The organism is Alloyangia pacifica, from assembly GCF_003111685.1.
Lineage (GTDB): Bacteria > Pseudomonadota > Alphaproteobacteria > Rhodobacterales > Rhodobacteraceae > Salipiger > Salipiger pacificus_A.
The window spans coordinates 2,282,341-2,338,440 of record NZ_CP022189.1; the positions used below are offsets into that span (position 1 = coordinate 2,282,341).

The 56,100-nt window shown below is 67.2% G+C and carries 54 protein-coding genes (2 of these 54 cut by a window edge); 34 read left to right on the top strand and 20 right to left on the bottom strand.

Annotated elements, in window-relative coordinates; all coding sequences use genetic code 11:
* The 3 genes from CEW88_RS10990 to CEW88_RS11000 all read left to right on the top strand — a co-directional run.
* Positions 1-249, top strand: partial view of a metal-dependent hydrolase gene (locus CEW88_RS10990; protein WP_108966744.1) — the final stretch only. It extends 444 nt beyond the left edge of the window; 249 of the gene's 693 nt are visible here — the last part of the coding sequence; its start codon lies beyond the left edge, outside the window; it ends in the stop codon at positions 247-249.
* A 200-nt stretch (positions 250-449) separates the two neighbouring features.
* Positions 450-1,439, top strand: coding sequence for a hypothetical protein (locus CEW88_RS10995; protein WP_108966746.1), 990 nt, complete (start codon positions 450-452; stop codon positions 1,437-1,439).
* Positions 1,440-1,552: 113 nt separating this feature from the next.
* Positions 1,553-2,722, top strand: a complete 1,170-nt coding sequence (locus CEW88_RS11000; protein WP_108966747.1) for a glycoside hydrolase — start codon at positions 1,553-1,555, stop codon at positions 2,720-2,722.
* Between the two features lie 80 nt (positions 2,723-2,802).
* On the opposite strand, the gene CEW88_RS11005 is transcribed toward CEW88_RS11000, so the two are convergent.
* The gene (locus CEW88_RS11005; RefSeq protein ID WP_108966749.1) at positions 2,803-3,516 is read right to left on the bottom strand and encodes an SIMPL domain-containing protein; all 714 of its coding nucleotides are present in this window, start codon (positions 3,514-3,516) and stop codon (positions 2,803-2,805) included.
* Positions 3,517-3,681: 165 nt separating this feature from the next.
* On the opposite strand from CEW88_RS11005, the gene CEW88_RS11010 reads away from it, so the two are divergent.
* The 7 genes from CEW88_RS11010 to glmM all read left to right on the top strand — a co-directional run bounded on the left by CEW88_RS11010 (position 3,682) and on the right by glmM (position 15,668).
* Positions 3,682-6,396 carry a hypothetical protein gene (locus CEW88_RS11010; RefSeq protein WP_108966751.1) on the top strand — a complete coding sequence of 905 codons (2,715 nt, stop codon included), beginning with the start codon at positions 3,682-3,684 and terminating at the stop codon, positions 6,394-6,396.
* A gap of 105 nt (positions 6,397-6,501) precedes the next feature.
* Positions 6,502-8,724, top strand: coding sequence for a glycine--tRNA ligase subunit beta (gene glyS, locus CEW88_RS11015; RefSeq protein WP_108966753.1), 2,223 nt, complete (start codon positions 6,502-6,504; stop codon positions 8,722-8,724).
* Positions 8,725-8,874: 150 nt separating this feature from the next.
* Positions 8,875-11,460 (top strand): putative PEP-binding protein, encoded by a 2,586-nt coding sequence (locus CEW88_RS11020; protein ID WP_108966755.1) that lies wholly within the window; start codon positions 8,875-8,877, stop codon positions 11,458-11,460.
* A 140-nt stretch (positions 11,461-11,600) separates the two neighbouring features.
* The gene (locus tag CEW88_RS11025) at positions 11,601-12,242 is read left to right on the top strand and encodes a cell wall hydrolase (RefSeq protein WP_108966757.1); all 642 of its coding nucleotides are present in this window, start codon (positions 11,601-11,603) and stop codon (positions 12,240-12,242) included.
* A 96-nt stretch (positions 12,243-12,338) separates the two neighbouring features.
* Positions 12,339-13,268 (top strand): dihydroneopterin aldolase, encoded by a 930-nt coding sequence (locus CEW88_RS11030; RefSeq protein WP_108966758.1) that lies wholly within the window; start codon positions 12,339-12,341, stop codon positions 13,266-13,268.
* A 52-nt stretch (positions 13,269-13,320) separates the two neighbouring features.
* On the top strand, positions 13,321-14,325 hold the full coding sequence (gene folP / locus CEW88_RS11035; RefSeq protein ID WP_108966760.1) for a dihydropteroate synthase: 1,005 nt from the start codon (positions 13,321-13,323) through the stop codon (positions 14,323-14,325).
* Positions 14,322-15,668, top strand: coding sequence for a phosphoglucosamine mutase (gene glmM, locus CEW88_RS11040; protein WP_108966762.1), 1,347 nt, complete (start codon positions 14,322-14,324; stop codon positions 15,666-15,668). Before folP ends, glmM begins: the two co-directional genes overlap by 4 nt.
* Positions 15,669-15,850: 182 nt before the next feature.
* Here glmM and CEW88_RS11045 read toward each other — a convergent pair whose 3' ends face one another.
* Genes CEW88_RS11045 through CEW88_RS11055 form a run of 3 tightly spaced genes read right to left on the bottom strand, consistent with a single transcriptional unit; the run spans position 15,851 to position 18,201 of the window.
* Positions 15,851-17,176, bottom strand: coding sequence for an MATE family efflux transporter (locus CEW88_RS11045; RefSeq protein WP_108966764.1), 1,326 nt, complete (start codon positions 17,174-17,176; stop codon positions 15,851-15,853).
* A 54-nt stretch (positions 17,177-17,230) separates the two neighbouring features.
* On the bottom strand, positions 17,231-17,740 hold the full coding sequence (locus tag CEW88_RS11050) for a PaaI family thioesterase (protein ID WP_108966766.1): 510 nt from the start codon (positions 17,738-17,740) through the stop codon (positions 17,231-17,233).
* Complete coding sequence (locus tag CEW88_RS11055) at positions 17,737-18,201, bottom strand: PaaI family thioesterase (RefSeq protein ID WP_108966768.1); 465 nt, start codon at positions 18,199-18,201, stop codon at positions 17,737-17,739. The genes CEW88_RS11050 and CEW88_RS11055 overlap by 4 nt, the downstream gene beginning before the upstream one ends.
* A 117-nt stretch (positions 18,202-18,318) precedes the next feature.
* On the opposite strand from CEW88_RS11055, the gene CEW88_RS11060 reads away from it, so the two are divergent.
* From CEW88_RS11060 to CEW88_RS11090, 7 genes are all read left to right on the top strand, one after another.
* On the top strand, positions 18,319-18,690 hold the full coding sequence (locus CEW88_RS11060) for a MerR family transcriptional regulator (RefSeq protein WP_108966770.1): 372 nt from the start codon (positions 18,319-18,321) through the stop codon (positions 18,688-18,690).
* A 260-nt stretch (positions 18,691-18,950) separates the two neighbouring features.
* A complete protein-coding gene (locus CEW88_RS11065; RefSeq protein ID WP_108966772.1) occupies positions 18,951-19,346 on the top strand; it encodes a MerR family transcriptional regulator in 396 nt (131 codons plus the stop codon).
* Positions 19,347-19,612: 266 nt separating this feature from the next.
* Positions 19,613-19,825: a hypothetical protein gene (locus tag CEW88_RS11070; protein WP_108966774.1), complete on the top strand. Its 213-nt coding sequence runs from the start codon at positions 19,613-19,615 to the stop codon at positions 19,823-19,825.
* 448 nt (positions 19,826-20,273) lie between these two features.
* Positions 20,274-20,912, top strand: coding sequence for a glutathione S-transferase family protein (locus CEW88_RS11075; protein WP_108966776.1), 639 nt, complete (start codon positions 20,274-20,276; stop codon positions 20,910-20,912).
* A 39-nt stretch (positions 20,913-20,951) separates the two neighbouring features.
* Positions 20,952-22,163: an acetyl-CoA C-acetyltransferase gene (locus tag CEW88_RS11080; RefSeq protein ID WP_108966779.1), complete on the top strand. Its 1,212-nt coding sequence runs from the start codon at positions 20,952-20,954 to the stop codon at positions 22,161-22,163.
* Entirely contained in the window at positions 22,163-22,642 is a 480-nt protein-coding gene (locus tag CEW88_RS11085; RefSeq protein ID WP_108967769.1) for a cupin domain-containing protein, read from the top strand. The genes CEW88_RS11080 and CEW88_RS11085 overlap by 1 nt, the downstream gene beginning before the upstream one ends.
* Positions 22,639-24,807 (top strand): 3-hydroxyacyl-CoA dehydrogenase NAD-binding domain-containing protein, encoded by a 2,169-nt coding sequence (locus CEW88_RS11090; protein ID WP_108966781.1) that lies wholly within the window; start codon positions 22,639-22,641, stop codon positions 24,805-24,807. The genes CEW88_RS11085 and CEW88_RS11090 overlap by 4 nt, the downstream gene beginning before the upstream one ends.
* A gap of 6 nt (positions 24,808-24,813) precedes the next feature.
* Here CEW88_RS11090 and CEW88_RS11095 read toward each other — a convergent pair whose 3' ends face one another.
* From CEW88_RS11095 to ccrA, 3 genes are all read right to left on the bottom strand, one after another.
* Positions 24,814-25,632 carry a DUF2182 domain-containing protein gene (locus CEW88_RS11095; RefSeq protein WP_108966784.1) on the bottom strand — a complete coding sequence of 273 codons (819 nt, stop codon included), beginning with the start codon at positions 25,630-25,632 and terminating at the stop codon, positions 24,814-24,816.
* A gap of 30 nt (positions 25,633-25,662) precedes the next feature.
* Positions 25,663-26,301, bottom strand: coding sequence for a DUF1326 domain-containing protein (locus CEW88_RS11100; protein ID WP_108966786.1), 639 nt, complete (start codon positions 26,299-26,301; stop codon positions 25,663-25,665).
* A 319-nt stretch (positions 26,302-26,620) separates the two neighbouring features.
* Complete coding sequence (ccrA, locus tag CEW88_RS11105) at positions 26,621-27,904, bottom strand: crotonyl-CoA carboxylase/reductase (RefSeq protein ID WP_108966788.1); 1,284 nt, start codon at positions 27,902-27,904, stop codon at positions 26,621-26,623.
* 326 nt (positions 27,905-28,230) lie between these two features.
* Here ccrA and CEW88_RS11110 point away from each other — a divergent pair, with 326 nt between their 5' ends.
* The 3 genes from CEW88_RS11110 to deoD all read left to right on the top strand — a co-directional run bounded on the left by CEW88_RS11110 (position 28,231) and on the right by deoD (position 31,383).
* Positions 28,231-30,207, top strand: a complete 1,977-nt coding sequence (locus tag CEW88_RS11110) for a protein meaA (protein ID WP_108966790.1) — start codon at positions 28,231-28,233, stop codon at positions 30,205-30,207.
* 160 nt (positions 30,208-30,367) lie between these two features.
* Positions 30,368-30,679, top strand: a complete 312-nt coding sequence (locus CEW88_RS11115; RefSeq protein ID WP_095883690.1) for an H-NS histone family protein — start codon at positions 30,368-30,370, stop codon at positions 30,677-30,679.
* Positions 30,679-31,383, top strand: coding sequence for a purine-nucleoside phosphorylase (gene deoD, locus CEW88_RS11120; protein ID WP_108966792.1), 705 nt, complete (start codon positions 30,679-30,681; stop codon positions 31,381-31,383). Before CEW88_RS11115 ends, deoD begins: the two co-directional genes overlap by 1 nt.
* A 74-nt stretch (positions 31,384-31,457) precedes the next feature.
* On the opposite strand, the gene CEW88_RS11125 is transcribed toward deoD, so the two are convergent.
* The 12 genes from CEW88_RS11125 to CEW88_RS11175 form a co-directional block, all read right to left on the bottom strand.
* The gene (locus tag CEW88_RS11125; protein WP_108966794.1) at positions 31,458-32,318 is read right to left on the bottom strand and encodes an urea carboxylase-associated family protein; all 861 of its coding nucleotides are present in this window, start codon (positions 32,316-32,318) and stop codon (positions 31,458-31,460) included.
* A 169-nt stretch (positions 32,319-32,487) separates the two neighbouring features.
* Positions 32,488-32,685, bottom strand: a complete 198-nt coding sequence (locus CEW88_RS11130) for a hypothetical protein (protein WP_108966796.1) — start codon at positions 32,683-32,685, stop codon at positions 32,488-32,490.
* Positions 32,686-32,768: 83 nt separating this feature from the next.
* The gene (locus CEW88_RS24745) at positions 32,769-32,930 is read right to left on the bottom strand and encodes a hypothetical protein (RefSeq protein ID WP_193989033.1); all 162 of its coding nucleotides are present in this window, start codon (positions 32,928-32,930) and stop codon (positions 32,769-32,771) included.
* A gap of 187 nt (positions 32,931-33,117) precedes the next feature.
* Positions 33,118-33,897 carry a succinate dehydrogenase iron-sulfur subunit gene (locus CEW88_RS11135; protein ID WP_108966798.1) on the bottom strand — a complete coding sequence of 260 codons (780 nt, stop codon included), beginning with the start codon at positions 33,895-33,897 and terminating at the stop codon, positions 33,118-33,120.
* Between the two features lie 9 nt (positions 33,898-33,906).
* Positions 33,907-34,215 (bottom strand): hypothetical protein, encoded by a 309-nt coding sequence (locus CEW88_RS11140; protein ID WP_108966800.1) that lies wholly within the window; start codon positions 34,213-34,215, stop codon positions 33,907-33,909.
* Positions 34,215-36,017, bottom strand: coding sequence for a succinate dehydrogenase flavoprotein subunit (sdhA, locus tag CEW88_RS11145; protein WP_108966803.1), 1,803 nt, complete (start codon positions 36,015-36,017; stop codon positions 34,215-34,217). Before sdhA ends, CEW88_RS11140 begins: the two co-directional genes overlap by 1 nt.
* 15 nt (positions 36,018-36,032) lie before the next feature.
* On the bottom strand, positions 36,033-36,404 hold the full coding sequence (gene sdhD / locus CEW88_RS11150) for a succinate dehydrogenase, hydrophobic membrane anchor protein (protein WP_108966805.1): 372 nt from the start codon (positions 36,402-36,404) through the stop codon (positions 36,033-36,035).
* A gap of 14 nt (positions 36,405-36,418) precedes the next feature.
* Entirely contained in the window at positions 36,419-36,814 is a 396-nt protein-coding gene (gene sdhC / locus CEW88_RS11155; RefSeq protein WP_108966807.1) for a succinate dehydrogenase, cytochrome b556 subunit, read from the bottom strand.
* A gap of 267 nt (positions 36,815-37,081) precedes the next feature.
* Positions 37,082-38,113 carry a MaoC family dehydratase gene (locus CEW88_RS11160; RefSeq protein WP_108966809.1) on the bottom strand — a complete coding sequence of 344 codons (1,032 nt, stop codon included), beginning with the start codon at positions 38,111-38,113 and terminating at the stop codon, positions 37,082-37,084.
* Positions 38,113-38,316 carry a DUF1737 domain-containing protein gene (locus tag CEW88_RS11165; RefSeq protein WP_108966811.1) on the bottom strand — a complete coding sequence of 68 codons (204 nt, stop codon included), beginning with the start codon at positions 38,314-38,316 and terminating at the stop codon, positions 38,113-38,115. The genes CEW88_RS11160 and CEW88_RS11165 overlap by 1 nt, the downstream gene beginning before the upstream one ends.
* Before the next feature lie 20 nt (positions 38,317-38,336).
* On the bottom strand, positions 38,337-38,882 hold the full coding sequence (locus CEW88_RS11170; protein ID WP_108966813.1) for an NnrU family protein: 546 nt from the start codon (positions 38,880-38,882) through the stop codon (positions 38,337-38,339).
* A gap of 39 nt (positions 38,883-38,921) precedes the next feature.
* Positions 38,922-39,773, bottom strand: coding sequence for an HpcH/HpaI aldolase/citrate lyase family protein (locus CEW88_RS11175; protein ID WP_108966815.1), 852 nt, complete (start codon positions 39,771-39,773; stop codon positions 38,922-38,924).
* A gap of 251 nt (positions 39,774-40,024) precedes the next feature.
* Between CEW88_RS11175 and CEW88_RS11180 the strand changes: the two genes are divergently transcribed.
* From CEW88_RS11180 to CEW88_RS11245, 14 genes are all read left to right on the top strand, one after another.
* Positions 40,025-40,384: a hypothetical protein gene (locus CEW88_RS11180; RefSeq protein WP_108966817.1), complete on the top strand. Its 360-nt coding sequence runs from the start codon at positions 40,025-40,027 to the stop codon at positions 40,382-40,384.
* Between the two features lie 131 nt (positions 40,385-40,515).
* Positions 40,516-41,421 (top strand): glycine betaine ABC transporter substrate-binding protein OsmF, encoded by a 906-nt coding sequence (osmF, locus tag CEW88_RS11185; protein ID WP_108966819.1) that lies wholly within the window; start codon positions 40,516-40,518, stop codon positions 41,419-41,421.
* 20 nt (positions 41,422-41,441) lie between these two features.
* Complete coding sequence (locus CEW88_RS11190) at positions 41,442-42,608, top strand: ABC transporter permease (RefSeq protein WP_108966821.1); 1,167 nt, start codon at positions 41,442-41,444, stop codon at positions 42,606-42,608.
* The gene (locus CEW88_RS11195; protein ID WP_108966822.1) at positions 42,605-43,540 is read left to right on the top strand and encodes an ABC transporter ATP-binding protein; all 936 of its coding nucleotides are present in this window, start codon (positions 42,605-42,607) and stop codon (positions 43,538-43,540) included. The genes CEW88_RS11190 and CEW88_RS11195 overlap by 4 nt, the downstream gene beginning before the upstream one ends.
* Positions 43,537-44,274, top strand: coding sequence for an ABC transporter permease (locus CEW88_RS11200; RefSeq protein WP_108966824.1), 738 nt, complete (start codon positions 43,537-43,539; stop codon positions 44,272-44,274). The genes CEW88_RS11195 and CEW88_RS11200 overlap by 4 nt, the downstream gene beginning before the upstream one ends.
* A gap of 268 nt (positions 44,275-44,542) precedes the next feature.
* The gene (gene mdh / locus CEW88_RS11205; protein WP_108966826.1) at positions 44,543-45,505 is read left to right on the top strand and encodes a malate dehydrogenase; all 963 of its coding nucleotides are present in this window, start codon (positions 44,543-44,545) and stop codon (positions 45,503-45,505) included.
* Positions 45,506-45,806: 301 nt separating this feature from the next.
* The gene (gene sucC / locus CEW88_RS11210) at positions 45,807-47,000 is read left to right on the top strand and encodes an ADP-forming succinate--CoA ligase subunit beta (protein ID WP_095880430.1); all 1,194 of its coding nucleotides are present in this window, start codon (positions 45,807-45,809) and stop codon (positions 46,998-47,000) included.
* 79 nt (positions 47,001-47,079) lie between these two features.
* A complete protein-coding gene (gene sucD / locus CEW88_RS11215; RefSeq protein ID WP_108966828.1) occupies positions 47,080-47,964 on the top strand; it encodes a succinate--CoA ligase subunit alpha in 885 nt (294 codons plus the stop codon).
* Positions 47,965-48,107: 143 nt separating this feature from the next.
* Entirely contained in the window at positions 48,108-51,077 is a 2,970-nt protein-coding gene (locus CEW88_RS11220; RefSeq protein ID WP_108966830.1) for a 2-oxoglutarate dehydrogenase E1 component, read from the top strand.
* A 4-nt stretch (positions 51,078-51,081) separates the two neighbouring features.
* Entirely contained in the window at positions 51,082-52,620 is a 1,539-nt protein-coding gene (odhB, locus tag CEW88_RS11225) for a 2-oxoglutarate dehydrogenase complex dihydrolipoyllysine-residue succinyltransferase (protein WP_108966832.1), read from the top strand.
* A 109-nt stretch (positions 52,621-52,729) separates the two neighbouring features.
* Positions 52,730-52,963, top strand: a complete 234-nt coding sequence (locus CEW88_RS11230) for a hypothetical protein (protein ID WP_108966834.1) — start codon at positions 52,730-52,732, stop codon at positions 52,961-52,963.
* Complete coding sequence (locus tag CEW88_RS11235; protein ID WP_108966836.1) at positions 52,960-53,355, top strand: MAPEG family protein; 396 nt, start codon at positions 52,960-52,962, stop codon at positions 53,353-53,355. Before CEW88_RS11230 ends, CEW88_RS11235 begins: the two co-directional genes overlap by 4 nt.
* Before the next feature lie 158 nt (positions 53,356-53,513).
* Positions 53,514-54,908 carry a dihydrolipoyl dehydrogenase gene (lpdA, locus tag CEW88_RS11240; RefSeq protein WP_108966837.1) on the top strand — a complete coding sequence of 465 codons (1,395 nt, stop codon included), beginning with the start codon at positions 53,514-53,516 and terminating at the stop codon, positions 54,906-54,908.
* 119 nt (positions 54,909-55,027) lie between these two features.
* On the top strand, positions 55,028-55,648 hold the full coding sequence (locus tag CEW88_RS11245) for a YdeI/OmpD-associated family protein (RefSeq protein WP_108966840.1): 621 nt from the start codon (positions 55,028-55,030) through the stop codon (positions 55,646-55,648).
* Between the two features lie 96 nt (positions 55,649-55,744).
* On the opposite strand, the gene CEW88_RS11250 is transcribed toward CEW88_RS11245, so the two are convergent.
* Positions 55,745-56,100, bottom strand: partial view of a pyridoxamine 5'-phosphate oxidase family protein gene (locus tag CEW88_RS11250; RefSeq protein ID WP_108966842.1) — the 3' portion only. 250 nt of this gene lie beyond the right edge of the window; 356 of the gene's 606 nt are visible here — the last part of the coding sequence; its start codon lies off the right edge, out of view; the stop codon is at positions 55,745-55,747.

Sequence of the window (56,100 nt, forward strand, 5' to 3'; positions counted from 1 at the left end):
ATGGCAGACATGGCCTGGATCGGACAGTATTATAAGCCCGACATCGGCATCCTCAGCGCCGGCGGCTATTATACGATGGACATGGAGATGGCAGCCTGGGCGTCGAAGACCTACTTCGACTTCGACACGGTCATCCCCTGCCACTACCGCACTTTCCCGGCGCTGGAGCAATCGGCAGCCAAGCTGGCCGAGGGCCTGCCGGGCGTGCAGGTGATCGAGCCCGAAGTGCTGACGGCAATCACGCTCTAAACGGCGCAGCCAAGCCGGGCGAGCGCCAGCCTGCTGAGGCGGGCAGGCGCTCGTCCGCCGCTTTCGACCTCAGTCCGGCGGATCGGCGTGCTGCTTCCGATGTCACAGCGCGCCCCCGCCGCACCGCCGCCCGCTTCCCGCCCCCAACGGTCCCGCCTATAGTCCCGCCCAACCAAGGCACCAAAGGCAAACCGGGCAGAATGACAGGTCCCCCCCCGCTCAACATCCTGATCGTCGGACAGCACGGGCGGCTGCAGTACGAGGCCGTGCTCTTCGCCCTCTCGCTCGATGCCGCCACCCCCGAGGGCCGCGCCCGCCTCTTCGTCGCCGAACCGCAGCCGGGCCCGCTCTGGGACGATGATCCGCGCATGACCCCCGAGGCCTGCGACATCCTGCGCGACCTCGGTGCCCGCATCGTCCCCTTCGAGAGCCGCCACTTCGGGCAGGCCTACCCCTACGGCAACAAGATCGAGGCACTTTTTGCCCTGCCTGCGAGGGAGCACTTTGTCTTCTTCGACACCGACACGCTGATCACCGGCGATCTGTCAGAGGTGCCCTTCGACTTCGCCCGCCCCACCGCCTCGATGAGGCGCGAGGACACCTGGCCGAAGATCGAGCTCTACGGACCGGGCTACACCGAGACATGGCGCGCCCTCTACGACCGCTTCGGGCTCGACTTCGAAAGCTCGCTCGACCGCTCGTGGCCCGACGAATACTGGCAGCGCTACCTCTACTTCAACGCCGGCTTCTTCTTTCACGCCTGCCCGCGAAGATTCGGGCAGCGCTTCCTCGACTACGCCCTTTCGATCAGGGACGACCCGCCCGAGGCGCTGGTCTGCCAGAGCCTCGACCCCTGGCTCGACCAGGTGGTGCTGCCGCTGGTGATCCACAGCTTCGGCGGCGGGCGCGACACCCTGCCCGAGGGAATGCTCGACGGCAGCCACAGCTGCCACTACCGCGCCATGCCGCTGCTCTATGCCCGCGAGAGCGACGCGCTCATCGCCTTTCTCGAGGCCATCGCCGCGCCCAACCGCATCAAGAAACTGTTAAAGGACCACGAGCCCTTCCTGCGCTACATCTACCAGGGGCGCGGCGCCAAGGTCCGGGCGATGTTCGACCGCAACGATCTGCCTCGGCGCGAGCAGGGCATCCGCAACCCGCTCAAGCGCGCCGGGCTCTGGATGCGCTGAAGCCCGCCCGAACTTGCCACGCGCGGAAACCTGCACCCCCTCGCAAAAGCCTCTTCGCGGTGCCCCAAGACTCATGTTAGGTTGATATCAACCCAAAGGACGGAGGAAGTCCCATGAGCACTGCCCCCACGCTTCTTGTCGGCACTACCAAGGGCGCCTTCCTGCTCGCCAAGGGCGAGGACGGCTGGAGCGCCGAAGGCCCCTTCTGCAACGGCTGGCCGATCAACCACATGGCGGGCGATGCGAAGACCGGCACGATCTGGGCAGGGGGCGGCAACGAGTGGTTCGGTGCCGGGGTCTGGCGCAGGAACGGCCGCGCGAATGGCAGCGCGAATGGCGACGGCTGGGAGTTGGCGAAGCTCGCCGGCGGTCAGATGGACGACTGGGTATCCAATGACCCCGAGCTCGCCGCCCGGCTCGGGATGACAGCCTCCGGCCCCGCCCCCTACACCGGCCAGCTGCAGGCGATCTGGTCGCTCAAATCCGCGGATGGCACGCTCTACGCCGGCGGCAAGCCCGCGGCGCTCTACGCCAGCAAGGACGGCGGCGAGACATGGGAGGAGATAGAGAGCCTGCGCAATCACCCCTCCGCCGACGACTGGATGCCCGGGGCAGCGGGGCTCACCCTGCACACGATCGTCGCCGATCCGGCCGATCCCAAGCGCATGTGGCTGGCAATCTCTGCCGCCGGGGTCTTCGCCACCGAAGACGGTGGCGAGACATGGGAGCGCCGCAACCGCCGCTCCAACGCCCCCGCCACCCCCAGCTCCCACCCCGCCGCCGGCGACGGGCAGGAGACCGGCCATTGCGTGCACAACATGGGCCGCGCCGCGGGGTGCGGTGACGTGCTCTACCAGCAGAACCACCACGGCGTGTACCGCTCGCGCGACGGCGGTCGCAGCTGGGACGAGATCACCGAGGGGCTGCCCTCGACCTTCGGCTTTCCGATCGGGCTGCACCCCAGCAACCCCGACACCATCTGGACCCTGCCGCTCAACGGCGACACCGAGGGGCGCTACCCGCCGAACGCGAAGGCCGCGGTCTGGCGCTCGCGCAATGGGGGCGAAAACTGGGAGGCCTGCCGAGACGGGCTGCCGCAGCAGGGCTGTTTCTTCACCGTGCTGCGGCAGGCGATGGCGGTGGATGCCGCCGAGCCCGCCGGGGTGTTCTTCGGCACCAACTCGGGCTCGGTCTTCGGTTCCTTCGACGAGGGCGACAGCTGGAGCGAGTTGGCGCGCCACCTGCCGACGGTGCTCTGCGTCGAGGTCATGCCACGCGCCTGAGCCGTCCCCCTGTCCCCGCGGGGACAGAGGTCAGGCGTCCCTGCGGGGACGGAGAGCCCGCGTCCCCGCGGGGACAGGGCTCACTCGGGCGCGCCGCCCAGCTCAAAGACCATGGTGACCTGCGTGCTCACCACCGTCTCGCCGGCCGCGACGGGCACCTTGGCGCCGCGGGCCATCTCCATCATCGGCGCCGGGGCAAAACCGCCGCCCGCCTCGGCGATCGAGATCACCGGGCCGAGAGTCACCCCGGCGGCCTCGGCCAGAACCCGGGCCTTGTCCATCGCGTCGGCGACGGCGGCGCGGCGCGCGTCCTGCATCACCGGCTTGGGCTCCTGCAGACCGAAGCTGAGGCCCGAAAGCTGATTGGCGCCACCGTCAAGAACCGCGCCCAGCACCTCGCCGATCCGGTCCAGATCGCGGACCCGCACGGTCAGCATATTGCCCGCCTCGTAGCCGGTTATGCCGCGCGCGGTGCCGTCCTCGCCGTTCGACCAGACCGGCCGCAGCGAGATGTCGGAGCTCTGGCGGTCCGCCGCGGCGATGCCCAGCTCGTCGAGCCGCGCAAGCAGCGACTCGGCCACGCGCGAGGCCTCGTCCATGGCGGCACCGGCCTCGGCGTTCTCGGCGGTGATGCCGAGCGAGACCGTGGCCATGTCGGGGGCCGCGGCCACCTCGCCCTCTCCGGTCACGGTGATGCGCGGCAGTGGCGCCTCCTGAGCCTGCGCCAGCGCCGGGGCGGCCAGCGCGAGACAGGTGGCGGCCATGAGGGCGGCGCGGCGGGGAATACTGGTCATAAGCACATCCTTTGGCTTGGAATTCCGCTCACAATGTCGGTAGGGACACGGCAAACGACAAGGGGCGGGCGCCCCCGGTTCTTTCGCTGAGCAAACTCCTGCTGTAGGCTGCGCTCAAGGAGCCGGAGACTCCCATAGCTCCAAGAGCAGTGCTAGAGACCGCGCATGATACCAGATTTCGCGCTTTCGCTTACATCCGACGGGCTTACCCTGCTGCGCCGCGAGGCCGGCGGATGGCTTGCGCTGGCCGATGCCGATCTGTCTGCGGACGGCTTTGACGCCATGCGCGAGCGCGCGCAGGCGCTCGACCCCGCGGGGGTGCAGGTGGCGCTATTCCTGCCCAACGACCAGGTGCGCTATCTCGAGATGCCCGATCCCGGCACCGAGGACGAGCGCCGCGCCGCGCTGGAAGCCGCGCTTGAAGGCGCGACGCCCTACCGGGTCGCGGATCTGGTTCTCGACTGGTCGCTGTCCGGCACCACCCTGCTTGGCGCTGCCGTGGCGCGGGAGTCGCTGGAGGAGGCCGAGACCTTCCTGCGCGAGCGCGGGTTCGAGCCGGTGCTCTTTGCCGCCATCCCGCCCTCGGGCACCTTCCGCGGCACCGCCTATTTCGGCCCCGCCGACACCTGGCAGGGCGCCACCCCCGAACGTCCGGGCAAGGTGGTGCTGCTGCCGCTGGAGGTGACGACCGAGGCGCAAGCCGCCGAGACGATTCCGGGCCCGGCGGAGCCAGAGCCCGCCACTGAACCGCAGACCGCCCCGGACACCCCTGCCGTTGCCACGGAAGCGCCCGCAGTCGCCGCAACACCGGCGCCGCCCGCTTCACCGATTGACGGCACGGGCGACGCCCCGATTGACGAACATGTCGAGGCTCCTGTCGCCGCAGAAACGCCGCAGGCCGATCCCGGCGCCCCGCAAAGGCCTGCCGAGTCGGACCCCGAGCCCGTTCCGATGCCCACCCCCGAGGCTGCGCCCCCGCCTGCCCCGGTCGCGCGGCCGATCGCGCACCCCGTCTCGCCTCCCGGCGCACCGAGCTTCAGTAGCGTGCGCGCCAGCCGCGGCCCGGCGCCGGCGGCTCCGGCCACGACGCCGCGGCTCAGCATGGGGCGCGAAGTCCCGCCGGCCGCAAACCCCGCGCCGCCCCCGGCCCCGGAGATCGCGCCAGCCGGGACGCCCGACCTGCGCCCACAGGCCGACCCCGCCAAGGCGCCCGGCTCCGAGGCGCAGCCCGGCAAGCGGCGGCCCTTCGGCTTCGGCAAACGCCGCGAGAAGACCGAGCCCGCCGCGCCGCAGGCCCCGGCCGTGACGATCCGCACCCCCGAGGCGCCGGAGACCGGCTCGGACACCACGCAGGGGATCAAGCAGGTCACCCCGCGCCCGCCGGTCTCGCAACCGCTGGCCCCCTCGGGCAGCGCCCCGGTCTCGGGGCAGGCGCGCGTCGCCGCGCTGCGTCAGGAGGCGGATCGTTCTGACAGCCGCGCCCGCCGCGCCGCCGCCTCGCTGACCCCCGAGGAAGAGCGCGAACGGCTGACCGTCTTCGGTGCAAGAGGCGAGCAGAAAGTCGGTGGCAAGCCGCGTTTCCTCGGGCTCATCCTGACCGTGCTGCTGCTGCTTTTCCTTGCCGCCGTGGCGGCTTTCTCGTCGGTTCTGCTGGGCGATGAGATCTCGCGCTTCTTCGCCCCGTCGCAGGCGGAGGACTTGGCGCTGGCGGCCCCCGGGGAGATCTCCGAGGGCGCCCCGAGTGCCGCCTCTGCCGACTTGGCTGCCGAGGAGCCCGACGCCGAGGAAGACGCCGACGCCATGCTCGCCGCGCTCGACCTGCCGCCGCCGGCCAGCGAGGGCTTAGAAGAGCTCCCGTCGCCGCGGGTGACCGAGCGCAACCAGATGACCAGCGACGAGGCCGCCGAGACCTATGCCGTCACCGGCATCTGGCAGCGCGCGCCGAACGCCCCGGCGCGGCCGCCTCAGACCAACGCCGAGGATGTCTACGTTGCCTCGATCGACCCCGAGGTGCAGCAGTTCGATGCCGTCGCCCTGCCCGATCTCGACGCCGGACCGCGCGAGGACCTGAGCCTCGAGCCGGTGCGCCTGCCACCCGGTCCCGGCGTGCGCTTCGATCTCGACGACCGCGGGCTGGTCAAGGCCTCGGCCGAGGGCACGGTCTCGCCCGACGGGGTCCGCATCTTTTCCGGCCTGCCGCCGCAGACCCCGCCGCTGCGCGATCCCGTGCCGGAGGCGGCGCCCGAAGGGCCTGCGGACGAGGCGGCGCCTGCAGAGGGCGAGGCCGCGGCACCGGAGGCGGATGCAGAGAGTCCTGCGCCTGACCCCGCCGCCGATCCGGCGCCGTCCGGCTTCCGGCCCCGCGGCCGTCCCGGCGATCTTATCGAGCAGACCGAGCGGGCGGTGCTGGGCGGCGTCTCGCTCGCCGAGCTCGAGCAGATGCGCCCGCAGATGCGTCCGCTCACCGCGCAGGAAGAGGCGCTGGCGCTCGACCTGCCGGTCACCGATCAGGCCATCGGCGCCTCGCTCACCCCGCTGCCGCGCCCGCGCAGCATGGAGGCGATCGTTCAGGAGGCGGTGAAACAGGCCTCGAACGCGCCGGCGGTTGCCATCGCGCCCGGCCCGAGCATCCCGCAGAACGCCAGCGTGGCCAAGAGCGCGACATTGAGCGACCAGATCAACCTGCGCGAGGTCAGCCTGATCGGCATCTACGGCAAGGATTCGAGCCGCCGCGCGCTGGTCCGCCTGCCGTCGGGCAAGTACCAGAAGGTGCAGGTCGGCGACCGCATCGACGGCGGACGCATCGCGGCCATCTCCGAGGACGAGCTGCGCTACGTGAAGAGCGGCCGAAACGTCGTGCTGAAGATGCCGCGCGGCTGATGGGCGGCGCGCCGTCCGAGCCATCCCCGCAACATTGCCGCTAACGGCTGGACGCCAGCGCCGCATGGGTCTATCCCCGCATCCGAACTTTACCTTGGTGAGACCATGCCCGACCTGCTGATCGAACTCTTTTCCGAAGAAATTCCGGCCCGGATGCAGACCCGCGCCGCCGAGGACCTGAAGAAGCTCGTCACCGACGGTCTGGTCGAGGCCGGCCTGACCTATGCGGGCGCCGCCGCCTTCTCGACGCCGCGCCGGCTGACGCTGACGGTGCAGGGGCTTCTGGCCGCCTCGCCTGCCACCCGCGAAGAGCGCCGCGGCCCCAAGGTCGACGCGCCCGAGAAGGCCATCGAGGGCTTCCTGCGCGGCGCCGGGGTCACCCGCGCGCAATGCGAGGAGCGCGAGGACAAGAAGGGCAAAGTGCTTTTCGCCATCATCGAGAAGCCCGGTCGCCCGGCCGCCGAGATCATCGCCGAAGTGCTGGAAAAGACGGTCCGCAATTTCCCCTGGCCGAAGTCGATGCGCTGGGGCGCGGGCTCGCTGCGCTGGGTGCGTCCGCTGCATTCGATCATCTGCCTGCTCAGCGACGAGCAGGGCGCCGAGGTGGTGCCGCTGGAGATTGACGGCATCACCGCGGGCAAGACCACCCGCGGCCACCGTTTCATGGGCGGCGAGCCCTTCGAAGTGTCGTCCTTCGACGATTACGAGGCCAAGCTGAAGCGCGCCAAGGTTGTGCTTAGCCCCGCCGAGCGCGCCGACACCATCTGGCATGACGCCACCAACCGCGCCTTTGCCGCGGGGCTTGAGGTGGTTGAGGACCGGGGTCTGCTGGCCGAGGTGGCAGGCCTTGTGGAATGGCCCGTCGCGCTGATGGGCGAAATCGGCGAGGACTTCCTGCAGCTGCCGCCCGAGGTGCTGCAAACCTCGATGAAGGAGCACCAGAAGTTCTTCTCGGTGAAGAATGCCGCGACCGGACGGATCGAGCGCTTCGTCACCGTGGCCAACATAGAGACCGCGGACGATGGCGCGACCATCCTCGCGGGCAACCAGAAGGTGCTTTCGGCCCGCCTGTCGGACGCCAAGTTCTTCTGGGAGAACGACCTGCGCGTTGCCAAGTCCGAGGGGCTGACCGCCTGGACCGAGCGGCTTGGCAACGTGACCTTCCACAACAAGATGGGCAGCCAGAAGGCCCGCATCGAGCGCATCGCCGCGCTGGCCCGCGAGATCGCACCGATGGTCGGCGCCGATGCCGCGCTCGCCGAGCAGGCCGCGCTGGTGGCCAAGGCGGATCTGTCGTCCGAGATGGTCTACGAGTTCCCCGAGCTTCAGGGCCTCATGGGCCGCTACTACGCCGAGGCCGCGGGGCTTCCGACCGAGGTGGCCGCCGCCTGCCAGGAGCATTACTCGCCCCTGGGCCCGTCCGACGACGTGCCGACGGCGCCGGTCTCGGTGGCGGTGGCGCTGGCCGACAAGCTCGACACGCTGACCGGCTTCTGGGCGATCGACGAGAAGCCCACCGGCTCGAAGGACCCCTTCGCCCTGCGCCGCGCCGCGCTTGGCGTGATCCGGCTGGTGCTGAACAACGGCCTGCGGCTGCATCTCGACCGGCTGATCGACGCGCAGCTGCTGCGCCACAAGATCAACCCCGAGGGCAAGCACGAGGAGGCGCTGCGCGACGAACTGCTGCGCGAGATCGCGCATCACGGGGTCTTCGGTGCGGCGGTGCGCGCGGTGATCGACCAGATCGAGGGTGACGCGCCGGAGTGGATCGCCGAGGTCGAGCAGCATTCGAACGATCTCAGCGACGACCTGCTGGCCTTCATCCATGACCGCCTGAAGGTGCACCTGCGCGACGAGGGCATCCGCCACGACGTGATCGACGCCTGCCTCGCGATGCCGAACCGCGACGATCTTGCGCTGCTGGTGACCCGCGCCACGGCGCTGAGCGAGACGCTGGCGACTGAAGACGGTGGCAACCTCGTTCAGGGCTTCAAGCGCGCCAACAACATCCTGACGCAGGCCGAAGAGAAGGACGGGGTCGAATACAGTTTCGGTGCCGACCCCAAGTTCGCCGAGAGCGACGAGGAGAAGGCGCTGTTCGCCGCGCTGGACACGGCCGAGGCCGAGATCGCCCCGGCGATGGCCAAGGAAGACTTCGCCGCCGCGATGGCCGCCATGGCCGCGCTGCGCGGACCGATCGACGCCTTCTTCGAGGCGGTGCAGGTGAACTCGGACAACCAGGTGGTGCGCCGCAACCGGCTCAACCTGCTGTCGCGGATCCGCCAGACCTGCCTGCAAGTGGCCGATTTGACCCGCGTCGAAGGCTAGCGCCACCGCCCCGACGGCGCGCCGGGGCGATCATTTCGGGACCGGTGCCGCCTCGTTACGCCCCGTCATGGCACCGGGCCTTTCAAAAGGTATTAGTGCGGCACACCCTTTTCGGGATATGCTGCATTGCGGAGAAACAGGGGCCCCGTCATGCCCGACACCTACCGGAAAGACATGCAGGCCGATGATCCGCATGTCACGCTCATCACTCCCTCGGCGCCGATCACGACGCCGAGCCATGGCGGCCGTGCTAAGTGCCTGCAGCGGCTGGTCCGACTCGAACTTCCGGTGCCGCGCACCGTTGCGCTGAGCTTCGACACGGTGCACCGCATCGCGCAGGGCGAGGTGCCGCCGCCCGCGCTGATTCTCGGCCAGTTCACCCCCGGCACGCTGCTCTGCGTGCGCCCCTCCTCCGAGGATCCCGACTGGGGCGGGCCGGGCTCGGTGCTCAACATCGGCATGAACGATGGCACCTTCATCGACTATTCCGACCGCATCGGGGCGGAGGCGGCCTCGGCGCTCTACAAGCGTTTTGTCACCGGCTACGCGATCCACGTGGCGCGGCTCGACCCCGATGTCTTTGAAGAGATCGACACCGAAGGCCAGCAGGGCCTGTCGGACGCGCTCCGCGCCTACGAGGAAGAAGCCGAGGAGCCCTTCCCGCAGGATCCCGCCGTTCAGCTTACCGCCGTTCTGCGCACCATGGCCCGCGCCTGGGAAGGCACCACCGCCCGGCTGCTGCGCCAGGCCAAGGGGGCGCCGGTGGACGCCGGGCTGGGGCTCATCGTGCAGGAGATGGCGCTGGGGCTGGGCATCGGCGAATGCGGCTCTGGCGTTCTGCAACTGGTCAACTCCGACACCGGCCTGCCGCAGATCACCGGACGCTACCTGCACCAGAGCCAGGGCCGCGACGCGCTGCACGACGAGAGCGCGGCGCTGTTTCTCGAACGCGATCCGCGCGGACCCTCGCTGGAGGAGCTGGCGCCGGAGGCCTTCGAGCAGCTCAAGGCCCACGCGCGGCTGATGCGCCAGCGCCTGCGCGCCGAGATGCAGATCGAATTCACCCTCGAGAACGGCAGGGTTCATATCCTTGACGGGGTGCGGGTGAAGCGCTCGCCCCGCGGTGCGCTGCGCATTGCCGTGCGGCTCGCCGAAGACGGGATCATCACCCGGGAAGAGGCGCTGATGCGGGTGGAACCGCGCGGGCTGTCGGAACTGCTGCACCGGCAGGTGTCGCCCGAGGCGGAGCGCGACGTAATCGGCAAGGGCGTCGCCGCCTCGCCCGGCGCCGCCACTGGCAAGATCGTCTTCAGTGCCGCCGAGGCGCAGGCCTCGGCTGCGCGCGGCGAGCCCTGCGTCCTTGTCCGGCGCGAGACCTCGCCCGAGGACGTGCGCGGCATGCATGTGGCCGCCGCGGTGCTGACCGAGCGCGGCGGGATGACCAGCCACGCGGCGGTGATCGGCCGCGGGCTCGGCCTGCCCTCGGTAGTAGGCGCCGCCAACATGGGCTTTCGTCTGAACGACAAAGTGTTGATTTCACAGGATGGCCGCCGGTTCTACGAGGGTGACACGATCACCGTCGACGGCACCTCGGGGCAAATCCTCGCAGGGGCGCCGGCGATGGTCGAGGCGGCGCTGGACGACGCCTTCCGCACCTTCATGTCCTGGGCCGACGACGCCCGTGACATCGGCATCCGCGCCAATGCCGACACCCCCGCCGATGCCGCCACCGCGCGCAACTTCGCGGCGCAGGGGATTGGCCTGTGCCGGACCGAGCACATGTTCTTCGAGGCCGACCGCATCACCCCGATGCGCGAGATGATCTTCGCCGACAGCCCCGAGGACCGGAAGGCCGCGCTTGCCCGGCTTCTGCCAATGCAACGTGCAGACTTCACGGAACTTTTCCGGATCATGGAGGGCATGCCCGTCTGCATCCGCCTGTTCGATCCGCCGCTGCACGAGTTCCTGCCCACCGACCGCGCCGGGCTGCGCGATCTGGCCGAGGCGCTCGACCTGCCGGTCAGCGACGTGACCCGACGGGTCGAGTCGATGGGCGAGTACAACCCGATGCTGGGCATGCGCGGCGTGCGGCTCGGCATCGCCGTGCCCGAGATCTACGACATGCAGGCGCGGGCCATCTTCGAGGCGACGCTGGATGCGTCGAAAGACGGTGCCCCGGTGGAGCCCGAGATCATGCTGCCGCTGGTTTCGGCGATGAAGGAGGTCGAACTGGTGAAGACCCGCATCGACGCCGTCGCCGCCGCGGTGCGCAACGAGCGTGGCCGGGCCTTCGACTATTCGCTCGGCGTGATGGTCGAGACCCCGCGCGCCTGCCTGCGCGCCGACGAGATCGCCCAGCATGCGCATTTCATGTCCTTCGGCACCAACGACCTCACGCAGATGACCTACGGGCTGTCGCGCGACGACGCCGGACGCTTCATGTCGCATTACGTGCAGCAAGGGGTCTTTGCCGAGGACCCGTTCCACCGGCTCGACCCCGAAGGGGTGGGCGAGCTGATCAAGATCGGGGTTGAGCGCGGGAGACACGGCAACCGCGGAATCATGCTCTCGATCTGCGGCGAGCATGGCGGCGACCCTGATTCGATTGCCTTCTGCAGGGAGGCCGGAATCGACTACGTGAGCTGCTCACCATTCCGCGTTCCGGTTGCAAGACTTGCCGCTGCGCAACTCGCGCTAAAAGAGAAAATCGGGGGAAAAAGGCCGAAATTCGCCTAAAAAGGGCCGTTTTCCACAAGGGATAAGGACGCTGTCCTTTTGCGCGGTCTTACTTGGGTGGACGAATTGGCGACTTTTTTGTAAATCGCCTCGGATTTCGGCATCCCTCGGGGTGCCCCCCCGAGCTGTGAGAGCCCTTAATGTTTCGTGCCACCGCGATCGTCATCGCCGCATGTTTTGCGGCGCTTCCCGTCCGCGCTGACATCCAGCATGACAGCATCCGTCACCTCGTCAAACTCGAACAGAGCGCGCTTCGTTCCGCAAATTCTTCGCATCTGCGCAGCATGATCACGCCGGTCTCGGCCGGCAGCTCGAAGGTCCCCCACTACGACCGCGCCTGGCTCGCCACCCAGCCCAAGGCGACCGGCGGCGCTCAGTTCCAGTGCCTGGCCGAGGCGCTCTACTTCGAGGCCCGCGGCGAGAGCCTGCAGGGGCAGTTCGCTGTCGCCGAGGTGATCATGAACCGCGTCGACAGCCCGCGCTTCCCGGACTCGGTCTGCGGGGTGATCAACCAGGGCACCGGGCGCCTGCACGCCTGCCAGTTCTCCTACACCTGCGACGGCCGCCCCGAGCACGTCAGCGAAAAGGCCGCCTGGGACCGCGTTGCCAAGGTGGCCAAGGCGGTGATCTCGGGCGCGCCGCGGGCGCTGACCCAGGGCGCCACCTATTATCACACCCGCGCCGTGCGCCCGAGCTGGGCCCGCAAGTTCACCAAGACGGCCACCATCGGCGCGCATTACTTCTACCGCGGCGCGAACTACCGTATCAGCACCAGCAACTGAGCGCCGCTTTTCTCCCCCGGCACGCCGTTGTCGGGGTCGCCCCTGCGTCAGGCCCCTGCTAGAGAGGCGGCAGTTTTCGCTTCCGGAGCCGCTGCCATGGCCGATGAAATCCGCCTCGCCTTCGCCCATCCCGACGAACGGGCCATCGCCACCGCCGGCGAGACCCCGCGCGACCGCATCTCGCTGCGCGACCACGTGGTCGAGGTCGAGATCGGCGCTTTCCAGGCCGAGCGCGGCAATCGCCAGCGCGTGCGCTTCAACGTCGTGGTCGAGGTGGCGCCCGGCAAGGGCGCGCTCGAGGACGATGTCGATCTGATCCTCTCCTACGACAAGGTGACCGAGGCGATCGCCGCCGAGCTCGAGGCCGAGCGGCTGAACCTGCTCGAGACCCTCGCCGAGCGCATCGCCGAACGCATCCTGCTGGAGCCGCAGGCGCTGCGGGTCTTCGTGCGGATCGAGAAGCTCGACCGCGGCCCCGGCGCGCTGGGGGTCGAGATCGTCCGCGCCCGCGACGGCGAACCGGTGGGCGCGGCGCAGGATGGCGCCCGCGAGCGCCCGCATCCGCGGGTGATCTACCTGTCGAACGCCGCCATCGCCGACACCGCGCTCTCGGGCTGGCTCGACCAGGCCGAGACCCTGGGCGCGCCGGTGATCCTCTGCGTCGGCCTGCCCGAAGGGGCGCGACCTCAGGCCAGCCACCCGCTGGCGCAGCGCCGGATCGACCTGCTGGCGATCGAACAGAACGCCTGGATGCTTGCGGCCCGCGACCCGCGCGCCAAGGTGGTCGCCACCCGCACCGAGCTCGACTGGGCGATGAAGAACGGCCAGAGCTGCATCTGGGCGCCGTCGAAGATCGTGCTCGACACGCCGACCGGTCAGGAAGCCCACCCCGAAGACCCCGCCGAGCTGGCGGGCTGGTTCGCCGGGCTGATGGAGGCCTGCGAGCTGGTGATGATCGGCGAAGAGCCGCCCGCCGGTCTGACGGTTCCGGCGCGGGCTGTAACAGTCGGAAATACCACGCTCTGAGCCCGTCGCCGCCCGGCTTGCCAAGCGGGCGCGCATCGGGCACAGACGCTCAATGACTGCCCGATACCGCCCCCTCGTCCAGTGCGGACACGCCCGCCCAGATGACGCCCTGCCGCTTGCCGGGGGTCCGCGCTGGTTCAGCCAGTGCGCGCGCCATGCCCGCGGCGAGGCGGTGACGGTGGTTCCGGTCTCCGAGGTGCCACAGGACGTGCTGGCCCGGCTCACCGCCCCGCGCGAGCCCGTCGCCGGCCTGTCGATGGACGGCCCGCGGATCATGGGCATTCTCAATGTTACCCCAGACAGCTTTTCCGACGGCGGCACCGATGCCTCGGCGCAGGAGTCCATCGCCCGCGCCCGCCGGATGCTGCAGGACGGCGCCGACATCCTCGACATAGGGGGCGAGAGCACGCGCCCCGGCGCGCCGGAAGTGCCGGTCGACGAAGAGATCGCCCGCGTCGTGCCGGTCACCGAGGCACTGAAGGGCGTGCCGATCTCGGTCGACACCCGCAAGGCCGCCGTCGCCCGCGCCGCCGCCGAGGCCGGTGCCACGCTGATCAACGATGTCTCGGGGCTGGTCTTCGATCCCGAGATGACCGAGTTCTGCGCCTCCTCCCGCCTGCCCGTCTGCGTCATGCACATGCGCGGCACGCCCGAGACGATGAGCGCCGAGACCGATTACGCCGACGTGCTGCTCGACGTCTACGACTTTCTCGAGACGCAGGTGCATGCGCTGGAGCACGCCGGGCTGCCGCGCGAGAAGATCGTGGTCGATCCCGGCATCGGCTTTGCCAAGACCCTCGATCAGAATCTCGCGCTGCTGAACGGGTTGTCGCTGTTCCACGGCCTTGGCTGCGCGATCCTGCTGGGCGTCTCCCGCAAGGGCTTCATCGGCAAGCTCTCGGGCGAGGCCGAGGCCGCCAACCGTTTCCCCGGCTCCATCGCCACCGCCCTTGCAGGCGTGGCGCAGGGGGCCCAGATCATCCGCGTGCACGACGTGCGCGAGACGCGCCAAGCCCTGACGCTCTGGCAGGCCGTCGAAGAAGGAGGCCAAGAATGACCCGCAAGCTTTTCGGCACCGACGGGGTGCGCGGCACCGCCAACATGCACCCGATGACCGCCGAGATGGCGCTGGCCATCGGCGCCGCCGCCGGGCGCTACTTCCGCCGCGAGGCGGGCGGCACGCACCGCGTGGTGATCGGCAAGGACACAAGGCTCTCGGGCTACATGTTCGAGACCGCGCTGACGGCGGGGCTCACCTCGACCGGCATGAACGTGCTGCTGCTCGGCCCGGTGCCGACCCCGGCGGTGGGGCTGCTGACGCCCTCGATGCGCGCCGACGTCGGGATCATGATCTCGGCCTCGCACAATCCTGCGCATGACAATGGCATCAAGTTCTTCGGCCCCGACGGCTTCAAGCTCTCGGATGAGGCAGAGGCCGAGATCGAGGCGCTGGTCGAGGCGGGCGTCGAGCCGGCCCAGGCCGGCAACATCGGCCGCGCCAAGCGGATCGACGATGGCCGCTTCCGCTACCAGGAGCGGGTGAAATCGAGCTTCCCGCACGGCATGCGGCTTGACGGCATAAAGGTGGTGATCGACTGCGCCAATGGCGCCGCCTACCGCGCCGCGCCCGAGGTTCTCTGGGAGCTCGGCGCCGAGGTGATCCCGGTGGGGACGCATCCGAACGGGCTCAACATCAACGACCAATGCGGCTCGACCAAGCCGCAGACCGCCGCCGAGACCGTGGTGGCGCATGGCGCCGATGTCGGCATCTGCCTCGACGGCGATGCCGATAGGGTGATCCTGATCGACGAGAAAGGCACCGTCGCGGACGGCGATCAGATCATGGCGCTGATGGCCGGCCGCTGGGCCGAGGAAGACCGGCTTGCCGGTGGCACGCTCGTCGCCACTGTGATGTCGAACCTCGGGCTCGAGCGCTACCTCGGCGATCGCGGGCTCACCCTCGCCCGCACCAAGGTCGGCGACCGCTACGTGGTCGAGATGATGCGGGCGCGTGGCTTCAACCTCGGAGGCGAGCAGTCGGGCCACATCGTGATGACCGATTACGCCACGACCGGCGATGGTCTCATGGCGGGGCTGCAGTTCCTCGCCGAGATGGTCCGCACCGGGCAGCCCGCCAGCCGCCTCGCGCGCAACTTCGAGCCGGTGCCGCAGCTGCTTAAGAACGTGCGCTTCGGCGCCGGGCAGACGCCGCTTGACGCCGCCAGCGTGCAGGGCGCCATCGCCGAGGCCGAGGCGCAGCTCTCGGGTCGCGGCCGGCTGCTGATCCGCAAGTCGGGCACCGAGCCTTTGATCCGGGTGATGGCAGAATGCGAGGACGAAGCGCTGCTGGCGCAGGTGGTCGACGGGATCGTCGCCGAGGTCCAGGCCGCCGCCGGCTGAGCCTCGCTTGCGGCGGTGCGCCTCTCGCGCGTGCGCCGAATTCGCGTATTTGGAAAGAGAAGAAGCCGGAGGTGCGCGTTGCCTCCGGTTTATCTTTTGGGCCGGAAAATCCCGGGGGGAGACGCGCGCGGCGTCTCGGAAGCGGGGCCCTAGGCAGCGACGCGGCGGGCGGAGCCCCCGCTTCAGCCGCCCTTGGCCACCCAGCGTTCCAACGCCGGGTAGCGCAGCGCCAGCGTCAGCCCGCGAGCAAGGAAGGAGACCTGGTAGGCCAGCCAGAGCCCGTGGTTGCCCATCGCCGGCAGCGCCAGCAGCAGCACCGCCGCGTAGATCACCGCCGAGACCGCCATCATGTTGCGCATGTCCGCCGAGCGCGTCGCACCGATGAAGATGCCGTCGAGCGTGAAGGGCAACGCCTGCAGCAGCGGCGAGACAACCATCCATGGCAGGAAGGCAATTGCCGCGGCGCGCACCGCCTCGTCGGCGGCGATGCCACGGATCAGCAGAGGTCCGACGAGCCAGAAGAGCCCCGCCAGCAGAAGCGCCGCCACCACGCACCAGAGGCCCGCGAGCCGGGCGCTGCGGCGCAGGTGCGGCAGATTGCGTGCCCCCACCGCCTGGCCGACCAGCGCCTCTGCGGCAAAGGCGAAGCCGTCCATCGTATGCGCGGTGATCATCATGAACTGCATCAGCACCTGGTTTGCCGCGAGGGTCTCGTCGCCGAAGCGTCCGCCGACCAGCATGAACGAGACGATGATCGCCTCCAGCAGCAGCGAGCGGATCAGGATATCGCCGTTGAGCGCGGCCATGCGGCGCAGCCGCGCCGGATCGAAGACCCGCGCCCGGTTCCGCCAGCCGGCCTCGGCAAAGCCGTCGCGGCAGAGCCAGAGGCCAAGGCCCAGACCCGACCATTCGGCGACGAAGGTGGCCAGCGCCACGCCCTCGACCCCCATGCCGACCCAGAGCACCAGCGCCAGATCGAGCACCACGTTCACCGCGTTCATGCCAAGCTGCAGCACCAGCACTGCCCGCGTCCGCTCCTGCGCGATCAGCCAGCCGGTGAGCCCGTAGATCGCCACCGCCGCCGGTGCCGACCAGATGCGGATCTGCATGTAGCTCTGCGCCATTTGCTCGACCTCTTGCGAGGCCGGGGAGGCGGCAAAGGCGATGCGGAAGATCAGCGCCTGCAGCGCGATCAGCAGCACGCCCCCGGCAAGACCGATCAGCAGCGCCCGCGCGAGCAGGGCGGAGACCTCGCAGCGATCATTCTCGCCGAGCGCTTGGGCGGTGAGCCCGGTGGTGCCCATGCGCAGGAAGCCAAAGATCCAGTAGATCGCCGAAAGCACCACCGCGCCGATGCCGACCGCGGCGATCGGCTCGGGGCTGGGGATCTGGCCGACCACGGCGGTGTCCACCGCGCCGAGGATCGGCACCGTGGCGTTCGAGAGCAGGATCGGCAGCGCGATCTTCAGCACGCGGCCGTGGGTCAGGGGGAGGTTCTGGGAGCGCATGGTTTCTTCAGAGAGGGATGGAGAGCACGGAGGCGACGGTGCGAAGGGGCGTGCTCACCTCTCGTCCCAGGGCATCAGGAAGTGCCCCACCGCCTGAACGATCGGCCGGTCGCGGTTGTCCTGCCAGGCTTCGGCATGGACCGAGGCGTAGCGCCGACCCGAGCGGGTGACACGGGCCCGGGCATAGGCGTCGCGCGGCAGGCCGGGGCGCAGGTAGTCGATGGTGAAATCGATGGTCTTGGGCAGGCGCGGCAGCCGACCCTGCTCCAGCGTCTCGAGATCGAGCCGACCGGATTCGACCTCGCCCCAGAGGCTGATCCAGCTCAGGGTGATGATCGAGGTCACCTCGAGAAAGGCGGCGGTCACCCCGCCGTGCAGCGCTGGCAGGTCAGGGTTGCCGATCAGCTTCTCGTCGAAGTTCAGCACCCCGGTCAGCTCGTCGCCGCGGCGGTCGAAGGTGATGCCGAGGAAATTCACGTAAGGCACGCCGCCGGCCAGCGCGCGAAGCGCGGTGTCGCGGCGCTGCTTAACCACTTGGACGGGTTCGGGCTTGCGATGGCTCATGCGGTGTCCTCCGGCGTGTCGCCGCGCAGCTGCGGGACGGTGAAGGTGCCGGTGGCCATGGCGACGGGGCGCGCCGTGTCCTCGTCCAGCGCCACGGCGCGCACGAAGGCGACCGAGCGGGTCACGTGGTGGCACTCGGCCCGGGCGGTGATCCCCTGCCCCGGCGTGGCGGCGCGCAGGTAGTCGATGCGCAGGCTGATGGTGGCGGTGTGCCCCTCGACTTGGCGGTGCGCCATGACCGAAGCGCCGCCGCAGGTGTCCATCAGCGTCGAGACCGCACCCCCATGGATCACCCCGGTCTCGGGGTCGCCGACGAGCTGCGCCGCGAAGGGCATGTGAATCTCGGCACAGCCATCGCCGAAGCCGGTGATCTTCAGACCCAGCGCGCGCGCCTGCGGTAGCCGCAGGATCAGCTCGGCCGCAACCGCCGGGTCGAAACCCGACTCCGCATCCGTGGACATGGCGATATCCCTTTCTCGTCTCGCGTCTTTATGCGGCGACGGATCGCGCACCGCAAGCCGCGCGGCCATTGCCCTCGCCGCGGTGCCGCATTACCTTTCGCCACGTCAGGAGGCCCAATGAGCGAGACACGTCTCAGCTTCAAGCAAATGTGCGCACGGTTCGAGGTCACCCCACGCACCTTGCGCTACTACGAGTACATCGAGCTGCTCACCCCCGATCGTGACGGGCGATCGCGCTGGTACGGCCCTCGCGAGGTGGCGCGGATGACGCTGATCCTGCGCGGGCGAAAGTTCGGATTCCAACTCGAGGAGATCCGGCAATGGCTGCAGATGTACGAACGCGACGGCACCGAGGCACAGATGCGCACCTGGGTGGAGATGGCGGACCGGCAGCTCGTGCAGCTCGGCGAGCAGCGCGCGCAGCTCGATTCGGCAATCGAGGAACTCAAAGCGCTTCGGGATGTGACCCTCAAGGAGCTGGGTGAATAGGACGAATCACCCCCCCCGGGGCGTGTTGAAACGCTTTGATTTCGTACCCGGCTGCATACATTCGAGCCCCCGAATGGCTGCGTCACGCGCAACCGGGGAAAGAAAGTTCTTCTCGCCATCGCGTGACGCTTAACGAAGTTACGTAATTTCGGAAATGACGTTGCGTAGCGGTCTCAAAAGGATAGGGGGCAGTTGTAGGATTGTCATGAAAGGCGCAGTTCACCCGTCATCTTGACGCGAAGTGAGGTAGAAGACCTGACATGAGTGACGACCAGTTTATGACGATCCGCGAAATGTGCGACCTGTTTGAGGTGACGCCGCGGACTCTCCGTTTCTACGAGCAGAAGGAACTGCTCTTTCCCATCCGTGAAGGACAGAAGCGCCTCTTCACCCGGCGTGACCGGGCTCGGCTGAAACTGATCCTGCGCGGCAAGCGCTTCGGCTTCAGCCTCGAAGAGATCCGCCAGCTTCTGGAGCTCTATGACAAGGGTGACCAGCAGCGGACCCAGATCGCGCGCAGCTACGAGATCGGCCAGGAACGTCTTGCCGACATGATCCGTCAGCGCGATGATCTGACCATGGCGATCGAGGAACTGAAAGAACAGCTTGCCTGGGGCGAACAGATGCTCGGCGAGTTGGAGCGCAAGGCCGGCTGATCCCCCAGCGGACCATCGCGAGGCCTTGGCGGACGGGAGAGGAGGCCCCATGCCAGGCGCAATACAAGCTGCACAGCCCAAGTACACCGCCCCGGTCGCGGATCTGCTGTTCGTCCTTCGCGACGTACCGCGGATCGACCGGGGCGTTTCTGCATCTGCGGACCGCGGCACCTGCGCCGCGATCCCGACCGCGGTGGCTCGGCGCGCCGAGGCCCGGGGCCGCAGAGTGAAACCCTGTTGCGAAAGTTACCGGAAAGGAGCCGCCCATGCCCAAGCGCTTACGTCTCACCCGACGCTTCTCGGTCGCGATGACAGAGGACGGCTACCGCGGCCTGCGCAGCTTCTCGGCGGCGGCGGGGCTCGACGAGGGCGAGGCGCTGTCTTTCCTCTTCGAGAATTTCGGCAGCGTGACCGATGCCGAGGTGCTCTCGCACCGGCTGCGGCTGTTCAACGCCGAGCTCGAGGCGCGCAAGCGATGAGCCAGACCTCCGCCCCCCTCGACCGCGCGGGCGGCGGGCGAAGGACCGGGTGTGTCGCACCCCCGGACCCCCGCGGGATGGTTCCGCCTAGAAGACATACCGGAGCCGCACATCGGGTCCACGCCACGTCGAGCCCGGTCACCGGGCGGATCACCGGGCGGATCACCGGGCGGATCACCAGGAGCCGGGCCACGCGGGACTGCACTCGGTCCGCCCCGCCGCGGCACCGGCCTGCAAGGGCCTCCGGCTTGGCGGCGGGGTTGCTGCTAGGGCGGTCATCGGCGTCCCAGCCTGTACCGCGCCGACAGTCTTTCCGCCGCGAGGTTAAGAACGGGTTACATCTGGCGTCGAAACAGGTTTCTTCTAGGATCGAGTATCCCGCGGGAATGCGGGGGCGCGAAGCCCCCGCCACTGCCCGCGCCACAACGCACAGGGAAAGACCGCGCGCATGACCATCAAGCTCTACTGTTTCGGAGAATCCGGAAATGCCTACAAGGCGGCACTGCCGCTGCAGCTCGCGGGGCTGGACTGGGAACCGGTGAAGGTGGATTTCTTCAATGGCGCCACCCGCACGCCCGAGTACCGCGCCGAGGTCAACGAGATGGGCGAGGTGCCGGTGCTGGTCGATGGCGATATCACCCTCACCCAATCGGGGGTGATCCAGCACTATATCACCGAGAAGACCGGCAAGTTCGGCGGCGCCACGCCCGAGGAGGCGCGCGAGGTGCTGCGCTGGCAGTTCTGGGACAACCACAAGCTCAGCAGCCCGGCCGGAATGACGCGTTTCCTGATGAACTTCCTCCCGGAGGACAAGCGCCCGGCCGAGGTGATCGCCTTCACCCAGGGGCGTCTCAAGGCCGCCTACCAGGTGCTCGACGCGCACCTCGGCGGCCGCGACTGGATCGTCGGCGACGGGCCGACCCACGCGGATTTCTGCTGCTGCGGCTATCTTTTCTATCCCGAGCCCTTTGGCTTTGTCCGGGCAGACTGGCCGAACATCGACCGCTGGCTAAGTGGTATCGAAGCCTTGCCGGGCTGGAAGCATCCCTATGAGCTGATGCCCGGCTCGCCCGCCGACCGGGCCTAGAGGCGCCACACATCCCGGCCGACCATGGAAGGAGGAGCCATGTCCGAGGCCTATATCTACGACGCGATCCGTACCCCGCGCGGGCGGGGGCGGCCGGATGGCGCGCTGCACGAGGTGACGGCCCTGCGGCTCTCGGCGCTTGTGCTGGATGGGCTCCGGGAGCGGAACGGCCTCGATGGGCCGGTGCTCGAGGATGTGATCTGGGGCAATGCCACCCAGATCGGCGAACAGGGCGGTTGTCTCGCGCGCTCCGCCGTCCTGGCCTCGGGACTGGACGAGGCAATTCCGGGCCTGTCGATCAACCGCTTCTGCGCCTCGGGGCTCGAGGCGGTGATGCTTGGCGCCGCGCAGGTGCAGGGCGGATTGGGGCAAGCGTATCTGGCGGGCGGGGTCGAGATGATGAGCCGCGTGCCCATGGGCTCGGACGGGGCGGCAATCGCCGTTGATCCCTCGCTCGCCATCCCCCAACATTTCGTGCCGCAGGGCATTGCCGCGGACCTCATCGCCACGAAGCACGGCATCACGCGCGAGGCCGCCGATTCCTACGCGGCGGAGAGCCAGGCGCGCGCCGCCCGCGCCTGGGAGGAGGGCCGCTTCGCGCGCTCGATCCTGCCGGTCACCGATATCAACGGGCTGCCCATTCTCGCGCGTGACGAGGCGCTGCGGCCCGGCACGGATCTCGAGGCTCTCGCGGGGCTGACGCCCGCCTTCAGAGAGATGGGCGCGCAGATGCCCGGCTTCGATGCCGTGGCGCTGATGCGCTACCCCGAGCTGGAACGCATCGATCACATTCACCATGCGGGCAACAGCTCGGCCATCGTCGACGGGGCGGCGGGCGTGCTGGTCGGCTCGAAGGGCTTCGGCGAGGCGATGGGGCTGGCGCCTCGCGCGCGCATCCGCGCCATGGCCCGCATCGGCAGCGAGCCGACGATCATGCTGACCGGCCCGCTCCCCGTCACCGAAAGGGTTCTCGAGCAGGCGGGGATGGAGATCGGCGACGTCGACCTTTTCGAGGTGAACGAGGCCTTCTCCTCGGTGGTCTTGCGCTTTCTGCAGGCCTTCGACGCCGACCCGGGCAAGGTCAATGTCAACGGCGGCGCCATCGCCATGGGCCACCCGCTCGGCGCCACCGGGGCAATGCTGATCGGCACGCTTCTGGACGAGCTCGAGCGCGCGGACAAATCCACCGGCCTTGTCACGCTCTGCGTCGCCTCGGGCATGGGCGTGGCCATGATCCTCGAGAGGGTATGATGCCAAAACTCCACCCCCAACCCGTCACCACCCATCGCGCCAGCCGCCATCGCGTGCTCGGTGACGGTCCCGGCCCCTATGGCTACCAGCTCCTGTCGGATCCGGGCGGGCTGACCCAATTCGGCGCCTTCATCGAGGAACTGCCGCCCGGCTCGGCCTCGGGCTGGCGGCACTGGCACGAGCGCGAGGACGAAATGGTCTACGTGCTGAGCGGCGCATTGGTGCTGGTCGAGGACGAGGAGGTGGCGATGGGTCCGGGCGATTGCGCCTGTTGGCCCGCCGGTCAGGGCATCGGGCACCGGCTTGAAAACCGCTCGGACGCCCCGGCCCGCTACCTTGTGATCGGCACCCGCAGCGGCGCGGACGTCATCCACTACAGCGACCATGACCTGGTGACCGAGACCCATGGCGCGGCCCGCGTCTACCGCCGCCGCGACGGATCGGAGGTGGGGCGGCACGAAGGGGAGGATGAGACATGAGCGATTTCTCGGCCGACACCGAGGGCGGCGTCTGCACCATCTCTTGGGACACGCCCGGCAAATCGATGAACGTCATGAGCCTCGAGGCGCTCGCCGAGCTCGACGCGCTGGTGAGCGCGGCGCTGGAAGATGCGCGCGTGAAAGGCATCGTGATCACCTCCGCCAAGCCCGGCAGCTTTGCCGGCGGCATGGACCTGAAGACGCTGGCGGCGATGCGCGACACCGCCGGGGACGACCCGGCCAAGGGCATCTTCGAGGGGATCATGGCGCTGCACGCGGCACTGCGACGGATCGAACGCGCCGGGATGGACGCCGCGAACGAGGGTGGCAAGCCCATCGCCTGCGCCCTGCCCGGCACAGCGCTCGGGCTCGGCTACGAGCTGGCGCTGGCCTGTCATCGGATCTTCGCCGCGCCGACCCACGGTGCGAAGATCGGCCTGCCGGAGATCAAGCTCGGGCTGTTTCCCGGCGCCGGCGGTACCACGCGGCTGGTGCGCAGGCTCGGGGCCATGGGCGCGGCGCCCTATCTGCTGGAGGGCACGCTTCTGTCCCCCGAAAAGGCGAAGGCGGCGGGGCTGATCGACGAGATCGACGAGACCCCCCTGGAGGCCGCCCGCGCCTGGGTGTTGCAGGCCGCGCCCGAGGCGCTGGCGAAACCCTGGGACCGCAAGGGCTTCAAGCTGCCCGGCGGCGGGCCGTATCACCCGGCGGGCTTCATGACCTTTCTCGGCGCCTCGGCCATGGTGAACGGCAAGACCAAGGGGGCTTACCCGGCCGCAAAGGCGCTGCTTTCGGCGGTCTACGAGGGCGCGCAGGTGCCCTTCGACACCGCACTCAGGATCGAGGCGCGCTGGTTCACCCATGTCATGCTCGACCCCAGCTCGAGCGCGATGATCCGCACGCTCTTCGTCGGCAAGGAAGCGCTGGACAAGGGCGCGGGCCGACCCGAAGGCGTGCCACCGCAGAGCGTGAAGAAGCTCGGCGTGCTTGGCGCTGGGATGATGGGCGCGGGCATTGCGCTGGTCGCGGCGCAGGCGGGGGTCGAGGTGGTGCTGCTCGACCGCACGCAGGAGGCGGCGGACAAGGGCCGCGCCCACGCCGAGGCCTATCTCGAAGAAGGGGTGAAGCGCGGCAAGACCAGCGACGCGCAGAAGCAGGCGGTGCTGCAACGGCTGAGCGCCACCACCGAGTTTGCCGCCCTGGCCGGCTGCGACATGATCATCGAGGCGGTCTTCGAGGATCCAGAGGTGAAGGCCGAGGTCACCCGCACCGCGCTGCGCCACGTGCCCGAGAGCTGCATCTTCGCCACCAACACCTCGAGCCTGCCCGTGTCGAAACTGGGCGAAGCCTCGCTGATGCCCGAGAATTTCGTCGGCCTGCATTTCTTTTCACCGGTCGAGAAGATGCAGCTGGTCGAGGTGATCAAGGGGGTCCGCACCGGCCCGCGCGCCGTGGCCAAAGCGCTGGATTTCGCCCGAATGATCCGCAAGACGCCGATCGTCGTGAACGACGCGCGTTTCTTTTATGCCAACCGCTGCATCATCCCCTATCTCAACGAGGGGCTGCGCCTGCTGCGAGAAGGCGTCGCCCCGGCGCTGATCGAGAATGCAGCCAAGCTGACCGGGATGCCGCTCGGTCCGCTGCAGCTGGTCGACGAGACCTCGATCGAGCTGGGACTGAAGATCGCCCAGGCCAGCCGTGCCGCCATGGGCGAGAGCTATCGGGACGCGGATGTCGACGGGGTTCTGCAGCGCATGGCCGAGCTGGGGCGGCTTGGACGGAAGGCGGGCGCGGGCTTTTACACCTACGAGGGCGGCAAGCGGCTCGGACTCTGGGAGGGGCTGGCGGTCGAATGGCCCGAAGCGGAAGAGCAGCCGGAGCTGCAGGAGGTGCAACACCGGCTACTCTTCGTGCAGGCGCTGGAGGCCGTTCGGGCGCTGGAGCGCCACGTGCTGCCGGGAGTGCGCGAAGGCGATGTGGGCGCCGTGCTGGGCTGGGGGTTCGCGCCCTGGTCGGGCGGGCCGTTCTCCTGGCTCGACATGCTCGGCGCCCCCTATGCCGCCGAGCGTGCCTCTGAACTCGCCGATCGCCACGGGCGGCGCTTCACCTGCCCCGAGACGCTTGCCGAGATGGCACGCAAGGGCGGGCGCTTCTACCCCGCCTGAGCGGCCTCACAGCACTCCGGCCAGGATCGCGGCGCCCCAGAGAACCAGCGCCGCCCCGGCGAGCTTGCTGATCTGTGGCCCGTGCGGAAGGTATTTCTCGGCCGCGACCCAGAGCGCGAGGCCGACGATCCAGGCGAAGTTCATGATGCCGCCGACAAAGAGCAGTGCCATTAGGAACCAGCAGCAGCCGAGGCAATACCAGCCGTGCTCCACCCCCATCCGGAAGGCCCCCGTCATCCCGGATCGCCGGTGGCGGGTCAGGACCTCTGCCGGCGACCGGCACTGGCTGAGACAGCTCTGCTTGAGCGGGGTGAACTGGAAGGCCCCGGCGGCAATCAGCACCAGCGCTCCGGCCCTGCTGCTGGTGAGTGACATCATGCTGGCCGAGACCAGCCCGCCCTCCTCGAGTGCCCATTGCAGCGCCGTCGCCAGCGCGCTGAACAGCGCCCAGACTGCGAGGTAGCCTAGGACGAACGCCGCGCAGCTGCGCGGCACCGCCAAGGCCTGCGCCCCGCGCCGCCCGAGCGCGGCGTAGAGCAGTACCACCGGCGCCACGCTCGGCAGCATCATGGCGATCATCATCACCCACCACATCAGGAAGACCAGCAGCGCGTGCCCGAAGGACCAGGCCCCGGCCATGTCCATGTCCGTGCCCAGGCCCGACGGATCGGCCTTGCCCAGCATGCCGGGCATCTTCGGCGCCGACATCTCCATGCCGGCGCCGCTGACCGTGTAGAGCGCCGCCAGCAGGAACAGCAGACCCAGCAGACCCGCAACGATCAGCCGGTCGCGGCGCAGGGCGCGTTCGGCAAGGCTCTCTTGCATCCTGACATCTCCGATCTGAGGCGGCTCGGCTCAGGCGGCCTCGAGCACGCCCTGCCCTGACAGATGGATCTCGAGCAGATGGGCGTGGCTGGCCTTGTTGTTCTCGAGGCGGATCTCGCCGCTGGTGCTGGCCGTGCCCCGGGCGATTTCGGCGACGCGATACTCAAAGCCATGCGGCAGATTGATCCGCGCCCGATGCGCAGCCCCGGTGACCGGGTTGGTGATCGGCTCGGCGACACAGTCGACCACCCCGGGGACCGAGAGCTGCGCGCTGCGGCTCTCCATGTCGAGTTCGAAGGCGATCGGCTTGTAAAGCGTCTGCAACTTGTTCGGCGACATCGCGGAAAACACCCACCACATGGTCGCCATGTCCTCGGTGTCCTCGCCGACGAAGATGCGCTCGAGTGCCCTGCGCTGCGCCGGGCTTGCGCCGTCATCGATGACGACCTGCATGGTGCCCCCGCCTTCGTGGATTGGACCCGGCCAATGCAGCAGCATGGCGGCGCGGGTGCCCGAAAGATCGGTTTCACCGTGATGGCCGGAATGGAATTCGAACCCCGCTACCGCCTCGCAGTTGCCATAGGTGGGCAGGGACATGAATTGGCAGGGGCAGCCAGGGGCGCAATTGCAGTTTCCCAGCTCGTAGCCGTGAAGCTCCCAGGGGGTCATAGCGTGTTCTCCTCAATTGGTTGGGCTCAAATGTCCTAGAAAGAAATTGACTCGGAAAACTCGGGGTGACCCGCCGTGCAGGGAGGGCGCAGTCGGGAAAATGTCCCACGACACATGCGCAGTGTAGCATATCAGCGCGGGCCTGCGGACGTGGCGCGCCGTTCTGACACAAAAAAGGGACAGGGCCTCCCGCCCTGTCCCCTCGTCGACCCGGCTTCGTCTGTTCAAGAAGCCGCCCACCGCGAGACCGCCGCGCCGACCTTCGGCAGCGCAGCAGGCATCCTCTTGGCCACGCCCGCACCAGATCAGACGGCGGCAATCAGATTACGGTAAGCGCCTCTTCGAAGGTGCGCAGCCCGGTGCGCGGCGCCTGGACAAGCACCGCCATGTTGCCCGGCTTGTGCTCGTTTCGCCGCATCTTCACATGCGCCGCGGGGATCTCCTCCCAGCCGAAGACCTCGGACATGCAGGGGTCGAGCCGGCGCTCGATCATCAGCTTGTTGGCCGCCGAGGCCTGCTTGAGGTGGGCGAAATGCGAGCCCTGCAGGCGCTTTTGGTGCATCCACATGTAGCGCACGTCAAAAGTGCAGTTGAAGCCGGAGGTGCCGGCGCAGATCACCACCATGCCGCCCTTCTTGCACACCAGCGCCGAGACCGGGAAAGTCGCCTCGCCCGGGTGCTCGAAGACCATGTCGACGCTCACGCCCTTGCCCGTGATCTCCCAGATCGCCTTGCCGAACTTGCGCGCCTCCTTGAGCCAGTCGTTGTACTCGGGCGTGTTGACCGTGGGCAGCTGGCCCCAGCACTTGAACTCGTTGCGATTGATGACCCCCTTGGCACCCATCGACATGACGAACTCGCGCTTGCTCTCGTCCGAGATCACCCCGATGGCGTTCGCGCCGGCAGTGTTGATCAGCTGGATCGCATAGGAGCCGAGCCCGCCCGAGGCGCCCCAGACCAGCACGTTCTGCCCGGGCTTGAGCTCATGCGGGTGGTGGCCGAAGAGCATCCGGTAGGCGGTGGCCAGCGTGAGCGTGTAGCAGGCGCTTTCTTCCCAGGTCAGATGCTTGGGTCGCGGCATCAGCTGCTGCGCCTGCACGCGGGTGAACTGGGCGAAGCTGCCGTCCGGCGTTTCGTAGCCCCAGATGCGCTGGCTGGGCGAGAACATCGGGTCGCCACCGTTGCACTCTTCGTCGTCGCCGTCGTCCTGGTTGCAGTGGATGACCACCTCGTCGCCGACCTTCCAGCGGGTGACCTTGTCGCCCACCTTCCAGACGATGCCCGAGGCGTCGGAGCCCGCAATGTGATAGGGCGCGCCATGGCCGTCGAAGGGGCTGATCGGCACGCCGAGCCCGGCCCAGACGCCATTGTAGTTGACCCCGGCCGCCATCACGAGAACCAGCACCTCGGAGCTGTCGATCTCCCAGGTGTCGACCACCTCCTTCTGGAAGGACTGGTCGGGCTCGCCATGACGCTCGCGGCGGATCGCCCAGGCGTACATCTGCTTCGGCACATGGCCGAGGGGCGGCATCTCGCCGATCTCGTAGAGGTCCTTCACCGGTGTGTTGTAGGGCGCGATCTCGGTCTTGCTGTCGAGTGCCATCATGGCCTCCTTCCTCACTCCTGCGTCGCCCGCGCTGCAGTGCAGAATCGCGGGGCTCCTCCCCTTCGAGATACAATTCATCGCGCAACATTGCAACTCTCATGGCTATCTTGGTGAAATTTTATAACTTAGTTGATACGGATCCGTGAGCCTGCGTTCTCCCGAAACGCATGTATACTGGGTTTTCCGAGATGCCGCCCCTGCTGCAGCGCAGCTGAGGCTCTCCGCCGCGATGCGGCGAATTGACTGGACATTTTATTTCCAATATCCACTCCAAACAGCAAGATGATTGCTCGCGAGATTCGAGCAGCTCAAGGGAGGATGATATGAAGGACAGCACCAGCCCGCGCCAGCCCGACCGCCCCTGGCTGATCCGCACCTATGCCGGACATTCCACCGCCAGCGCCTCCAACGCGCTCTACCGGTCCAATCTCGCCAAGGGGCAGACCGGGCTTTCGGTGGCCTTCGATCTGCCGACCCAAACAGGGTATGACAGCGATCACGTGCTGGCCCGCGGCGAGGTCGGCAAGGTTGGCGTGCCGGTCTGCCACCTCGGCGACATGCGCGCACTGTTCGACCAGATCCCGCTCGAGCAGATGAACACCTCGATGACGATCAACGCCACCGCCCCCTGGCTGTTGTCGCTCTATATCGCCGTCGCGGAGGAACAGGGCGCGGAGATCGCGAACCTTCAGGGCACGGTGCAGAACGACCTGATCAAGGAATACCTCAGCCGCGGCACCTATATCTGCCCGCCGAAACCTTCGCTCAAGATGATCGGGGACGTGGCCGAGTATTGCTATGCCCATGTGCCCAAGTGGAACCCGATGAACGTCTGCTCCTATCATTTGCAAGAGGCTGGCGCGACACCCGAGCAGGAGTTGGCCTTTGCCCTCGCCACCGCCTGCGCAGTGCTGGACGAGCTGAGACCGCGGGTCGCCGCTGAGGATTTCGTGGCGCTCTGCGGACGCATCAGCTTTTTCGTCAACGCCGGGATCCGGTTTGTCACCGAGATGTGCAAGATGCGCGCCTTCGTCGATCGCTGGGACGAAATCCTGCAAGAGCGCTATGGGGTCGCCGATCCGAAATACCGGCGCTTCCGTTATGGCGTGCAGGTCAACAGCCTCGGGTTGACCGAGCAGCAGCCCGAAAACAACGTCTATCGCATTCTCATTGAAATGCTGGCCGTCACCCTGTCGAAGAAAGCCCGCGCGCGCGCCGTGCAATTGCCCGCCTGGAATGAGGCGCTCGGCCTGCCCCGTCCCTGGGACCAGCAGTGGTCGATGCGGATGCAGCAGATCCTGGCCTATGAGACCGACCTGCTCGAATTCGACGATCTCTTCGACGGCAATCCCGCGGTGGATCGAAAGGTCGAGGAACTGAAGCAGGACGCGCGGGCCGAGCTGGCGAATATCGACTCGATGGGCGGCGCCATCGGCGCCATCGAATACATGAAAGCCCGGCTCGTCGACTCCAATGCGGACCGGCTCGGGCGTATCGAGCGCAATGAGACCACCGTGGTGGGCGTCAATCGCTGGACGGATGCCGAACCTTCCCCGCTGGTTGGCGAAGACGGTGGAATCATGGTGGTGGACCCTGCGGTCGAGCACGAGCAAATCTCTCGGCTTGGAGACTGGCGTGCCGCCCGCAATGCCGGTGCCGTGACCGCGGCGCTGGCCGAATTGCGCCGCGCCGCCTCGGCGGGGGAGAACATCATGCCCGCCTCGATCGCCTGCGCAAAGGCGGGGGTCACAACCGGCGAATGGGCAGGGGAAATGCGCGCCGTACACGGGGAATATCGCGGCCCGACCGGCGTCGCCAAGGCCGTCTCCAACCGCACGGAGGGGCTTGAGGACCTGCGTGCCGCAGTCGATGCGGTCAGCGACCGACTGGGCACCCGCCTGCGCTTTCTCGTTGGAAAACCCGGTCTCGACGGGCATTCGAACGGCGCCGAGCAGATCGCTTTCCGGGCGCGCGATTGTGGCATGGAGATAGACTATGACGGAATTCGGTTAACTCCTGAACAGATTGTTTCGCAAGCCCGCACTGGCGCGCATGTCATAGGGCTTTCCATTCTTTCGGGTAGTCACATTCCGTTGATTTCCGATATTCTGGAAAAAATGCGCGCTGAAGGGCTTGCGCATATTCCGGTGGTGGTTGGCGGCATCATCCCCGACGAAGACGCCAAACGGCTTCTCGCCTGCGGCGTTGCGCGCGTTTACACGCCCAAAGACTTTGAGTTGAACAAGATAATGCAGGACATCATCACCCTCGCGGATCCCGAGAGCGTCGCCGCGCAATAGCGTAAAATCCCGCAGAAGAAGAGCAAAAAGAACAGGCGGCTCACGGTGACTGTGAGTGGTCAATAGCCTCTTTATACAAAATCTAGAATTGACACAAAGCGTGCACTTGCGGAATAGCTCCGGATAGCCAATTTTATTGGCACAGAAAACGGAGACAATCGTGAATATTGACCTTGATACCCTGTCCAAGGACGAGTTGAAGCAGCTAAAGGCCGACGTGGATAAAGCTCTGGCTACCATAGACGCGCGCCGCAAGGCGGAAGCAAAGCGCGCAGCCGAGCAGGTCGCCAAGGAATTCGGATACTCGTTGGACGAAATCATTGCCGCTGGCGGCACCAAGGGCTCCAAAGGCGCCCCTAAATACGCAAACCCGTCCGATCCGGCGCAGACCTGGACCGGTCGTGGTCGCAAACCGAACTGGGTGATCGAAGCGCTTGACGAGGGCAAATCGCTCGAAGATCTCGCGCTCTGATGACCGTCCATATCGGAGCAAAGCCCGGCGATATCGCCGAAACGGTTCTGATGCCCGGCGATCCACTGCGCGCGAAATGGGTGGCTGAAACGTTTCTGGAAAACGCGGACTGCGTCAACCAGGTGCGCGGCATGTATGGTTTCACCGGGTTCTGGAAAGGAAACCGGGTCTCCGTCCATGGCTCCGGCATGGGCATGCCGAGCCTGTCCATCTACGCCAACGAACTGATCCGGGACTACGGGGCGAAGACCCTGATCCGGATCGGTTCCTGCGGCGCGATGCAGCACAGTGTCTCGGTGCGGGACGTCATCCTTGCGATGACGGCCAGCAGCCTGTCTACCCCGTCGCGGGGCATCTTCCGCGAGGTGAACTTCGCACCCTGCGCCGATTACGGCCTGCTGCGCGCCGCCGCCGAGGCCGCAGCGCGCATCGGAGCGAAAACCCATGTGGGCGGGATCTATTCCGCTGACGTGTTCTACGACGAACGCCCCGATCTGACCGAGATCATGACCCGTCACGGCATCCTCGGCGTCGAGATGGAAGCGGCCGAACTCTACAATCTCGCGGCGCGCCACGGCGTGCGTGCGCTCGCCGTGCTCACCGTTTCGGACCATCTCCTCACCCATGAGGCCCTGCCGGCGGAAGAGCGCCAAAGCTCCTTTGCCGAGATGGTCGAGATCGCGCTCGAGGCAGCCTTCGCCTGAGGTGCGGGCGGGACAGAGCGCCCGCCCGGCTGATCCTTCCCAGCCTTACCAGCCAGCTCTCCCCGCGGGCCTGGTCACATGCCGTGGCTGCGGTCGTACCCGTTGCGCGCGGGCGGCTGCCAGCCCTCCAGCGCGCCCTCTGGCACTCTCAGGATGTCCACCTCCAGCGGCGCGCAACGCGCCCTGTCCGAGCTGTGCTCGCTGGCGCAATCGCCACCTGGACAGGCGCTCAGCGCGCCCAGCAGCTCGATCTCGGCGAAGAACGTCAGGAAATCGCCGGGGCGAACCGGGCTCGCCTTCATAAAGTACTGGCCGGTGTCGCGGGTGAAGCCAGTGCACATGAAGACGTTCAGCACGTCATGCACCTCGCGCGCCGCCGCCTCGGCCGAGAGCCCCGTCGCCCCCGCCAGTGCCCGCGTCAGGTTGGAATGGCAGCAATGGTGGTACTGATCGCCGCCGCTCAACAGGTGATGCGTGTGCGGATCGCAGCGCGTTCCGATCACGTCATGCACTGAGCCGCCGTATTCATCGATGCCGTACCAGCCGAGGCTGTCCTCGACGATGGTCGCCATGGGCCGCAGGTCGGGAAAACTCGACCACATACGCGCGCCGGTGGTCAGATGCGTGCCATGCAGCGCGCGCGTCTTGCCCGAATAGAAGCGCTCCGAGAGGTCCGCGGCATTCCACAGGTTGAGATCGCCCACCTGCGGCGCCTCGACGCTGCGGATGCGAAAGAAGCCCCCCGCGGGCACCCGGAAGGCACAAGCCTCGCGCGGCGCAGCGACAACGGTCTCAACCAGCTCCGCCTGCGCCAGCGCCGCGCGGTAGAGCGCCATATCCGGCACGGGCAGGGTCTCGGTGGGATAGCAGATCACCGGGGGCACAGCCCGGCGGGCCTCGGCGTCCTTCGGCGGTGCGATTGGGGTCTCGGTCATCCTGTGGCTCCTCTTTGCCATCAGAAGACCCGCCGCCCCCGCGAGGCGCAAGCCTGCCCCACCTCCTAAGAGCAAATATCATGGGGGAGGCCCCGAAAGGGGACGGCGGCAGTGCTCGCTCTGTCGCTCGCGCCCTGCGCCGGCACCCCTGCCCCGACCGTCGTCGGCCTCAGTTCGTCTGGCGCAGGCAGATGTCGGGGGTCTGGCCGCGCGGCCCCGTGGTGGTGGCGCCGCACTGCACACAGGTCCAGCTGCTCTCGCCCGCGCCGCGGCGTTCGCGCCATCGGCATTTGCGCGTGTCGCCGTGGCGGTAGTTGAAGACCAGCAGCACGATCACCGCAACGACAAAGACCCCCGCGAAGATCATCGGGGGCCTCGGTCAGTCGGGCTTGATTGGCAGGCGAGGCGCATGGTCAAAACCCTAGCGCGAGGCGCCGCCGGCAACCACCCTCAGGCGGCGCGGTAATAGTCCAGCGTACCCAGATCGGCGGTCACATCCTTGTGCGCGACCTGCACGAGCACGGGCTCGGGCTGGTAGTAGGCGAAGGCCTGCTCGAGCGCGTCGAGGGCTTCACGGGCGGTGGTATCGGTCTTTGCAGCGGTGCTGGTCATAGCGTCAATCCTTGATCTCTCGATCTCCTCCCGTCCGCTTCCCTAGATAGGGCTTCGCGCAGGGTGGCACACCCGCCGATGCTGCAACCACGCTCTGCGCTGAGCGCAACGGTGCACCGCGAGACCGGGCACGAAAAAACGCCGCGCCCTGCGGGCACGGCGTTTCGGGATTGCGCGGCGCTCTGGCTCAGACGTGCCGGTTCAGCATCATCTTCTTGATCTCGGAGATCGCTTTCGCCGGGTTCAGACCCTTCGGGCAGGTCTTGGCGCAGTTCATGATCGTGTGGCAGCGATAGAGCTTGAACGGGTCCTCGAGCTGATCGAGGCGCTCGCCGGTGGCTTCGTCGCGGCTGTCGATGATCCAGCGGTAGGCGTGCAGCAGTGCCGCCGGGCCGAGGTAGCGGTCGGAGTTCCACCAGTAGCTCGGGCAGGCGGTCGAGCACGAGGCGCACATGACGCACTCATAAAGACCGTCGAGCTTCTTGCGGTCCTCGATGGACTGCCGCCACTCCTTCTGGGGACGGTTGGTCTTGGTTTCCAGCCAGGGCATGATCGAGGCGTGCTGGGCATAGAAATGCGTCAGATCGGGGATCAGGTCCTTGACCACCGGCATGTGCGGCAGCGGGTAGATCTTCACGTCGCCCTTGACCTCATCGAGGCCGTAGATGCAGGCGAGGGTGTTGATCCCGTCGATGTTCATCGCGCAGGAGCCGCAGATCCCTTCGCGGCAGGAGCGGCGGAAGGTCAGCGTCGGATCGATCTCGTTCTTGATCTTGATCAGCGCGTCCAGGACCATCGGACCGCATTTGTCCATGTCGAGGAAATACGTGTCGACCCGCGGGTTCTCGCCGTCATCGGGGTTCCAGCGGTAGATCTTGAACGCCCGCACGTTGGTCGCGCCCTCGGGCTTCGGCCAGGTTTTGCCGGTGCGGATCTTGGAGTTCTTGGGAAGTGTGAATTGAACCATGTCGCTCTCCTATCGGATGAGGGCCGGCAGCCCCTCGGCTGCCAGGCAGGTCAGGGTCTCGGGCTTCGAGACGATGTCGGAAACCACCTCGACGGTGCTCGCGGTCGGCCCGGTGACGCTGTCGGCGGCCAGCGCGTAGATCTGCGTGGACGACGCATTGTCGATCACGCAATCCAGCGCCGGTTCCACCGGCAGGCCGGGGTACTTGTCCGCCACGACGCGGGCGACCGTCGATTTCGCGGCCTGCCGCGCAATCTGGTCTTGCGTCTGGGGCGAACAGGCCGCCAGCACGAGGACGAGGCCGAGAGCCGCGCGCATCAGAACGTCCGTGCCTTCGGCGCGATCTTCTTCAGCGAGATGCCGCCCTCGGCTTCGGTGGTCAGCGGGTCGACAACCACCGGGCGGTAGCTGAGTTCGACCTTGTTGCCCTCGACGCGGCTGATGGTGTGCACGCGCCAGTTCTCGTCGTCCCGGTTGGCGAAGTCCTCGTGCGCGTGGGCGCCGCGGCTCTCGTGCCGCGCTTCTGCACCCACGATGGTCGCGATCGCGTTCGGCATGAGGTTGGTCAGCTCGAGGCTTTCCATCAGGTCCGAGTTCCAAATCAGCGAGCGGTCGGTGACCTTGATGTCGCCCAGCTTGCCGGCGATCTCGGTCATCTTTTCCTTGCCGTCCTTCAGCGTCTCGGAGGCGCGGAACACGGCGGCATCTGCCTGCATGGTGCGCTGCATCTCGAGACGCAGCTCGGCGGTCGGGATCGCGCCCGAGGCGTTGCGCACGCCGTCGAACCGGTCGAAGGCCTTGTCGATCTGCGATTTCGGCGCGGTCGGCACGGCGCCCGAACGGTCCACCACTTCGCCGGCGCGGATCGCGGCGGCGCGGCCGAAGACCACGAGGTCGATCAGCGAGTTGGAGCCGAGGCGGTTCGCCCCGTGCACCGAGGCGCAGCCCGCCTCGCCCACGGCCATCAGGCCCGGCACGACAGCGTTCGGATTCTCGCCGGTCGGGTTCAGCACCTCGCCCCAGTAGTTCGTGGGAATGCCGCCCATGTTGTAGTGCACGGTTGGCAGAACCGGGATCGGCTCTTTCGTCACGTCCACGCCGGCGAAGATCTTCGCGCTTTCCGAGATGCCCGGCAGACGCTCGGCGAGCGCTTCCTTGGGCAGGTGCGCAAGGTTCAGGTGGATATGGTCGCCATGCTCGCCCACGCCGCGGCCTTCGCGGATTTCCATGGTCATGCAGCGCGAGACGTAATCGCGCGGCGCGAGGTCCTTGTACTGGGGCGCGTAGCGCTCCATGAACCGCTCGCCATCCTTGTTGGTCAGGTAGCCGCCTTCGCCGCGGGCGCCCTCGGTGATCAGGCAGCCCGAGCCGTAGATGCCGGTCGGGTGGAACTGCACGAATTCCATGTCCTGCAGCGGCAGGCCCGCACGAGCCACCATACCGCCGCCGTCACCGGTGCAGGTGTGTGCCGAGGTGGCCGAGAAGTAGGCCCGGCCGTAACCGCCGGTGGCCAGCACGACCATCTTGGCGTTGAAGACGTGGAAGGTGCCGTCGTCGAGCTTCCAGCACAGCACGCCCTTGCAGACGCCGTCTTCCATCAGCAGGTCGATCGCGAAATATTCGATGTAGAACTCGGCGTTGTTCTTCAGCGACTGGCCATAGAGCGTGTGCAGGATGGCGTGGCCGGTTCTGTCGGCCGCGGCGCAGGTGCGCTGCACGGCGGGGCCTTCACCGAACTCGGTGGTGTGGCCGCCGAAGGGGCGCTGGTAGATCTTGCCTTCCTCGGTGCGCGAGAAGGGCACGCCGTAGTGCTCGAGCTCGTAAACCGCGGCGGGGGCGGACCGGGCGAGGTATTCCATTGCGTCGGTGTCGCCGAGCCAGTCGGAGCCCTTCACCGTGTCGTACATGTGCCACTGCCAGTTGTCCGGGCCCATGTTCGCCAGCGAGGCGGCGATGCCGCCCTGCGCCGCGACGGTGTGCGAGCGGGTCGGGAAGACCTTGGTCACGCAGGCGGTGCGAAGGCCCTGCTCTGCCATGCCGAGGGTGGCGCGCAGGCCGGCGCCGCCGGCCCCCACGACCACGACGTCATAATCATGCGTCTCGTATTCGTATGCAGCCATCTTTCAGTCTTTCTCTCAGAGGGCAATCTTGGCGAGCGCGAAGAGGCCGGCGGCGGTCAGCGACCAGCACAGGCCGACAACCAGCATGAGCAGCAGCTTGCGCGTGGTCCCCGAGGTGTAATCCTCGAGCATCACGCGGGCCCCTTTCTGGAAGTGCTGCAGGCCGACGACCAGCACGAGGCCGGTCAGGATCGCCACGAAGGGCTTCTGGAAGGTCGCCAGCGCAGCCTCGTAGCCGGAGCCGAGCGCGTTGCCGAAGATGAAGAGGAAGGTCGGGACCAAGAAGGCGAGCGCGACGGCGCTGACGATCATGTGCCAATGGTGTTCCGCGCCGGAATGGGCCGAGCCTTTGCCAACGGCGCGCTTGCGGTCGGTCAGATAACGCATGTCTGTCGCCTCCCTCAGATCCAGTAGATGATCACGGTCAGGATGGTCAGAACCACCGAACCGTAGATGCAGACCCAGCCGAGCTTTTCGGCGGTCGGAATGTCGAGCCCCTTGCCCGCGTCGAAGATCAGGTGCCGCAGGCCCGCGAGGTAGTGGTACCAGATGCCCCAGAGCGAGAGGAACATCACGAGGTTGCCCACCCAGCTGGTGATCCACCATTCGGCCGTGGCGAAGGCCTCGGGCCCTGCGGCCAGAGCGAGCAGCCACCAGACGATGAGGAAGACCGCGACGATCATCGCGTTGCCGGTGATGCGGGTGAGGATGGAGCTCATGGAGGTGAGCTGCGGTCTGTAATACGGCCCGATCATGAAGGGGGAGAGCGGGCGCTGGATCCGGTTCTCTTCAGCCATGGCTTGTCCTTTTCGGTTCCCTTGTGGCCGGGTTCTAGCGCCTCTTGCCCCGCCCTGTCACGCGGGTGCACGGCGCAGGAGCGTGTTTTTTCCACCCAATTCCAAAAAATGATCGGAATATGTGATCACGCTTTTTCAAGTGTGATCACATTTATGGCGCTAACGGAGGCTTCCGCGGAGTCGCCCTATTCCCAAGTATTTAACTCGGATTTTTGCGGGGCAGCACCGCGACTCAAGCACCGCGCCCAGTCGCGCCGAGGCGTCAGATCAGCGCGGGATCAGCGCCCAGTAGTCGAGGTCGAGCAGGACCTCCGGCAGGTATCTTCCGTCCTCGCTCTTGAGCGCGAAGGGCGCGCCGCCCTTGACCGCCACCAACCGCAGCCGCAGCGCACCGACGCCCGGCGCCGGGGTCTCGGCGCGATCCAGAACCTCGGACCATACTTTGACCGTATCCCCGGCGAAACAAGGGTTTGCATGCGCCCCGCCGTTGAGCCCGGCGATCATCTGCGCGTTCGCCAGACCGTTGAAACTGAGCGCCCGCGCCAACGAAATCACGTGCCCGCCATAGATCAGCCGCTTCCCGTCCTCGCGGTGGGTGGCGTCGAAATGCACCTTGGCGGTGTTCTGCCAGAGGCGGGTGGCGAGCATGTGCTCGGCCTCCTCGATGGTCACCCCGTCGACGTGGTCGATCCGCTCTCCGACCGCGTAATCGCCCCAGCGGTGCGGCTCTCCGGCGAGGGTAAAATCATAGTTTGTGAAGTCGAGCCCCTCGGGCATCACCAGATCCTCGGGCGCCAGAACCTCTTTCAGATCGGGCAGCACCGTCTCGGGCGCGGGCGCGTCGAGGTTTTTCTTTCGCACCATCACCCAGCGGCAATACTCCAGCACGGTCTCGCCGCGCTGGTTGGTGCCGCGCGTGCGGACCCAGACGACACCGGACCTGCCATTCGAATTCTGCTTGAGCCCGATCACTTCGGAGGACGCGCGCAGCGTGTCTCCCTGATAAACCGGCTTCAACCAGCGTCCCTCGGCATAACCGAGGTTCGCCACCGCGTTCAGCGAGACATCCGGCACGGTCTTGCCGAACACCAGATGGAACGCCGCCAGATCGTCCAGCGGCGCGCCGGGCAGACCAACGCTCCGGGCGAAGTCATCCGACGAGTAAAGCGCATGCCGGGCCGGGTAGAGCGCGTGGTAAAGCGCCCTTTCCCCGCCCGACACGGTGCGCGGCACGGCGTGGTCTATGACCTCGCCGATGCGATACTCCTCGAAGAAACGACCGGGGTTGGTCTTGGCCATCACTGCGCTCCCAGCTTCATGTCCGGGGTGTAGGGCGTGTCGACGTCCTTGGTCACGGCCTGCCCGCAGCGCATCACGCCGTTGGCGGCATCGAAGGCGTAGGTCGGGCTGCCGTAAAGCTCCCAGCCCTTGCTCAGGGCCTCGGAGACCTTGTGGCAGAAGGCAGAGGTGTCGTCTTCGGTCAGCAGTCTGTAGATTTTCATGGGGTCAGTTCCGGTAGTTGTCATCCAAAGGTGGGATAGCCGAGCCAGGTGTGGATCGCGCCGATCACGAAGAGCAGCACGACGCTGGCCGCAAGGAAGATCAGGTCTTTCTTGATCGGCCCCTTGGCGGGCGGCGTCCAGTTCGGCTCGCTGCGGTTGATCGTGCTCATCTCGACCACCGCCCAGATCCCGAGCCCGCCGAAAAGCACGAAGGAGGGCACGTCGCCGTTCACCAGCAGGTGCGCGATGGCCCAGAGCAGGAAGCCGGTCAGCATCGGGTGGCGCATCTTGTAAAAGAGCGCGCCCTTCTTGGGGCCGGGCGAGGTGAAGTAGAGCGCCGCCAGCATCAGCAGGTTGTTGATGCCCACGGTGGCTGGGGTGCGCCCGTAGAAGAAGGCACCATCGGCCATGCGATAGCCGAAGATCATCAGCAGCACGCTGGCAACGAGCGCAAGCGCAACCGCACCCTTGCCCTTGTCGCCCATCTTGGCCCGCGCGTCGGGAGCAAAGCGTTTGAACAGATGCGCCGCCCACCAGAGCGCGACGCCGAGAATCAGAAGCAGCATTGGGGGTCTCCTTGTGCCGTGTTCGGCCCGAGCCTGCCCTCAAGCCCCCATGGCGGCAATGGCTTCCGCCTTGGCGAGCACTGATTTCGCAGTGAAGACATGCAGGTTCTCGACGATCTTGCCGTCGACGACGGCAACCCCCTGCCCCGCGGCCTCGGCTTCTTCGAAAGCGTGGATCTGCCGCCGCGCCAGGTCGATCTCGCCCTCGGTCGGGGCGAAGGCGGCATTGGCGATCTCGACCTGCGCCGGGTGGATCAGCGTCTTGCCGTCGAAGCCCATGTCGCGACCTTGGTCGCATTCGGCCCGCAGCCCCTCGTCGTCCTTGAAGGCATTGTAGACACCATCGACAATCACGCAGCCCGAGGCCTTGGCCGCCAGCAGGCAGAGCTGCAGCGAGGTGAGCATCGGCAGCCGGTCGGCGCGGAAGCGCGAGTTCAGTTCCTTGGCCAGATCGTTGGTGCCCATGACCATGCCCGCCAGCCGCGGATGCGCAGCAATCGCCTGCGCGTTGAGCATGCCCTTCGGCGTCTCCATCATCGCCCAGAGCGGCTTTGCGGTAAGCTCCGCCAGCGCGTCGAGTTGTGCGGGGTCCTCGACCTTGGGCAGCAGCACGGCGTCGCAATCCATGCTATCCGCTGCACGCGCATCGGCCTCGCCCCAGTCGGTGTCGAGCCCGTTGATCCGCACGATCCGCGTGCGCTTGCCATAGCCCCCTACGCCCAGCGCGGCGGCGAGCGTCTCGCGCGCGGCGGGCTTTTCCGACGGGGCCACGGCATCCTCGAGGTCGAAGATGATCGCATCCACCGCGAGGCCACGCGCCTTGTCCAGCGCCCGCTCCTTCGAGCCGGGGATGTAAAGTACCGAGCGATAGGGCCGCAGCGCGAGATCCATGCCTTCCTCCGTAGAGCAATAATATTGCGTCAGTGATGCATTTGTTTTCCAAAAACTGCAAGTGCATTCATGCCGCGGCGCAGAAGAACAACGCATTTTAACCGCGGCCGCATCCTTTACCAATCCTTCGGGATTGCCGCGCAGGCTCGGAAATCAAGGGCAGCGCCCTGCCAACGCCCTCGGCTGGCAGCGCCGATCCAGTCGCACCGGCATCCCCCGCTGAAAGGACCATCCCGCTGAAAGGAAAGCCGATGACGGCACATCCCACCCCCACCAGCCACGCACCGGGGCCCGGCTGCTCACGGCGCAGCCTGCTGCTGATAGGTCTCTGCGCGGCGCTCGCCGCCCTGCCCTCTGCCGGAGCCGCTCAGAGCCGCGCTTGCGGCCCGCGCGACGTGGTGATTGCCCGACTCGCAGAAACCTATGGCGAGACGCGGCAGTCCATCGGCCTCGGCAGCGACAACGCGGTGATGGAGGTCTTCGCCTCCGACGAGACTGGCACATGGACGATCACCATCACCTCCAGCCAAGGCGTCACATGTCTCGTCGCCAGCGGGCAGGCTTTTGAAACCCTTGCCGAACATCTCCCACCAAAGGAAAGCGATGCCTGAGGCGCACGACCCGAAGACCACACGCCCCCGGAAATTCCGCGGAAGACTTGGCCTCTGCCCGTCCTATCCTAGTTTCTAAGCGGAACTCTGTCATAGTCGACAGGACGCAACGGAAGGGAGCCCGACGCGCCATGATCCGCACACATATTCTCGCCGCCGCCAGCCTCGCCGCGGGGCTTGCCGGCACAGCACAGGCCGACATCACCGTCTCGTCGAAAATCGACACCGAGGGCGGGCTGCTCGGCAACATGATCGCCCTAGCACTCGAGGATGCGGGCCTGCCCGTCGAGCGGCGCCTGCAACTGGGCGGAACCCAAGTGGTGCGCGAGGCGATCCTGGCGGGTCAGATCGACATCTACCCCGAGTACACAGGCAACGCGGCCTTCTTCTTCAACGAAGCCGACGCAGACACCTGGAAGGACGCCGCCGCGGCGCACGACCGCGCCAAGGAGCTGGACGCAGAGAACGGCATTACCTGGCTCAGCTCCGCCCCCGCCAACAACACCTGGGCCATCGCCGTGACCGGGCCGCTGGCCGAGGAGAACAGCCTCGACACGATGAGTGACTTCGGTGCCTGGGTGTCGGGCGGAGGCGACGTGAAGCTCGCCGCCTCGACCGAGTTTGTCTCCTCCCCCGCGGTGCTGCCCGCCATGCAAGAGACCTACGGTTTCGAATTGTCCGAGGACCAGACCGTGATCCTCTCGGGTGGCGACACCGCGGCGACGATCCAGGCCGCGGCCCGGGGCACCTCGGGCGTCAACGCCGCCATGGTCTACGGCACCGACGGCGGCGTCGGCGCGACCGGGCTCAAGGTGATGAAGGACGACAAGGGCGTGCAGCCAGTCTACGAGCCCACCCCCATCGTCCGCGACGCCGTGCTCGAGGAATATCCCTCGATCCCCGAGGTGCTGAACCCGATCTTCGAAGGCCTGACGATGGAGACCCTGCAAGAGCTCAACGGTCGCATCCAGGTCGGCGGCGAGCCTGCCGAAGCGGTGGCCCGTGACTATCTCACCAAGTCCGGGGTGCTGGACTGATCGCGCTCGCGGAGCGGCAGATGATGCGTGCCGGGCGGGGTCTCTCTGCGCCCGGCCTGCTTTTCGCCGCGTTGGGGCTGGCTTCACTGGCCCTGCCGCTCCTTACGCTGCGCGCCAACCGGATCGTCGCCGGAGAAAGCGTGATGCTCTGGGACAGCGCCCCACCGAGCGCGATCGTACCTGGCGCGCTCGCATTGGCCGCCGGGCTGGTGCTCGGCATCCCCTCTGCCCTGCCACTGCGCCGCCTCGGTGGTAGCCTGATCGGCCTTGCCGGCCTCGTCTTTCTGATGGCGCAGGGGGCGGCGGCGCAGCTTCAGGGGGCAGGGGATCTTGCGCGCGTGTCGCCCGGAGCGGGCGCGTGGTGCCTGCTGCTGGTGCTGATGCTGCTGATGGCGGACGCGCTCTCTCAGCTCCGCCCCGGCCCCCGCGCCCGCGCCGGGCTGCTGGCGGTGCTGCTCGCCGCCCTCGCGGCCTTGCTCTGGTCCGGCGCCCTGTCGGACCTCTCGGTGATGCAGGAATACGCCAGCCGAAAGGACGCGTTCCGCACTGCCAGCCTGCGCCACGTCGCGCTCGCGCTCGGCTCGCTCGGCGCGGCGGCGCTGATCGGCTTCCCGCTCGGCATCCTGTGCCACCGTAACGGCGCTCTGCGCGGCGCGATGCTGCCGGTCCTGAGCTTTCTCCAGACCATCCCCTCGCTCGCCATGTTCGGCATCATGATCCCGATCCTCGGCTGGGTGGCCGCAACCTACCCCGCCGCGCAGGCGTTCGGCATCGCCGGCATCGGCTTTGCCCCCGCCTTCCTCGCGCTGGTGCTCTATTCGTTGCTGCCGGTGGTCGCCAATACCGTGACCGGTCTCGCCGCAACTCCTCCCGCCGCGATCGAGGCCGCCCGCGGCATGGGCATGACTGCCATGCAACGCCTGCGGAAGGTCGAGCTGCCGCTGGCCATGCCGGTGATCCTCGCGGGCCTGCGCATCGTGCTGGTTCAGAACATCGGCCTTGCGGTCATCGCCGGGCTGATCGGCGGCGGCGGCTTCGGCAGTTTCGTCTTCCAGGGCCTCAACCAGACCGCCACCGACCTCATTTTGCTGGGCGCCCTGCCCACCGTCCTCATGGCCCTCGTCGCGGCGATCGTCATGGACATCCTCGTCGACCTCACCCGCCGCCTGCCGGAGCGCCAGACATGATTGAGATCGACAAGATCACCAAGCTTTACGGCGAGACCCGCGCCGTCGATGCCGTTTCTCTCACCGCCGAAACCGGCACGATCACCGCGATCGTGGGCACCTCGGGCTCGGGCAAGACCACGCTTCTGCGGATGATCAACCGGCTGGTCGAGCCCAGCTCGGGCGAGGTGCGGATCAACGGCGAGCCGACCCACGCGGTAAAACCCCACCTCCTGCGCCGCCGCATCGGCTACGCGATCCAGGGCCACGGGCTCTTTCCGCACCACACGGTTGCGCGCAACATCGGTGCGGTCCCCGAGCTGCTTGGCTGGCCGAAGGAGGAGATCTCCGCCCGGGTGGACGAGCTGCTGACCCTCTTCGGCATGGAGCCTGACGAGTTTCGCGACCGCCTGCCGCTGGAGCTGTCGGGCGGGCAGCAGCAGCGCGTCGGCGTCGCCCGGGCGCTGGCCTCTCGCCCGGACCTTCTGCTGATGGACGAACCCTTCGGCGCGCTCGACCCGATCATCCGCACCCGCGCGCAGGACGATCTGCGCGCCATCCAGCGCAAGCTCGGCTCTACCATCATGCTCGTCACCCACGACATGGACGAGGCGATCCGCCTTGGCGACCGCATCGCGGTGATGGATGGCGGCAGGCTGGTGCAATACGGGCCGCCGGAAGAGATCGTCGCGCAGCCCGCCACCGATTTCGTCGCCGACATGGTGGGAGATGCCGAGCGGCCCATGCGGCTGCTCTCGCTGATCCCCGTCTCCGAGCTGATCGAGCCCGGCGCGGCCGAAGGCCCGGCTCTGCCCGAGGATGCGACCCTGCGCGAGGCGCTTTCGGCTTGTCTCTGGACCGGGCGTGAGGCCGTGCCTGTCTTGAACGGGGGCGACCCTGCCGGGCGGGTCACGCTCTCGGCCATCCGCGCGCGGGCGGAGCGCCACGCGTGAAACCGGGAATGCTCCTGCGCGTGGCGCTCGTCGCGCTGCTGCTGGCGCTGGTGCTGAAGCCGGAAGCCTTCACCCCGGCCTTCGCCCCCTTCGCGCCCGAAAATGGCCCGGTGATCTACACCCGCAGCTCGCTGCTCTCGCTCTCGCTGAGCCACCTTGGTCTCGTCGCCGTGGCGTCGCTCGCGGCCACTGTTGTGGCGGTGACGCTGGCGATCCTCGTCACCCGCCCCGCCGGCGCCGCCTTCCGCCCGCTCTCGCGCACCATCACCAACGTCGGGCAGACCTTTCCCCCGGTCGCCGTGCTGGCGCTCGCCGTCCCTGCGCTCGGCTTCGGCGCAGGCCCGACGCTGGTGGCGCTCTTCCTCTATGGCCTCCTGCCGATCTTCGAGAACGCCATGACCGGCCTTTCAACCCTGCCCGGCAGCACGATGGAGGCCGCACGCGGCATCGGGCTCGATCGCTGGCAGAGGCTCTGGCGGGTCGAGCTGCCGCTGGCCCTGCCGGTGATCCTCGGTGGCATCCGCCTGTCGGTGGTGATCGCACTCGGCACGGCGACCATCGGATCGACGGTGGCCGCGCGCACGCTGGGCGAGGTGATCATTGCCGGGCTGCTGACCAGCAACACCGCCTTCGTGCTGCAGGGCGGGCTGATCGTCGGGCTCTTCGCTGTGCTGATCCACGACGCGCTGGTGCAGCTCGAGAAATATCTCGCGCGGCGCAGCGGGCGCAGATGACGCCAAAGAGAATCGCCCGATTGCCTGTGAATGCGGCAATTTGCGCCCGCAGGTTGCAGCACCTCGCTGCCCCTCGGGCTTCGCTACGCATAGAAAGCATACGTTCGCATACCGGCGCTAACACACCGATAATTAACGCCTTTATCGCAACCATGCCGCGTGGTCAGCAATCGAGCTTCCGTGATGCTGCCCTGCAGCGCCCTTGCGCGTCGGCGGCAGAGACCTTACGCAAGCGGCGGACTTCACAAATGGAGCGGAGAACAGATCCATGGCCAGACCCAAGATTGCCCTCATCGGCGCGGGACAGATTGGCGGCACGCTTGCACATCTCGCGGCCCTGAAGGAACTCGGCGACGTCGTGCTCTTCGACATCTCGGAAGGCACCCCGGAAGGCAAAGCGCTCGACATCGCGGAATCCGGCCCCTCCGAAGGCTTTGACGCCAAGCTCAAGGGCACCCAGGATTATGCCGACATCGCGGGCGCGGACGTCTGCATCGTCACCGCCGGCGTGCCCCGCAAGCCGGGCATGAGCCGCGACGACCTGCTGGGCATCAACCTCAAGGTGATGAAATCGGTCGGCGAAGGCATCAAGGAAAACGCTCCGGACGCCTTCGTCATCTGCATCACCAACCCGCTCGACGCGATGGTCTGGGCGCTGCAGAAGTTCTCGGGCCTGCCCGCGCACAAGGTCTGCGGCATGGCCGGCGTGCTCGACTCGGCGCGCTTCCGCCACTTCCTGTCGGTGGAATTTGACGTGTCGATGAAGGACGTCACCGCCTTCGTGCTCGGCGGCCACGGCGACACCATGGTCCCCTCCGTCCGTTACTCGACCGTTGCCGGCATCCCGCTGCCCGACCTGGTCGAGATGGGCTGGACCACGCAGGAGAAGCTCGACGCCATCGTGCAGCGCACCCGTGACGGCGGCGCCGAGATCGTTGGCCTGCTGAAGACCGGCTCGGCCTTCTACGCGCCCGCGACCTCGGCCATCGAGATGGCCGAAGCCTACCTCAAGGACCAGAAGCGCGTGCTGCCCTGCGCCGCTTACTGCGACGGCGAGTTTGGCCTGAAGGACATGTACGTGGGCGTGCCCACCGTGATCGGCGCCGGCGGCATCGAGAAGATCGTGAACATCAAGCTCAACAAGGAAGAGCAGGAGATGTTCGACAAGTCGGTCGCCGCGGTGAACGGTCTCGTCGAGGCCTGCAAGGGCATCGACAGCAGCCTGGCGTAAGCCCTGCCTCAGCCCCGTGGGGCACCAGAAATCTTCGGGCCCCGGCGACAACATCGCCGGGGCCCATGCTTTTTCGGGCTTTGCATGTCGCCTTCCGCTGCGGCAGCTTGCTGATTCTTTGGACCTCGGGCGCTAACGTAATTCCAGCGCAGTCGAGTTTGTGATCACGGTTTTTTAGCCCGTGATCACAACGGCAAAAAAATCTCGCAAATCTTCGCCGAAAGCCAAAAATCCCTTCGCGCCGCGCGATTGAGGCGCGTATACCGGCCCCGAAATCGCAGCAAGACGGGAAGAGTCTTCCATGAACATCCATGAATATCAGGCGAAAGCGCTCCTGCGCGAATACGGCTGCCCGGTTTCGGACGGCCGCGTCGTGCTCAGCGCCAACGAAGCCAAGTCCGCTGCCGGCGAGCTCGACGGTCCGCTCTGGGTCGTCAAGGCACAGATCCACGCAGGTGGCCGCGGCAAGGGCAAGTTCAAGGAAGCCGAAGCTGGCGAGAAGGGCGGCGTCCGTCTTGCCAAGTCGGTGGAAGAGGCGGCTGAGGAAGCCAAGAAGATGCTTGGCAAGACCCTGGTGACCCACCAGACCGGCCCGGCCGGCAAGCAGGTCAATCGCATCTACATCGAAGACGGCTCGGACATCGAGCGCGAACTCTATCTCGCCCTGCTCGTCGACCGCGTCACCTCGCGTGTGTCCTTCGTCTGCTCCACCGAAGGCGGCATGGACATCGAGGAAGTCGCAGCCTCGACCCCCGAGAAGATCCTGTCGTTCTCCGTCGACCCGGCCACCGGCTACCAGCCGTTCCACGGCCGCCGCGTCGCCTTCGCGCTCGGCCTCGAAGGCCCGGCGATGAAGCAGTGCGTGAAGCTGATGGGTCAGCTCTACAAGGCCTTCATCGAGAAGGACATGGAGATGCTGGAGATCAACCCGCTGATCCTCATGCCCGGCGGCAACCTCAAGGTTCTCGACGCCAAGCTCGGCTTCGACGGCAACGCCATGTACCGCCAGCCCGACATCGCCAACCTGCGCGACGAGACCGAGGAAGACGCCAAGGAACTCGAAGCCTCCAAGTACGACCTCAACTACATCGCTCTGGATGGTGAGATCGGCTGCATGGTGAACGGCGCGGGCCTTGCCATGGCGACCATGGACATCATCAAGCTCTACGGTGCCGAGCCGGCCAACTTCCTCGACGTGGGTGGCGGCGCCACCAAGGAGAAAGTGACCGAGGCGTTCAAGATCATCACCTCGGACAAGAACGTCAAAGGCATCCTCGTGAACATCTTCGGCGGCATCATGCGCTGCGACGTGATCGCCGAGGGCGTGATCGCCGCGGTCAAGGAAGTGGGCCTGCAGGTTCCGCTCGTCGTCCGCCTCGAAGGCACCAACGTTGAGCTTGGCAAGAAGATCATCAACGAGTCCGGCCTGGACGTGATCGCTGCCGACAACCTCTCCGACGGCGCCGAGAAGATCGTGAAAGCGGTCAAGGGCTGATGCGTCTGGGGGCGCCGCGGCGCTCCCTTCCCGGAATTCTGGCTGCGCCCGCCGCAGCGACAATCAGGAGAACGCCACAATGGCAGTCCTCGTTAACGAAAACACCAAAGTCATCTGCCAGGGCCTGACCGGCTCGCAGGGCACCTTCCACACCGAGCAGGCCATCGCTTACGGCACCAAGATGGTCGGCGGCGTAACCCCCGGCAAAGGCGGCCAGGAGCACCTTGGCCTGCCGGTGTTCAACTCGGTCCACGAAGCCAAGCACGTGACCGAAGCCAACGCTTCGGTGATCTACGTGCCGCCGCCCTTCGCCGCGGACTCGATCCTCGAAGCCATCGACGCCGAGATCGAGCTGATCATCTGCATCACCGAGGGCATTCCCGTCCTCGACATGATGAAGGTGAAGCGCGCTCTGGTCGACAGCAAGTCGCGCCTGATCGGCCCGAACTGCCCGGGTGTCATCACCCCCGACGCCTGCAAGATCGGCATCATGCCCGGCCACATCCACAAGCGTGGCTCGGTCGGCGTGGTCTCGCGCTCGGGCACGCTGACCTATGAAGCCGTGAAGCAGACCACCGACATGGGCCTCGGCCAGTCGACGGCCGTCGGCATCGGCGGCGACCCCATCAAGGGCACCGAGCACATCGACGTGCTGGACATGTTCCTCGACGATCCGGAAACCCAGTCGATCATCATGATCGGTGAGATCGGTGGTTCGGCGGAAGAGGAAGCCGCTGAGTTCCTCGCCGAGCAAAAGAAAAAGGGCCGCTGGAAGCCGACCGCCGGTTTCATCGCGGGCCGCACCGCTCCTCCGGGACGCCGTATGGGCCACGCTGGCGCGATCGTCGCCGGTGGCAAGGGCGACGCCGAGTCCAAGATCGAGGCGATGAAATCCGCCGGCATCGTGGTCGCGGACAGCCCGGCTACGCTTGGTGAGGCTGTAATGAAGGCCATCAAAGCCTAAGTAGAACTCAGCGGGGCGGCATTGCCCGCCCCGCGCCCCCGCAAGGGTTCCGGCCCGAACACCGCCCGGAGCATCATGACGGGGGCCTTTCCCGAAGGCCCCCTCCTGCTGCTTCAACGATCGGTCAGAAAGGAATACGCGCGATGACGGATCAAGGCTCGAATGACCAGTTCCACGCCCTCAGCTTCATGCAGGGTGCGAACGCGGAATATCTCGAACAGATGTACGCCCGCTACGCGAACGACCCCTCCGCGGTGGACGAGGCGTGGAACGAGTTCTTCAAACAGCTCGGCGACGACGAGACCAGCGTGAAGGCCGAGGCGCAGGGCGCCTCCTGGGAGCGCGCCGACTGGCCGCCGACCCCGAACGACGACCTCACCGCCGCGATCACCGGCGAGTGGCCGCTGATGCCCGTCGCCGAGACCAAGGGCGCCGGCAAGAAGATCGCCGAGAAAGCCACCGAGAAGGGCGTCGCGGTCACCGACGATCAGATCAAGCGGGCAGTGCTCGACTCGATCCGAGCGCTGATGATCATCCGCGCGCACCGGATCCGCGGCCACCTCGCCGCCGATCTCGACCCGCTGGGCCTGCACGGCAAGGATCCGCACCCCGAGCTTGACCCCAAGGCCTACGGCTTCACCGAGGCCGACATGGACCGCCCGATCTTCATCGACAACGTGCTCGGCCTGCAGGTCGCCTCGATGCGCGAGATCATGGGCGTGCTCAAGCGCACCTACTGCGGCACCTTCGCGCTGCAGTACATGCACATCTCGGACCCCGAACAATCCGCCTGGCTCAAGGAGCGCATCGAGGGCTACGGCAAGGAAGTGAAATTCACCCGTGAGGGCCGCAAGGCGATCCTCAACAAGATGGTGGAAGCCGAGGGCTTCGAGAAGTTCCTGCACGTCAAGTACATGGGCACCAAGCGCTTCGGCCTCGACGGCGGCGAGTCGCTGATCCCCGCGATGGAGCAGATCATCAAGCGCGGCGGCAGCCTCGGCATCAAGGAAATCGTCTTCGGCATGCCGCACCGCGGCCGCCTGTCGGTGCTCGCCAACGTGCTGCAAAAGCCCTACCGCGCGATCTTCAACGAATTCCAGGGCGGCTCGTTCAAGCCCGAGGACGTGGACGGCTCCGGCGACGTGAAATACCACCTCGGCGCCTCTTCGGACCGCGAGTTCGACGGCAACAAGGTGCACCTGTCGCTGACCGCCAACCCCTCGCACCTCGAGGCGGTGAACCCGGTGGTTCTGGGCAAGGTCCGCGCCAAGCAGGACCAGCTCGGCGACACCGAGCGCACGCAGGTGCTGCCCGTGCTGCTGCATGGCGACGCGGCTTTTGCCGGCCAGGGCGTCGTGGCCGAGTGCTTTGCGCTCTCGGGCCTGCGCGGCCACCGCACCGGCGGCACCATCCACATCGTGGTGAACAACCAGATCGGCTTCACCACCGCGCCGCACTTCTCGCGCTCCTCGCCCTACCCCACCGACAACGCGCTGGTGGTCGAGGCGCCGATCTTCCACGTCAACGGTGACGACCCCGAGGCCGTGGTCCACGCCGCCAAGGTGGCGATCGAGTTCCGCCAGAAGTTCGGCAAGGACGTGGTCATCGACATGTTCTGCTACCGTCGGTTCGGTCACAACGAGGGCGACGAGCCCATGTTCACCAACCCGATCATGTACAAGAAGATCAAGCAGCAGAAGACCACGCTGACGCTCTACACCGATCGCCTCGTCAAGGACGGTCTCATCCCCGAGGGCGAGATCGAGGACATGAAGGCGGCCTTCCAGGCGCACCTCAACGAGGAGTTCGAGGCCGGCAAGACCTACAAGCCGAACAAGGCAGACTGGCTTGACGGCCGCTGGTCGCACCTCGACGCGCAGAAGGAAGGCAACTACCAGCGCGGCGAGACGGCGATCGCGCCCGAGACCATGGCCGATGTCGGCAAGGGGCTGACCACCGTCCCCGAGGGCTTCCCGCTGCACAAGACCGTGGGCCGCTTCCTCGACGCGCGCTCGAAGATGTTCGAGACCGGTGAGGGCTTCGACTGGGCCACCGGCGAGGCACTGGCCTTCGGCTCGCTGCTGACCGAGGGCTACCCGGTCCGCCTCGCGGGGCAGGACTCCACCCGCGGCACCTTCTCGCAGCGGCACTCGGGCCTCATCAACCAGGACAACGAAGAGCGCTACTACCCGCTCAACAACATCCGCGAGGGCCAAGCCCGCTACGAGGTCATCGACTCGGCGCTGTCGGAATACGCGGTCTCGGGCTTCGAATACGGCTACTCGCTGGCCGAGCCCAACTCGCTCGTGCTCTGGGAAGCCCAGTTCGGCGACTTCGCCAACGGCGCGCAGATCATGTTCGACCAGTTCATCTCGTCGGGTGAATCGAAGTGGCTGCGCATGTCGGGCCTCGTGTGCCTGCTGCCGCACGGCTACGAAGGCCAGGGCCCCGAGCACAGCTCGGCCCGCCTCGAGCGCTTCTTGCAGATGTGCGGCCAGGACAACTGGATCGTGGCCAACGTCACGACCCCGGCCAACTACTTCCACATCCTGCGCCGCCAGCTGCACCGCAGCTACCGCAAGCCGCTGATCATGATGACGCCGAAATCGCTTCTGCGTCACAAGCTGGCGGTTTCCGAAGCCAAGGACTTCGTCACCGGCTCCTCGTTCCACCGCGTCCTCTGGGACAGCGCGGAATCGGGCGAGAGCGCGACCAAGCTGGTGGCCGACGACAAGATCAAGCGCGTCGTGATGTGCTCGGGCAAAGTCTATTACGACCTGCTCGAAGAGCGCGACGCCCGCGGCATCGACGATGTCTACCTGTTGCGGATCGAGCAGTTCTATCCCTTCCCGGCGATCTCGCTGGTCAAGGAGCTGGAACGCTTCAAGGGCGCCGAGATGGTGTGGTGCCAGGAAGAGCCCAAGAACCAGGGCGCCTGGACCTTCATCGAGCCCAATATCGAATGGGTGCTTGGCCGGATCGACGCCACGCACAAGCGGCCGGTCTACGTCGGCCGCGCCACCTCGGCCTCGCCCGCCACGGGTCTGGCCAGCCAGCACAAGGCACAGCAAGAGGCGCTTGTGAACGAAGCGCTGACCATCGAAGGGAAATGAAGCGATGACGACCGAAGTGCGCGTCCCCACGCTGGGCGAATCCGTGACCGAAGCCACGGTGGCCACCTGGTTCAAGAAGCCCGGTGACTCCGTCGCCGTGGACGAGATGCTCTGCGAGCTCGAGACCGACAAGGTGACCGTCGAGGTTCCCTCCCCGGTCGCCGGTGTGCTCGCCGACATCGTGGCCAAGGAAGGCGACACCGTGGGCGTCGACGCCCTGCTCGCCAATGTCACCTCCGCGGGCGAAGCCGGCGCCGAGCAGGTCGAGGAACGCCCCTCGGCCAAGTCCGACAAGGCCGAAAAGTCCGGCGAGGCCCCCGCCTCCTCGGGCGGCGAAGAGGTCAAGGTGATGGTCCCCACGCTGGGCGAATCCGTCTCCGAAGCCACCGTCGCCACCTGGTTCAAGAAGGTCGGTGACACCGTCGCCGCTGACGAGATGCTCTGCGAGCTCGAGACCGACAAGGTCTCGGTCGAAGTGCCGGCGCCCGCCGCGGGCACGCTGACCGCGATCCTCGCCGAGGAAGGCGCCACCGTGCAGGCCGGCGGCCAGCTCGCCGTGCTTGGCGGCGCATCGGGTGCCGCCGCCCCCGCCGCAGAGGCGCCGACCCAGTACGACACGCCGCCCGCCGGCGATGGCAACGGCTCCAAGGACATTGAGGACTCTCCCGCCGGCAAGAAGGCCATGGCCGAGGCTGGCATCAGCCGCGACCAGGTGCAGGGCTCGGGCAAGGATGGGCGCGTCATGAAGCATGACGTCTCCGCCGCGCTTGCTGCCGCCAAGTCGGCCCCGGCCGCCGCTGCCCCGACCGCCGCGCCGCGCGCGCCGGTTGCCGCCGAGGACGCCGCCCGCGAAGAGCGCGTCAAGATGACCCGCCTGCGCCAGACCATCGCCAAGCGCCTCAAGGACGCGCAGAACACCGCGGCCATGCTGACCACCTATAACGAGGTGGACATGACCGAGGTGATGGCGCTGCGCAGCCAGTACAAGGACCTCTTCGAGAAGAAGCACGGCGTGCGCCTCGGCTTCATGTCCTTCTTCACCAAGGCCTGCGTCCACGCGCTCAAGGAAGTCCCCGAGGTGAACGCCGAGATCGACGGCACCGACGTGGTCTACAAGAACTTCGTGCATATGGGCATCGCCGCCGGCACGCCGCAGGGCCTCGTGGTTCCGGTGCTGCGCGACGTCGACCAAAAGTCCTTTGCCGAGATCGAGAAAGAGATCAACGAGAAGGGCAAGCGCGCCCGTGACGGCAAGCTCTCGATGGCCGAGATGCAGGGCGGCACCTTCACCATCTCCAACGGCGGTGTCTACGGCTCGCTGATGTCCTCGCCGATCCTGAACCCCCCGCAGTCGGGCATCCTCGGCATGCACAAGATCCAGGATCGCCCGATGGCGATCAACGGCAAGGTCGAAATCCGCCCGATGATGTATCTGGCGCTGAGCTACGACCACCGCATCGTCGACGGCAAGGGCGCCGTGACCTTCCTGGTCCGCGTCAAGGAAGCCCTCGAGGATCCGCGCCGCCTGCTGATGGATCTCTGATCCTCGGCCCTGGGGCGCCACGCCTGCGCCCCGCCCAAGACATTGCCGCGCCCGGACCTGCCCGGGCGCGGCCTTCCAGAGCCCCGCGTGATCCCGAAGGGAGAGCAAGATGAGCCAGCAGCTACTTCTCCGTTACGACCGTTTCGACGCAGACCGCTTCGATGCCGAGGCGGAATCCCGGGCCCAGGCCGGGCTTACCCTCCTGCAGCTCTGGATCGAAGGCAGCGCCGCGCATTGGGCGCTCTTCACCGTCAACGACGCCGACAAGGCGCGGGCCTGGATCGACCAGGAAACCGCCCTCGGCCACGGCCCCTCCGCGTCCCACATGCTGAGCACCGCATGACGCCGGAACTGCTTGCACTAACCCTCGCGAGCCTGCTGCAGATGGCCCAGATGACGCTCTTCTCGGTTCTGGCGCAACGCCAGGTCGGCCCGCGCTACGCCGCCTCGCCGCGCGACGAGGGCCGCGAGCTCACCGGTCTCGCCGGCCGCGCCCAGCGGGCGATGAACAACCATTTCGAGGGCCTGCTGCTCTTTGCCATCGCAGTGATGGTCGTCACCTACACCGACAAGGGCAACAGCGTCACCGCCGCCTGCGCGCTGCTCTACCTGCTGGCCCGGATCGTCTACCTGCCCGCCTACCTCTTCGGCTGGACGCCCTGGCGCTCGCTCATCTGGTTCGTCGGCTTCCTGGCGACCGCCGCCCTGCTGATCGCGGCCTTGGTGACCCCATGAGGCGTCTGTCAGGCCGAAGCATCCAGAGGGCGCCCACCGCAGGTGGACGGGGGCAGAGCCCCCTCCGCGCCAGCGCCCGCCCCGCATCCTCATCTGCATGGTTTGTGCATGCCGTGTGCATGCCCCGTGCCTTCAGAAATACCCGATAGGAGACCCCAATGGCACAATACGACGTCATCGTGATCGGCGCCGGCCCGGGCGGCTACGTGGCCGCCATCCGCTGCGCCCAGCTCGGCCTCAAGACCGCCTGCGTCGAGGGCCGCGAGACCCTCGGCGGCACCTGCCTGAACGTGGGCTGCATTCCCTCCAAGGCGCTGCTGCACGCTTCGCACCAGCTGCACGAGGCAGAGCACAACTTCGCCAAGATGGGCCTCAAGGGCGCCGCGCCAAAGGTCGACTGGAAGCAGATGCTCGCCTACAAGGACGACGTGATCGGCCAGAACACCAAGGGCATCGAATTCCTGTTCAAGAAGAACAAGATCGACTGGCTCAAGGGCTGGGGCTCGATCCCCGAGGCCGGCAAGGTCAAGGTCGGTGACGAGGTCCATGAGGCGAAGAACATCATCATCGCCACCGGCTCCGTGCCCGCTTCCGTGCCCGGCGCCGAGGTCGAGGTCGACGAAAAGATCGTCGTCACCTCCACCGGCGCGCTCGAGCTCGGCAAGATCCCCAAGAAGATGGTGGTCATCGGCGCCGGCGTGATCGGCCTCGAGATGGGATCGGTCTATGCCCGCCTCGGCACCGAGGTCGAGGTGATCGAATTCCTCGACGCCATCACCCCCGGCATGGACGCCGAGGTGCAGAAGACCTTCCAGAAGCTGCTCAGCAAGCAGGGCCTGAAGTTCACCATGGGCGCGGCCGTCTCCAAGGTCGAGACCAAGGACGGCAAGGCCACCGTGAGCTACAAGCTGCGCAAGGACGACAGCGAGCACAGCACCGAAGCCGACGTGGTGCTCTGCGCCACCGGCCGCGCGCCCTACACCGACGGGCTCGGCCTCGAGGCGCTCGGCGTGAAGCTGACCAAGCGCGGCCAGATCGAAACCGACGGCCACTGGCAGACCGCGGTCAAGGGCATCTACGCCATCGGCGACGCCATCGAGGGCCCGATGCTGGCCCACAAGGCCGAGGACGAAGGCATGGCCTGCGCCGAGGTCATCGCCGGCAAGGCGGGCCATGTGAACTACGACGTGATCCCGGGCGTGATCTACACCCATCCCGAAGTCGCCTCGGTCGGCAAGACCGAGCAGCAACTCAAGGAAGAGGGCCGCGCCTACAAGGTCGGCAAGTTCTCCTTCATGGGCAACGGTCGTGCCAAGGCCGTCTTTGCCGGTGACGGCTTCGTCAAGCTGATCGTCGACAAGGACACCGACCGCGTGCTCGGCTGCCACATCATCGGCCCGGCGGCTGGCGACCTGATCCACGAGATCTGCGTGGCGATGGAATTCGGCGCTTCGGCCGAGGATGTCGCGCTGACCTGCCACGCGCACCCGACCTTCTCGGAAGCGGTGCGTGAGGCGGCCCTGGCCTGCGGCGACGGCGCGATCCACGCCTGATCGGATCTGCAACAGCAGGAAAGGCCCCCGAGCAACGCTTGGGGGCCTTTTCCGTTTCCCCCTCCCCCGAGCTCGCACCGCCTGCTAGGCTCCGCGGCATCCCCGGGAAGGAGGCCGCGATGATCACCGACAGCACTGCCTATTTTACCCAAGGCTGCGGCCGCTGCGCGCGCTTTGCCACCGCCGACTGCGCCACCCGCATCTGGGCCGAGGGCCTGGCCGAGCTGCGTACCATCTGCCTCGCTTCGGGTCTTGGGGAAACCGCGAAATGGGGACATCCCGTCTATGTGGAAGCAGAGCGCAACGTCGCGCTGATCGGTGCCTTCCGGGATGATTTCACGCTCAGTTTCTTCAACCCGGCCCTGATGAAAGATCCCGAGCGCGTGCTCGAGCGGCAAGGCCCCAACACCCGCCATCCCAACGTGATCCGCTTCGCGTCGGCGGTGCAGGTCGGCGAGATGCGCCCGGTGCTCGAAGCCTATCTGGCCGAGGCGCGGGCCTATGCCGCGCAGGGGCTCCGCCCGCCGAAGGAGGAGGTCGCGCTGGAGCTGCCCGAGGAGCTCGCCGCCGCGCTCGATGCCGATCCCGAGCTGGCCGAGGCCTTCCATGCGCTCACCCCGGGGCGGCAGAAAAGCCACGCCCTGCAGATCGGCGGCGCGAAAAAGGTCGACACCCGGCTGGCCCGTCTCGAGAAGCTGCGACCGCTCATACTCGCCGGCAAGGACGCGCTCGGCCGCTGAACGTCCAGAGGCCAGCGCGTACGTTACCGGAGAAGGATCCGAGCCCCGTCAGCTGGGCGCCGGGTGAGACCAGATTTGGTGGAAGCCGTCAGTCGCTCACCACAGGCTCTTTGCGGCGCGCTCCGGCCATTCGCGGTCGTAGGCCTCTCCGTCGGTCGCGCCCTGCGTGGCTTCGGCCAGGAACTGACCGATGGTCGGCAGCCCCGCGCTCTCGTCGCCCGAGACCCAGGTGCCGGCGCGCAGCAGCGCGCGGGCGCATTGGGTGTAGATCTCGGCGATCTCGACGATCAGCACGGTCGCGGGCAGCTTGCCGTCCTTGCCAAAACGCCCGCGGAGGGCCTCGTCATCGGTCAGCCAACCGTTCCCGTTCACCCGCACCACGTTGTTGCTGCCGGGCACGAAGAACATCAGCGAGACCCGCCCGTCCTCGACCACGTTGCGCAGCGAGTCGA

Coding starts and splice junctions, on each gene's coding strand:
- CEW88_RS11165 (WP_108966811.1), bottom strand. CDS start 38,316: ATGAAAATCTACAGACTGCTGACCGAAGACGACACCTCTGCCTTCTGC.
- CEW88_RS11170 (WP_108966813.1), bottom strand. CDS start 38,882: ATGCTGCTTCTGATTCTCGGCGTCGCGCTCTGGTGGGCGGCGCATCTG.
- CEW88_RS11025 (WP_108966757.1), top strand. CDS start 11,601: ATGTTTCGTGCCACCGCGATCGTCATCGCCGCATGTTTTGCGGCGCTT.
- lpdA (WP_108966837.1), top strand. CDS start 53,514: ATGGCACAATACGACGTCATCGTGATCGGCGCCGGCCCGGGCGGCTAC.
- CEW88_RS11195 (WP_108966822.1), top strand. CDS start 42,605: ATGATTGAGATCGACAAGATCACCAAGCTTTACGGCGAGACCCGCGCC.
- CEW88_RS11085 (WP_108967769.1), top strand. CDS start 22,163: ATGCCAAAACTCCACCCCCAACCCGTCACCACCCATCGCGCCAGCCGC.
- CEW88_RS11220 (WP_108966830.1), top strand. CDS start 48,108: ATGACGGATCAAGGCTCGAATGACCAGTTCCACGCCCTCAGCTTCATG.
- CEW88_RS11095 (WP_108966784.1), bottom strand. CDS start 25,632: ATGCAAGAGAGCCTTGCCGAACGCGCCCTGCGCCGCGACCGGCTGATC.
- glmM (WP_108966762.1), top strand. CDS start 14,322: ATGACCCGCAAGCTTTTCGGCACCGACGGGGTGCGCGGCACCGCCAAC.
- CEW88_RS10995 (WP_108966746.1), top strand. CDS start 450: ATGACAGGTCCCCCCCCGCTCAACATCCTGATCGTCGGACAGCACGGG.
- CEW88_RS11245 (WP_108966840.1), top strand. CDS start 55,028: ATGATCACCGACAGCACTGCCTATTTTACCCAAGGCTGCGGCCGCTGC.
- CEW88_RS11065 (WP_108966772.1), top strand. CDS start 18,951: ATGAGTGACGACCAGTTTATGACGATCCGCGAAATGTGCGACCTGTTT.
- CEW88_RS11175 (WP_108966815.1), bottom strand. CDS start 39,773: ATGGATCTCGCGCTGCGGCCCTATCGCTCGGTACTTTACATCCCCGGC.
- CEW88_RS11020 (WP_108966755.1), top strand. CDS start 8,875: ATGCCCGACACCTACCGGAAAGACATGCAGGCCGATGATCCGCATGTC.
- CEW88_RS11005 (WP_108966749.1), bottom strand. CDS start 3,516: ATGACCAGTATTCCCCGCCGCGCCGCCCTCATGGCCGCCACCTGTCTC.
- CEW88_RS11090 (WP_108966781.1), top strand. CDS start 22,639: ATGAGCGATTTCTCGGCCGACACCGAGGGCGGCGTCTGCACCATCTCT.
- CEW88_RS24745 (WP_193989033.1), bottom strand. CDS start 32,930: ATGACCAGCACCGCTGCAAAGACCGATACCACCGCCCGTGAAGCCCTC.
- CEW88_RS11050 (WP_108966766.1), bottom strand. CDS start 17,740: ATGAGCCATCGCAAGCCCGAACCCGTCCAAGTGGTTAAGCAGCGCCGC.
- glyS (WP_108966753.1), top strand. CDS start 6,502: ATGCCCGACCTGCTGATCGAACTCTTTTCCGAAGAAATTCCGGCCCGG.
- CEW88_RS11055 (WP_108966768.1), bottom strand. CDS start 18,201: ATGTCCACGGATGCGGAGTCGGGTTTCGACCCGGCGGTTGCGGCCGAG.
- CEW88_RS11075 (WP_108966776.1), top strand. CDS start 20,274: ATGACCATCAAGCTCTACTGTTTCGGAGAATCCGGAAATGCCTACAAG.
- CEW88_RS11160 (WP_108966809.1), bottom strand. CDS start 38,113: ATGGCCAAGACCAACCCCGGTCGTTTCTTCGAGGAGTATCGCATCGGC.
- CEW88_RS11060 (WP_108966770.1), top strand. CDS start 18,319: ATGAGCGAGACACGTCTCAGCTTCAAGCAAATGTGCGCACGGTTCGAG.
- CEW88_RS11100 (WP_108966786.1), bottom strand. CDS start 26,301: ATGACCCCCTGGGAGCTTCACGGCTACGAGCTGGGAAACTGCAATTGC.
- sucC (WP_095880430.1), top strand. CDS start 45,807: ATGAACATCCATGAATATCAGGCGAAAGCGCTCCTGCGCGAATACGGC.
- CEW88_RS11070 (WP_108966774.1), top strand. CDS start 19,613: ATGCCCAAGCGCTTACGTCTCACCCGACGCTTCTCGGTCGCGATGACA.
- CEW88_RS11140 (WP_108966800.1), bottom strand. CDS start 34,215: ATGCGCGCGGCTCTCGGCCTCGTCCTCGTGCTGGCGGCCTGTTCGCCC.
- CEW88_RS11045 (WP_108966764.1), bottom strand. CDS start 17,176: ATGCGCTCCCAGAACCTCCCCCTGACCCACGGCCGCGTGCTGAAGATC.
- CEW88_RS11230 (WP_108966834.1), top strand. CDS start 52,730: ATGAGCCAGCAGCTACTTCTCCGTTACGACCGTTTCGACGCAGACCGC.
- osmF (WP_108966819.1), top strand. CDS start 40,516: ATGATCCGCACACATATTCTCGCCGCCGCCAGCCTCGCCGCGGGGCTT.
- CEW88_RS11125 (WP_108966794.1), bottom strand. CDS start 32,318: ATGACCGAGACCCCAATCGCACCGCCGAAGGACGCCGAGGCCCGCCGG.
- CEW88_RS11010 (WP_108966751.1), top strand. CDS start 3,682: ATGATACCAGATTTCGCGCTTTCGCTTACATCCGACGGGCTTACCCTG.
- ccrA (WP_108966788.1), bottom strand. CDS start 27,904: ATGGCACTCGACAGCAAGACCGAGATCGCGCCCTACAACACACCGGTG.
- CEW88_RS11235 (WP_108966836.1), top strand. CDS start 52,960: ATGACGCCGGAACTGCTTGCACTAACCCTCGCGAGCCTGCTGCAGATG.
- folP (WP_108966760.1), top strand. CDS start 13,321: ATGACTGCCCGATACCGCCCCCTCGTCCAGTGCGGACACGCCCGCCCA.
- sdhC (WP_108966807.1), bottom strand. CDS start 36,814: ATGGCTGAAGAGAACCGGATCCAGCGCCCGCTCTCCCCCTTCATGATC.
- mdh (WP_108966826.1), top strand. CDS start 44,543: ATGGCCAGACCCAAGATTGCCCTCATCGGCGCGGGACAGATTGGCGGC.
- CEW88_RS11080 (WP_108966779.1), top strand. CDS start 20,952: ATGTCCGAGGCCTATATCTACGACGCGATCCGTACCCCGCGCGGGCGG.
- sdhA (WP_108966803.1), bottom strand. CDS start 36,017: ATGGCTGCATACGAATACGAGACGCATGATTATGACGTCGTGGTCGTG.
- CEW88_RS11130 (WP_108966796.1), bottom strand. CDS start 32,685: ATGATCTTCGCGGGGGTCTTTGTCGTTGCGGTGATCGTGCTGCTGGTC.
- deoD (WP_108966792.1), top strand. CDS start 30,679: ATGACCGTCCATATCGGAGCAAAGCCCGGCGATATCGCCGAAACGGTT.
- CEW88_RS11180 (WP_108966817.1), top strand. CDS start 40,025: ATGACGGCACATCCCACCCCCACCAGCCACGCACCGGGGCCCGGCTGC.
- sdhD (WP_108966805.1), bottom strand. CDS start 36,404: ATGCGTTATCTGACCGACCGCAAGCGCGCCGTTGGCAAAGGCTCGGCC.
- odhB (WP_108966832.1), top strand. CDS start 51,082: ATGACGACCGAAGTGCGCGTCCCCACGCTGGGCGAATCCGTGACCGAA.
- sucD (WP_108966828.1), top strand. CDS start 47,080: ATGGCAGTCCTCGTTAACGAAAACACCAAAGTCATCTGCCAGGGCCTG.
- CEW88_RS11190 (WP_108966821.1), top strand. CDS start 41,442: ATGATGCGTGCCGGGCGGGGTCTCTCTGCGCCCGGCCTGCTTTTCGCC.
- CEW88_RS11030 (WP_108966758.1), top strand. CDS start 12,339: ATGGCCGATGAAATCCGCCTCGCCTTCGCCCATCCCGACGAACGGGCC.
- CEW88_RS11135 (WP_108966798.1), bottom strand. CDS start 33,897: ATGGTTCAATTCACACTTCCCAAGAACTCCAAGATCCGCACCGGCAAA.
- CEW88_RS11000 (WP_108966747.1), top strand. CDS start 1,553: ATGAGCACTGCCCCCACGCTTCTTGTCGGCACTACCAAGGGCGCCTTC.
- CEW88_RS11110 (WP_108966790.1), top strand. CDS start 28,231: ATGAAGGACAGCACCAGCCCGCGCCAGCCCGACCGCCCCTGGCTGATC.